Raw genomic sequence first — 57,671 nt, 5'->3', positions numbered from 1 at the left:
TTCGCCTACTCCACCGATGTACCCGGCGCCGTCAAGAACGTATCCAGCCTGAACCCGCTGGAGCTGGCCCTGGTGCGCGATGATGCGGAGATGTTCGAAAAACGCGCGTACCCGCTGATGGAGTACATGCTTTCGCGGGAAAAATTCCTGTTCAGCCTGGACAGCCTGCAAAAAATACAAAACCCTTCCCGCAGGCTGAAAGGCCCTGTGGCGCCGGTTTCAGAACTGGGCGCGCTTTACAGCGTGTTCGGTAAAGAAAATGAATTTTACCTCCAGCTCATGCAGCGGGAATATGCATCCAGCCGCATGCGCAACCTGGACGTGAAAGAGTCCGGCGGCAGCTGGGTGAACGCCATGCGCCTGTACAAAGCCACCGGCGACAAACAATACCTTACAGCATCTTTACAGAAGGCGCAACAATACCTCGAACAAAGAGTGCGGCAGCCCCAGGTGGATTTTTCCGATCCGTTCTCCGGCGGTTTTTTCTTCTGGCCGGCCTTTACCGACCGCTGGATAGAGCTTTCCGAACTCTATGAGCTTACCGGCGACACCGCTTATCTCAACGCCGCTGTGCAGGGTGCCAGAAATTACACCATGTTCACCTGGATGAGCCCCGGAATACCGGACAGCATGGTGACCGTGAACAAAGGCGGCAAAGCGCCCATGTACTGGTACCTGCGCTCCAAAGGCCATGCGCAGATGTATTACCCTGAAGAAAAAGCGCCCGCCTGGCGGCTTTCGGAAACTGGCCTTACACCAGAATCGTCCGGCACAGCCACCGGCCACCGCGCCATCTTTATGGCCAATTACGCACCCTGGATGCTGCGGATCGGCTATTATGCGAAAGACACATTCCTGATCAACGTAGCAAAAGCTGCCGTGGTAGGCCGTTACCGGAGTTTTCCCGGTTATCATATCAACACGGAAAGAACAACCGCTTACGAGAAAGCGGACTTCCCCCTGCACGAGCACAAAGCCCAGAGCGTAAATTCCTTCCACTACAACCACATCCTGCCGATGGCCAGCATGCTCATCGATTACCTGGTGACCGATGCTTTTGTGCGCAGCAACGGCAGGATCAATTTCCCGGCTGAGTTTATTGAAGGATACGCTTACATGCAGAATAAAATGTACGGCAGCCATACCGGCAGCTTTTATACAGAAAAAGGCGTACAGCTCTGGATGCCCTCCGGGCTGCTGCGTGCTGATAACGTGGAGCTGAATTATATCGCGGCGCGCAAAGGCAACAGGCTCTTCCTCGCCTTTACCAATCAAAGCGCGCGGCCTGTCACCAGCAGGATCACCATCAATCCTTCACTGGTAAAGCTTTCCGGGCAAAGCAACATCCGTTCTTTTACGGGCAACGATGCAACGGCCCTGCAGGACAGCTCTTTCAACATTACCGTACCGGCCAATGGCATCTCGGCGGTAACGGTGGATGCTGCAACACCTTCCGTACAATTCCAGGAAAAGATATTGACCGCCACCGGCGACCGTGGGAAAGATTATGCTGAAATAAAAACGGGCAACGCCAAAGCCATGCTGTTCCGGTTGGGTAAGTACGGCAGGCGGCTGTTCGTGTTCCTGGAAGATGACGACAGCAAATGGAAGCGCGTGCGCCTGCATTACACCGATGCGGCAGGAAAAACGCGGCAGCTGGAAGACGATGCTTATCCTTTTGAGCTGACCGTTCCGCTTGAAAAGGCATATGCCGTGCAATGCTGGCTCACGCTGGAAAAAGCGGACGGCAGCACGGTGGATAGCGAAAAAATAATTATAGGCAAATAAAAAACTGGATGATGATTAAGTCGGAAGCTACCGGGGTACGGACATTCCCGGAAAAGAACATTGTTGTTGACCTCGTGATCACCGGGGGCGGCCTCTCAGGTGTATGCGCCGCCATTACCGCCGCCCGCCAGGGTTTGAAGGTGGTATTGGTGCAGGACAGGCCGGTGCTGGGTGGAAATGCCAGCAGCGAAGTAAGGCTCTGGATACTCGGCGCCACTTCGCATATGGGGAACAATAACCGCTGGGCACGCGAAGGCGGTCTTGTGGACGAGATACTCGTGGAAAACACCTACCGCAACCCCGAAGGCAACGGTGTGATCTTCGACATGATACTGCTCGACAAAGTAAAGCAGGAACCCAATATCACCCTGCTGCTGAACACCGCCGTGTACCAGGCAGACATGCAGGATACCTCCGTTATCCGCTCACTGAGGGCCTATTGCAGCCAGAACCAGACCGAATACGTATTAAAAGCCCCGCTGTTCATCGACGCTTCCGGCGACGGTGTGGTAGGATTCCTTTCCGGCGCGGCTTTCAGGATGGGAGCGGAAAAGAAAGAGGAATTCGGCGAGCTGTTTGCCCCTACCGAAGAATACGGCGAGCTGCTCGGCCACAGCCTTTATTTTTACAGCAAAGACACCGGCCGCCCCGTAAAGTTCATCCCGCCCGCCTTTGCGCTGGACGATATCACGAAAGTGCCCCGCTTCAGCAGCTTCAACGCGAAAGACCACGGTTGCAAGCTATGGTGGATAGAATACGGCGGCCGCCTCGATACCGTGCACGATACCGAGACCATCAAATGGGAACTCTGGAAGGTGGTATACGGCGTCTGGAATTACATCAAGAATTCCGGCAAGTTCCCCGAAGCCGACACCCTCACCCTGGAATGGGTGGGCATGATACCCGGCAAACGCGAAAGCCGCCGCTTTGAAGGAGATTACATCATGCGCCAGCAGGACATCGTGGAGCAACGCAGCTTCCCGGACGCCGTTGCATTCGGCGGCTGGTCCATAGACCTGCACCCGGCAGACGGCGTGTTCAGCGAAAAGCCCGGCTGCAACCAATGGCACAGCAAAGGCATTTACCAGATACCCTACCGCAGCCTTTACAGCCGCAATATCAGCAACCTGTTCCTTGGCGGGAGAACCATCAGCGTGTCTCACGTAGCATACGGCTCCACCCGCGTGATGGCCACCTCGGCGCACGTTACGCAGGCGGCAGCCATGGCCGCTGCTATCTGCAAAGAAAAAGGACTGCTTCCCGCAGCCATCGGCGGGCATATGCAGGAGCTGCAACAGCGCCTGCTGCGTACAGGGCAATATATCCCGAGCTTAACATTCAGTTCGGCTGAAGACCTTGCCGCTACTGCGTCCATTTCCGCCAGCAGCGAGCTGGTGCTGAAAGAGTTCCCCGGTACGCCGTTGCTCAAACCGCTGGAGATCTCTTCCGCGCAAATGATCCCTTTGAAGAAAGGGAAAATACCTTCGCTCGTATTTCACGCGGAGGCAGCGGCCGCCACCACGCTGGAAGCGGAACTGCGCGTCAGCAGCAGGAACGGCAATTTCACGCCGGATGAAACGCTGGCCCGCCAAAGCATTACCATTCACCCCGGCCGCAACTGCATGAAGCTGGAATTTGATGCGGAAATGAAAGAGAACGGATATGCATTCGTCATCTTCCACAAAAACCCGGAGGTACAGCTGCACTATACGCACAAACGTGTAACGGGGATACTGTCTGTATTTAATACGGTGAACAAAGCAGTGTCCAACTTCGGCAAACAAACGCCGCCGGAAGACATTGGCATGGAAGCATTCGAGTTCTGGTGCCCGCAGCGCCGCCCGGAGGGGCATAACTTCGATTTCAGGATGCCCGAAGGCCTGGATGCATTCAGGGTCGAAAACATCCGAAACGGCCTGGAAAGGCCCACCACGCAGCCGAACGCCTGGGTGGCAGACTGGCAGGACGCGCGGCCCGCGCTTACACTGGAATGGGACCAGCCGAAAGAGATCAGCACCATAGAACTTTTCTTCGATACGGATTACGACCACCCGATGGAATCGGTGCTGATGTCGCATCCCGAAACGGCCATGCCGTTCTGCGTGCGCGAATACCGCATAAAAGATGAAGCGGGCAATGTGCTGGCGGAGAAAAAAGACAATTACCAATCCTTCAACACGATACAATTACCCACGCCCCTGCGCACGAAAAAGCTGGTGATAGAAGTGGAACATCCTTCCGCGGACGTACCGGCGGCTGTTTGCGCAGTGCGGTGCTATGGCGGGAATTAAAAACGATTTGTCTGGCAGCAACCGGGGTTGATACAGTGTGGCAAAAAATTGTCAATCCCGGTGCCAGATAAAATGTCTTAAAAATTATTGCGGTATAGCCACTCCCACATTATCAAAAGCCAGTTTTTTGAATATTTTCTTCACCTTTTCATCCAGCCTTGGCTTTTCATCAAAAAAGCGGACAGCATCCCGCTCGAAATTCCAGGTGCCAACGTAGGTGACAACATCAGGCTGAAGGGTAAATTCATATTGCTCCGGATTTTCTTCGTTGACCGTGCCTTCCGCTTCCATTTTTCCCAGCCGCCGGGATTTGGTATTTTTAAACACAGGCTCCCTATGAGCAGTGGCGCCATACCATTTGCTTTGGGTCCAGTAATAATTCTCGACGGTATACCTGCCGGGCGGAAGGTGGACGCAGAAAAAATCTTCCTTTTTTGATTTGAAGGTTGATTTCACGCGGAAGATGTAAACAGTACCGGTTTCCACGTGCCTGACCGTCATTTCCTGGGGAAAGCCCCCGCTGCTAAATCCAAGCCGCTGTACGAAGTTGCCGTACATGATGGCCTGGCCGGTTTTGACGGAATCGTTTTTCTGAACATAATCCAGGTATGGGAATTTCTGGCCGAAAGCAAATACAGGCAGGAACAGCAGGGATAAAAGAATCGGTTTCATAAAAAATAAATGATTCAAGGGCTCGCCTTGTCAGTGACAAAATGTTTCCGTGCAAATAAACCTGCACAAAATAATCATAACCGGCTTAAAAGGAAAATGAATAATCCGGAACGGCGCCGGCTGAATGTTTTTCATTTTATCCGGGCATATTCCGGCAAAAAAAATTACATTTTTTTTGCGCTTTTTTTAATTTTTGTTTTCTAAATTCGCGACCGTCAGGCACAGTACGCTGTGCTTCCTTGCTGTAAGGAAAAGTAAATAGCTATTATTTCATCAAAGTCATAATCATTATTTATTAATCTTCATTAGCAATGTCAACCAGTATTGAAAAGTTTCAGCGACGGATCATGCTGAATTCGGGTTCCTTCTTTTATTTCTTCCTTCTGTTTATTTTATCCGGCCACTATGGCATCGCGCAGGCCGGTAAGGAGGACCAGGCCACGCCGCCGTTCTCCGTGCGGCTCATGAACATCGAAGCCGCTGCCAACACCACGTTTACCTACAATGCCAAACTGCGGAACGACGCGTCTTCACCGCGCATTTACCAGCTTTCCGCGCAGCTTCCGGCCGGGTGGAATGTTTCCTTCAAAATAGAAGGCATACAGGTAACGTCTCTTAGCCTGGAGCCGGGAAAAACGCAGGACATCAACATCGACATCCAGCCCGCCATGGCGGCAAAACCGGCCAAATACAATATCCCCGTTGTGGCCGTAACGGGGCCGGAAACGCTAAAGCTCGACCTGGAAGCGGTTGTGAAGGGCTCCTACAAAGTGGAACTCTCCACGCCAACCGGGAGGCTGAGCGGCGACGTCACAGAAGGCAAACGGAAAGAGATCCACCTGGTCGTAAAAAACACCGGCACCATTGCGCTGGACAACCTGGAGCTTTCCGCTCAAACCCCTCCGCAATGGCAGGCTTCCTTCGTCCCCTCCAACATCGCGAAGCTGGAGCCCGGCAAAGAATCGGAAGTGATCGCCACCCTGAGCGTGCCCGATAAGACCATCGCGGGCGACTACGTGACCACCTTTACTGTAAAAAATGCGCAGGCCACGGCAGAAGCCGCTTTCCGCATGACAGTCAAAACTTCCGCGCTGACGGGGTGGCTGGGTATGCTCGTGATACTGCTGGCCCTCGGCGCCGTTTATTACCTTATCCGTAAATATGGGAGGAGATAAAATACTATGGAACAACCAATCATTGAGACGCATGGGCTGACCAAGTACTATGGCTCATTGAAAGCTGTAGACAATCTCCACCTGTCCATCGGGAAAGGCGAAATTTTCGGCCTGCTTGGGCCGAACGGCGCCGGCAAATCCACTACGATATTAATGCTCCTCGGTTTAACGGAACCTACCTCCGGGGAAGCGCGCATCTGCGGGCTGAATCCCTCCCGGGAACCGATCCCCGTGAAGCGGAAAGTGGGCTACATGCCGGATAATGTGGGGTTTTACAATGAACTTACAGCGCTGGAAAACCTCCTGTACATCGGCCGCCTGAACGGTATTCCCGAACAGCAGGTGAAGAGCCTTGCCAGGGAAATGCTTGTGGAAGTAGGGCTCGAAACCTCCATGCATAAAAAAACGGGCACATTCTCCCGCGGCATGAAACAGCGCCTGGGCCTGGCGGACGTGCTGATCAAGCAGCCCGAAGTGATCATCCTCGACGAGCCTACACTGGGCATAGACCCTGCCGGGGTCAGGGATTTCCTGGAGCTTATCCGGCAGCTCAACCAGCGCCAGGGGCTCACTATCCTCCTTTCTTCCCATCACCTCCACCAGGTGCAGGAGGTCTGCAACCGTGTAGGCATCTTTGTAGGCGGGTACTTACTGGCGGAAGGCAATATCGAAACGCTTGCGGCCAACCTGTTCAACACCGCGCCCCACGTAGTGGAAATAATGCTGCAAACCGCGCCTGCGCAGGCCGCCGTGCCGAAGCAGGACATCCTCGCGCTGCCCGCCGTGCGGAACGTAACGGTAAGGGACAATGTGGTGGAGATCGCCGGCGGGCAGGATATTACGCCTGACCTCGTCCGTTTCTTTGTCAGCAAAGGTTTTGATATAACGGGCGTGCAGAAGAAAAACTACGGCCTCAACGAGATCTATCACCGTTATTTTGAAAATAATTTAAAGGAAGATGTTTCCAATGAAAAGTCAACCGGTCTATTTCAACGGTCTTTTTTCAGCAGGTTCAAAAAACGCTGACATGCCGGCCAGGCGGCAGTCTCTGGCGGCAAGCCCCTTTTCCGTCGTAGTGCGGAAGGAAGTAGCGGACCAGGTGCGCAGCTGGCGGTTCATTATCCTGGCGGCGCTGATACTGCTTACTTTCTGCGGATCGATGTACGTTTCAATGGCCAATATCAGCAAAGCTGTGGCAAATACCGGCGATCCGGACCGTTTTTTCCTGTATCTCAAACTGCTCACCATCACAGACGGAACGCTTCCGCCATTCCATGTGTTCATCGGTTTCCTGGGGCCGTTGCTGGGCATCAGTCTTGGCTTCGACGCCATCAATTCAGAGCAGTCCAACGGCACGCTCATCAGGCTGATGGCGCAGCCCGTATACCGCGATACCGTTATCACCGCCAAGTTCACCGCTTCCCTGATCGTGATCAGCACGCTGTTCCTCTCACTCGGCCTGCTGATGATCGGCGGCGGCCTGATCATTACCGGTGTGAGCATAGAGCCGTCCGAGTTTGTACGCATCATCTGCTTCACGATCCTGAGCATCGTGTATGTCGCGTTCTGGCTCAACCTGTCGATATTACTGTCTGTAAAGTTCCGCCAAACGGCCACTTCAGCGCTCACCGCTATTGCGATCTGGCTGTTTTTTACGGCCTTTTACCAGATACTGCTTAATATCGTCATCAAAGCGTTCCTGCCGGACCCGAACCGGCTTACGCCCGACGAGATACTTTCTTACAACAACGTAATACTGACCTTGCTGCGCTTTGTACCCAGCCAGCTGTATGCGGACGCAACCACTACCCTGTTGATGCCATCCGTCAGAAGCCTTGGCCCGCTTACGATGGAGCAAATGGCCGGGGCTATCCCTTCGCCCATCACGGTGCGTGAAAGCCTGCTGGTGGTATGGCCGCAGGTGAGCGGGCTGATTGCCGCTACAGTAGTGTGTTTCGCGCTTTCTTACTATTTGTTCATGCGCAGGGAGATAAGGACATAAAGCAGGAGTTAAAGATCCAAAGAAAGCCCCGGGACCGCAGCGTTCCCGGGGCTTTCAATTTTTCCCTGGAGAAAAACAGATCCGCGCTCCGTGTTCGGGCGAAGAATAAAATATCTGCTGGTCCGCTTTATTCATTCAGGAGGCGTAGTACAAATATACTATTGCCGAAGGGCCCGCCTGCGGGTAGTTTTGCTGCGTTTAAGTTTACCGCCGGTTCGTTACTGCGCCAGGCGGGTTGTTTTTTTAATCCCAAAAGCATCATCAATTATGCACCAGGCACTCACACAAGCGGAAAGATCTGTAACTACAGTCAATACGCTTACTGCTCCGAAACAACGCGTGGTTTCTATCGATATACTGCGGGGCGCAGTGATGATCATCATGGCACTCGGACATGTACGTCATTTCCTGCATCTGCCGGCACTGACAGACGAACCAACCAATCTGGCCACTACCACGCCCGTATTATTTTTTACCCGCTGGATCAGTCACTATTGCGCGCCCACTTTTGTTTTCCTGGCAGGCATCTCCATTTATCTTACCGGTCAAAACAAGCCCGTCAGGGAACATAGCGCCTTTATCATGAAGCGCGGCCTCTGGCTGGTGTTCGTGGAATTGTTCATCATCACTTTCGGACTATGCTTCAACCCCCTGTACAACCTGTTCATATTGCAGGTGATCTGGGCCACCGGCTGGAGCATGGTGGGGCTGGGACTATTGATGCGCACTTCCCCCAAAGCGATCCTGGCAGCTGGCCTTGTCCTTTTCTTCGGGCATAACCTGCTCGATCATGCGTCGTTGCCGCAACAAGGCGCTGCGGGCCTTTTCTGGAAATTATTGTTGACCACCCAGGGCGACATACTTCCACTCAGCAGCTCCCATAACGTATTCCTGGTTTATGCCATTCTTCCCTGGACGGGCATCCTGTTGCTGGGGTATTCGCTGGGCCCTGTTTTCAAAAAGAGTTTTGACGCCGCCCGCAGAAGAAAAATATTGAACCTGGCCGGTATCGCGCTGCTGGCCTTGTTTGTGTTGCTGCGGATCATCAACCAGTACGGCGACCCCGCTCCCTGGGGCCCGCAGAAAAATGGCCTGTTCACTTTCATGTCGTTCGTGAATGTGACCAAGTACCCGGTGTCCCTGCAATATGGCTGTCTTACGATTGGTCCTGTGTTATTGATATTGTCGGCTATAGACAACCTGCGGGGAAAGTTCGCCGGTTTCCTGGCGATGTTTGGCAGGGTGGCCTTCTTTTATTACGTACTGCATTTCTTTATCATTCACCTGGTCATCATGATCCTGTTCTTTGCCACCGGCCACACCTGGCAGGAAGCGATGGCGGCTGATTCGCCCTTCCTGTTCCGCCCATATGACTTTGGTTTTAACCTGGGCGTGGTGTATGTTCTCTGGATAGCAGTGGTGGCGCTGCTGTACCGACCTTGTAAATGGTTTGTTCACTATAAACAAACGCACCGGCAGTGGTGGTTGCGGTACCTGTAGCTTCGTTTGACGCAATCGATCATAAAAAATAACTAATGTGCTGATGAGTAGTGATGTGCTATATTTCGGAAGGAGGGAAATTGAAATGTCAAAGTGACTGTCCGATCATCGCAAACACTCCATCACCACATATACAAATAATGACCAATGTAACATTAATTGCAAAAATCCAGGGACCTGCCGAATAAATTATTCATAGGAATTGCGTATATTTAAATTGTGTATATCAGCATTCACGAAACCGCATATGAAAATCGCAATTTCAATGGCTGGCGGCGAAAAGTCGCTTGTTGCATTAACGGATTTTGAATTATTGGAGGGTTGTTGCAGAGAAGGCGAGCGGTATTTCAATGTGCTGTTCGATCGTTATTTCAGTCGCCTGTATGGATTTAGTTATTCGCTGCTAAAAAATCAGGAAGTTTCCAAACAGCTGGCGATGGATGTAATGTTAAAGCTCTGGCAGAAGAGGCAGGATATTGTCCTTCGAACAGATCAGCATTTACAGCCTTATCTTTTCCAGTCTGTCAAAAACGCCGTGCTGAATCATCTCAGAAAACCGAATATTGTCACAGAGCCGGTAGATAATATATTAGAACAGTTACACCATACCCACGTAACTCCCGAGATGCTGGTAAACAGGAATGAATTGGAAACTGCCTACCAGTCGATGTTAAAAGAGATGCCGGAACAACGCCGTAAAATATTCCAGTTAAAGCGGGAGGAAGACCTGTCATACGAGGAGATCGCAGAGCGTTTAAATATTTCTATCCATACTGTCAGAAACCAGATGAGTTCCTCCCTGGACTATCTGCGTAAGAGAATGAACACCTACAACGAAGGCCTGCTCCTGCTTTTGATATTCCGTTTACTTTGAGCTTATAACAAGACCGTTCATTAATTTTCCCCTCCTTCGATCATCCTTTCCATATCCGTCACCCGCTGCAATTGGCGGGAACAGTGATGGCTGTATCTTTTTCAACACCATTCCCAACATCATTTCATCAGGCATTAAAAATGCCGGCGCACCAGGGGAACGCAGTACGTTCACACCGGCGGCCGGCAGGATTGTGGCAAGAAGGAGATCCAGGGATATACAGGAGATCAGGGAATATAATACTGTGTCATGTGGCCGGTAAAATATATGCCCGGGCGTTCAACGCTGGTCATCTGCGCAAGAAAGCTCGGCCCTCCATAATCATGCAGGTTTACCGTGAAGGAATTATCCCGCACCATATCCAGCAACGGCTTAAGATGCGGCTGAATAACGGAAGCATTAAGATGAAGCTGGTTATTCCGTACGTCAAGCGGCAACGCTTCAAATTTGTATACACCATCATTTGTCTTGGTGTACTTATACGGGAAAACACCCTGGTAGGTAACATTGTCTATTGCAAAAAAAACGGCAATGTCCATCGTCTTTTTTTGGATATCCATACCAAAGGAAAATACCAGCAAAGAAGCCTGGAATTCACTGTTACGCAAACCATCAGCGGATTGCTGCCAGATGTTCTTAAATGTATCGGACCAGCCCGGTAACGGCTCAATATATTCGGGAGAAGGCAAAGATACATAGGGCGGGTATTCGTTCCCCAAAAGGAGATGAAGCGGGATCACCGGCATATTTGCCCCGTTCAGGTCAAAACGTTTGTTTCCGTCCGCGAGATAAAAAGCGCCGGTAGCCTCATCAACAGACAATTCGTAGAACACGTGGGGGCCGATCCGAACGGGTGTTTTCAACAAGATCTTGTTCACTCCGTAGGAATAATCTGTTGAAGCATATACCAGCTCCCCATCTTTTCCGTGGAAGAAGATGATCCCCCGGTTGTCAACATCGATTATAATCTGTACCGGTCCTGTATCAGGCGTGGAAAGAGAAAAATATGGTTTCTGGACAAAAAAATTATACAGATAGATAAAGGCATTCCCTAAAATCCCTCTTTCAAAGTACAACTCTTCCTCTGTCGTGATATTAATTAACCGGAGCTCATCGCCGTATTGATTACCAGATAACATAACGGTGTCGCCGTTCATATACTTAAAGGAATAACTGGTGTCCGCACCCACGGTACGGTATCCGTCCTTATGCGTTACATCGTCCAGGTAAGTGCCGGACGAAAAATTGATGGAAGCATTATTGACATCGCTGCTTAGCCGGTACTTACCGGCCTTTGGCGCGCGGGCGGTGGTAAAATTAAGGTCCAGCAACGTCCATACATTGCCTCCTTTATCCATTTTAAAGAACATCGTATAAGACTTACCCGCCTTAGGGTTCAATACCGCCTGCCAGGCCAGGGACCCGGAGTGAAGGGTGCGGGTAAATTCAGCCAGCATTTCTTCGGCATCCGGGTGTGTTTTCTCTACCTGGTAATTTTCTAACCCATCCTTGTTACAGGAAGTCAATACGGCAACCACCAGCAACGTATAAAAAGACAAAATCCTCATGATGTTAATTTTAAAGACCGTTAAAGCCTGCCAACAAATTTAAAGCCGGGCAAGCCGCTGCTTTGACCTGAAGCCCTTAGGTCGCTAAGTTCCAGGTCATAGTCAAATCGCATTTTTCCATTAAGAAATCCCTCTAAAACAGGCGCGAACGCATTTTCCAGGAATCCGGCGTTATCGTCAGTGGCTCCTTCGTATTTAAAAGTGTACTCGTCTTCCTGTTGTGTAAAGGAAAAAACAAACCTGGCATTGAAATTATTTACACCCTGCCGGATAAGCTGGTTCACAAACAATAACTGTTGCTTCCGGTCAATGGTTACCATCATTTCCGGGAAGGTGGTTCCCGCTGCCACCAGCGTCCTGGCATTTTGAAGAAAAGTTGTTCTCCTGAGGTTGAACTCCGCCCCGTTCCCCTGCGCTTCCGTTTCCATGGGCACGGTAATGCTTTCGTACCCGACGCCCCACATCGCATTAAAAGAGAATGGCGGCACGTCGGTATCCCACAGCACGAAATGCTGGCCGTCCTGCGCAGCCTGCAATTCCCCGGTTTGAGCGTCAATGATCAGCCTGTCGAACTGAAACTTATTATACCGGAAAGGCGCCGACATGATCAGCTGGTCCGTACCAAAAAAAGAAAGCCCGAATTGCCGGGTGGCAACAGTGCCTGCGCTGTCGTAATTAACCAGCAAAGTATTTTCCGCTGTATTAATGGCCGTTGTATAAATATTTCCGGCTGCATCCTCTATATAGGTAAACTTCCTGTCTTCCAGGAACCGCGATACGCTGAGCTTCATGGCTGCCAGGTTTCCGGCTTCGTAAGCTGCGGCTTCTTCGCCTGATGCCCTGACGAGCTCAAGCCGGCTTCCAAATAAATTACCTTTCAGCAACAAAGTATCCTTCGATGCATATTGAATGGAAAATTCAAAATCCGAATACAGTCCGAATCCAGGGGTGCCATTATTGACTGCAGGATCGGGATCCGCTAACTGGTGCAGGTAGTTGTAGGTATCGAAATAAAGCGAAGGGGTAAGTGTTGCGCGGATGCGGTAGGAACTTTCCTTAGCTGTTCTCCTGGTCTGGTCGGAAATATCCGCCAGCATGCTGACCCGGTTATTGCGGTTGAACCTGAAAAAAAAGCCGAATCCCCTGCCTCCGGCAGGGAAGAGGTTCGCTTTCCACCCGTGCTCTGCTCCGGCCAAAGTGCCATAATAAGTTTCCAGGGCGGCAGCTATCCGTTCATCGGGCCGTTGCCCTTCGAATTCTTCTTTTTTGCAGGAAAAAAACAGGATCAGCGGCAGCACTATGATCAGCCCTGTTCTTCCAGATCGGTTTATATGAATCATACGATTGCTTTTGTGTTATTGCAGGTATTCGGTGATGGCTGCCTGGGTTTCCTGTTGCAGGCTTGTGAAATCGATGTCGAAATTGTTGTTGAAATAATCGATCACCATGTCTCTTTTCCGTTGCAGCACCTGTTTTGACCTTTCAGGCACATCCGGTTTATTGATGACCGAATCATAATATTGCTGCCCGAATACCAGGAGAAACGAAACCGTTTCAACAAAGTCCTCATCAGGACTTGCCTTGGCATAAGCAGAGATAAGTCCCTGCCGGTGGGCTTCCGCATCGGTATTGTTATACCAGGTAGCCGTATACCATTCCGGGTTAAGCGCTTTCCATTCCAAAGGGTATAACTTCGTCTGGTGCAGAATATGAGCGAACTCGTGGTGGATGGTGTGCAGCATTCGCTGCACTTCGTTCCGGCTGGCGGTATCGAACCGGTTCAATCCAAGGAGCACGATCTTTCTGCCGCCTTCCGCCTGCCCGAGTATGATGGTCCCGTTGGTATTGTACTCGGCGCTCCCCGCCAGCACAAATTGTTTGGGCACATATGTTTTCATAAATGCATCTCCGGCCACCTTTTCATAAGGCATTATCCAGATCTGCCTGACGGCTTCCATCACCGGCTTCACCTTGTCCTCGTTTACGGGAACCAGGTTCCGCATGTAATTAAGCTCATAGGGGTCCCATTTGTATTTTACCTGTATGTTGAAGGGATCCAGGAATGCCGCTTCCAGCCATTCGTCCAGGGGGCCCTTTACCCAGGTCTCGCCGCCGAGGTCTGTTATCGGCTTATCAGGGAGCGTATCCCCCTTTTGGCAGCCAACCTGGATCATCAGCAGCATTGCCATTATGTAGGTTATAAACTTATTCATATTATTTCCGGTTATGATCGCTTTTTTGTTTCGGTCAATGTATCGTTATCTCGGGTTCAACTCAATTCCGGAACCCTGTGCTTCCTGCGGTATCTGGAATAACCGCATGGGATCATTCGGCCCCAATACCAGCGTACGGCCGTCGGAGGTCTTGTGCTGCACGCCTGTATTATGTCTTATGATATCAAACCAACGCTGTCCTTCAAACAAAAAATTAACCCGTTTAAAGTCTAAAATGCAGTTGATCAGCGCCTGCTGTACATTGTAGGTATTATAAAAAGACAGCAGCTTGTTGCGGGTAATTCCATGGATTTCCGGTATGTAGACAGGCGATCCGGAACTGTAGATGATCCTTGTGGAAGCATAATCATTGAGATCGGCCATAGCCTGTTCATAATTACCCAGCATGGCATTGGCTTCCGCCCTGTTGAACAATACTTCTTCCGCGCTGAACAGGGGGATGATGTTGTATGGAATGCCCGTTTCGGCATTCAGCGACTGCCGCACAAAGTGTTCCCTGAATTTTGGGATGTTGTAATACAACTCACTTCCATAGATGTTATACCCCCAGTATCCTCCCGTTACATTTGCTTTATCAAATATATCGGTCAGTATACCTGTGGTAAATCCATAACGATACGATGCATAGCTCCGGCCCCATATCGTAGGTACTTCCACCAGCAGTAAATTGGCGGGGTTATCCGCCCGCGTATACTGCGCTTCCAGCTCCCTGTACTGCAGCGACCTGTAAGCGGGACTGTTTACCTGCCGGATCCTGTCCGTAAAACTCCTATTCCCGAATACTGCATTGGCATGATGCAACGCCTTTTCATATTCGCGCTTGAAAAGATAGAACCTGGAGGCAAAAGCATGGGCGGCGGCTTTTGTAAAATGATATTTCGGCGACGTATATATCCTGTCATCAATAAGCGGCAATCCTTCCAGCAGGTCTTTTTCAATTTGTTCATACACATAAGCCACGGTATGCCGCTCGTATTTCCCGATCACTACTTTTTCGACGGTGGTCACATAAGGAATGCCGGGCAGAGAAGCTGCCGCAAAAGCCTGGTATGGCTGAGCAAACAGGTTCGCCAGCATGAAATGCGCATAGGCCCTTGCAACCAGGGCTTCTCCTTTATAAGGACGATAGGCGTTGTTGTCCCCGGCCGCCGTAATTGCTTCCAGGGCATGATTGGCCGCTGCAATAGCAGCATAGGACGCGTTCCAGTAATAAGCGGGTGAATCCTGGTAGATGTCGCCTACGTCCAGGAAATGGTAAGGGTCGCTGTTGGTCAGCGGAGCCAGCCCTGAACCCTTATCCCCGGCATTATCAGAAAATGTTTCTGTAAAGGGAATATAATTCGCCTGGGGATAGGCTGTGGCAAGTAATTCGCCGACTTTTTCAGGTGAATTTACTTCGGTGCGCATATCCGGGCTTACATCAAGATAGCGCTCACAACTGCTCATTCCCATCAGCAACATTGTGCCAAAGGCTACAGTACGGTTACCTGGTCTTATTTTCATGTTCTGTTTTTCTGGTGTTAATGGTCAATTTTGTCACATGCCTACTTTCAGGGAAAAGGTAAACTGGCGGGGAACGGGCATGGCAACTCCGCCGGAACTTACAAATTCAGGATCCTGTCCGTTCAAAGCCTTGTCCGCATAAATGAGGTACAGGTTATTACCGACCAGGCTTACTGATGCAGTCTTGATATTTGCTCTCCGGAGAAATTTTGCGGATAAATTATATGAAAGCATAGCCTGCTTCAGCCGCACAAAATCGCCTTTGGCTACCCGTTCCGTGCTATAGTTATAATTATTGTACGGATAAGCGCCTACCAGGTTGGCTTCTTCTCTTACATCAAGAACGGATGGGGCTGCATTGTCTCCGTATAATAACCAGCGGTTCAGGAATTCTTCCGGCAGCGCGTCCATTTCGCTATAGCTGCTGCTGAATGCCGGCTTTAAGCGTACCACGTTACCCGCGCTGAATGTTACCAAAGCCGACAACCTGAAATCGCGGTAAGTAATGCCGTTGGAAAAGCCGCCTGTAACCAGCGGATCAATGGAACCACTGTATACGAGATGGCTGGTATTCAGGTCCTGGAGAAACACGGAGCCGGAAACCACTCCTTTCTCATTCACAAAACGGGGCACTCCCAGTTCCGGATCCAGTCCCCGGTAATCCAGGGAAAACAATCCCCGCTGGGCGTAACCTTCCTTTGCGCCTCCGTCGGGGTTGATCAGCGACCAGATATTGGGCTCATTTTTTAAACTGGTGATCCTGGATTTGTTGTACCCGAAATTGAGCATGGCGTCCCATTTCCAGTCCTTTTGATCGAGTATTTTCCCGTTAAGGGCAACGTCTACCCCATGAGAGGTCATGTTCGCGTAATTCGCCACCTTAACGGATTCGCCGCCAATCCCGCCTGTACGTACAAGCCCGATCAGGTCGTAACTTTGGTGGTTATAATAATCCACGGTCAGCGAAAGACGGTTCTTCAGAAAACCAACGTCGGCGCCCACGTTTGCCTTGTACATTTTTTCCCAGGTCAGTTCTGAATTTTCCAGGTTGGCCAGGAGAATGGTGGACTCTACTTCAGTAAGGTAGGGCCTCCTGGACGACTGATTAAGGAAGACCGCACTGGAATTCGCGGCTGGGCCGCTGCTTGCGGTGAGCCCATAGCTGGCACGAAGAGTGGCGCGGCTGAGCACCTGCTGGTCACGGAAAAAGTCCTCGCCATCTATATTCCATGAGCCGCTCAGGTTCCAGGTAGGAAGCCATCTTGCGGTGCGGCTTTTCCCCATCTGGTTGGAACCATCGTAGCGCACGGTTCCTCCCAGGTTGTACTTATCCTTATAAGTATAGCCCACATTGAGCCCATATGCCAGGAAACGATCGTGGCGGTATTCCATGGAGTAGTAATTCTGGTTGGCTTCGATGACCATTCGCAGGAAATCGGGATCCACATAAGGCGTTCCTCCTTTATCGAACTGGTAGCCGTACCCGTTAAAGCTCTTGAACTGGCGTCTGGCATTACGCAGCTCCATAAAACCATAGGCCCGGATCTTGTGAGCGTCTCCAATGCGGGTATTATATTCCAGGGAATTGCGCAGATTGCTGCTGGACAGGTTAATATCATAGGTATTGTAAAATCCGCCATAAGGCAACACCACCTTCGGTTCCGCCTCCGGATTGTCCGGGTCGCGGTAGAGGAATTTGTTAGCGGCGCGAATGGTGGCGTCGCCGTCTGCGCGGTAAGCCCCGACCATGTTGGAATGTTCCGTTACTTTATGTTCCTGGTTGGTTTTGGCGTAGCGGTAAGCTCCTTCCACGGCGAATTTCAGCTCGTCCGTAATTCTGTATTGAAATTCCCCCTGCAGCTTGAAATCCATAAAACTCAGGTCTATGGTATTATTTTCCAGCTCATGCACAATATTAAAAGGAGCGAAATTGCGGCGGAAATATTCGAGGTCTCCTTTTTCGTCGTAGGCTGTGAGGGACCTGCTGGTATTAAGCGCATAGTTAAAAGGGTTAATGTCGAAATTACGGGTCAATGCGCCGGTCACGGCATCATTCAGACGGCCCAAGGTTCCGGGAACCTCCTGGTTACGGATAGAGCCCTGCGTAATTAATCCGAAACTCACCTTTTTGCCCGGCGTGAAATTGGCCCGCACATTACCGGTAAACCTTTCCACGGCATCACCGATCGTCCATCCGTTATCTTTCAAATAACCGGTTGAAATATAGAACTGCGATTTTTCGGTGCCGCTGGAAACGCTGAGGGCATGCTCCTGCATCAGGGAGTTGCGGAACAGCACGTCGAACCAATCAGTATTGGCATAGGCATACCGTTCAAGGAAGGCGCGGTGGCTTTCCGGGTCGTTGCGAAGCCCGAAAGCGCCATTGGTCTGATCGTACAGGTTGATCAGGTCGGCCATTTTCGTGTACACGCCGCCGTTGGGAGACCGTGCCGTTTGCCCGTAGTTAAGCCAGCCTTTGCGTTCCAGTTCTCCATACATCGACATCTGGTCGTAAGAGTTCATGATGTTGAACTGGTTGTACGACGGTTTGAGGTAAGTGGACAAATTACCGGTGTAGGAGATCACCGGGGCTCCGATCTTTCCTTTTTTGGTCGTAATAACGATCACGCCGTTCATGGCCCGGGCGCCATACATGGAGGTTGCGGCGGCATCCTTTAGCACTTCGAAGCTCTCAATATCGTCGGGGTTTAAGCCGGCTACGGATGATCCGACAAGCGTTGACGGATCGCCGGTGGAAAGTTGTTCGTTGGATACATTGACCACATCTTCCAGGATAATGCCGTCCACCACCCATAATGGCTTATTGTCGCCATTGATGGACGATGCGCCACGGATCCGGATCTTAGGCGCGGCGCCAAAGGTACCCGAAACATTCTGTACGGATACGCCGGCTACCTGCCCTTCCAGCATACGGCTTACATCTGCAATGCCGTCGCGCCGCACATCTGCCGCCTTCACTTTTGCCGAGGCCCCGGTATATTGCCGTTTGCGCAGCGTCTGGTAGCCGGTGATCACCACGTCCTCCAGCACCCGTACATGTTCCCGGAGAACAATCGAAAAATTCGTTTGCCCGTTAACGGTGATCTCTTTCGGGATATAACCCGTCATGCTGATAATGAGCACAGTACCCCCGGGAGCGTTGATAGTAAATGCCCCGTTGGCGTCCGTGGTTACCCCTTTACCCACTCCCTTAATCGTTACATTGGCGCCGGGTAAAGGATTGCTGGCCGTATCGGTTACCTTTCCTGTGATCTGTTGCTGTTGCTGCTGCATGGCACGGGCAGGTAAAGAGCAGAAGCAGCTCGTCGCCATTACCGTAAACAGCATGCACATGACGCCTGGTAGCCGCGTCAGTTTCCTGTATATCATCTTCATAAATCTTTTCATTGTGTTTAAAACAATTCCGCTTACATTTTTTTGAGCGATAAGCGCCGCTCTTACCGGAGGAAAATCTTTCTGACCGCTCCGGCGGGACTTCCAAATTGATCATAGAAATAAATGTCTCCGCCGGGCGCCACGGTGAGGCTGGTGATATTATCTACTTTCGCCTCATACAAAGGACCGTCGTGGCTGCCCCGCGGAAAATTAAACCAGGTGGTTACTTTCCGGTCGGCAATGCGTACCCCGCGGATCAGTCTTGTATTGTTATAAGTAGCGTCCGCTACAAGCAGGTTCCCGTTTCCATCCGCCACCATGCCATTTATACCGGTGAAGGAGGCCTGCGCCCCGATACCGTCAACAGAACCAAAAGGACCGCCGCCTGCCCAGAAGTACAGGGTTACGGCTCCGGAAGCAGGATTGGCATATCCAATGTTTTGATTGTCGTATTGATAAAACTGGTCTAAGAAATAGATCCCGCCATTTTCATCAACGGCGTGGGTTATCCAAAAAACGCCCAGCAGGTTATTGCGGGAAGGCAGCAACCGGGTAACTGCGCCCTGCGGTGAGATCCGGGTGGCATTACCTGCTGACTCGGCCACGATCACATTGCCGGCGGTCATCACCATCTTTCCGGGTTGTGAGAGTGATACGAAGTCAGTAACTGTACCCGAAGGAGATATTTTACGGATAACATTGTTGACTCTTTCAGAAACGTAAAGATTGTGCTGGTTATCCATTACGATAGAAGAAGCATTGCTGAAATTGAACCGCGCTTCCGTCCCGGCCCCGTTCTGGTGCCCGCTTTCAGCGGCATCGCCAGCCAGTATGGTTACCGCTCCCTGCGGGCTGATCTTCACCACCGAGTGATCGCTCATCGCATAGATGGTACCGGTGGCATCCACTGTCATACTGTATACATTGGATATGCCGCTTGCGATGGTTTCCATACCTGTTCTCCGGAATTCCCGTGGCGCCACAGCTACCTGTCCCGCAACGGTTACCTGCACCGCGCCCGTTGTTACGCCTGCCGGCGCCTGTACTTTCAGCGAGGTAGCCGTAGCTTCCAATACCTGCGCGGGGCTTCCGTTGAAGGTCACCTGGTTGGCGGCGGGATTGAGATCGAATCCGCTGCCTGTAATCGTTATCCGCAGGCCATCCTGCCCATTATCGGGACTGATCGCAATAATTCCCAGGTTCTGATCTTTGAAAAGCGGGCCTTCCACCTGCTGGTCGTTCACCATTACTTTTATTTTCCCGTCGCCGGTGCCGCCCGGCAGGATCAGCTTCAGTTCCTCGCTTGTTGCCGCGGTTATTGCTACTTCTTTATTATTGATGAATACATGATTTTCGTCCGGCACCGAACTGAAATGATGTCCTTTGATGATCATCTCTACACCGGCCGGGCCGCTCAGCGGGCTTACTTCAGCAATTTGCGGAGGCGGCACCATTGTGAATTCCGGCCCGGTGATATATTGGCCGTTGATGGTAACCGCCAGGGGACCGGTTTCCACGCCCTCCGGCGCCTGCGCCAACAGGCTGGTATCTGTGGCTTCCAGCACTACCGCCCGTTTGCCATTGAAATTGACCAGGTTCCCGGCAGCCGCGGATGCAAAGCCCTCTCCTCTTATCCGTACTTTAGTACCTGCTCCTCCTGATAATGGCTTTATTCCCCGGATGGCCTGAAAAATAAAATGCTGCCCTCTTGTGCTCATGCCATCTACATTCACTTCTACCGGGCCGCTGCCGGCTTCTTCGGGTACTTCCGCCACCAGCAGCGTGTCGTTGGCGTTGGCTACCGTTGCCGCCTTGCCGTTGATCATTACTTTGGCCGGTTCATTGATGCTGCTGAACCCCGCTCCGTAAATGCGGATATGCGATCCGCGCGGTCCGTTAGCCGGATCAATACGGCTAATACTCAGCGTTTGATAAGTATATGTTCCTGCTTCCCGGTCTTGCGAGCCGTTGTTGACAGTGACCATGCCTGTTTGCCCGTCTTTCGGAGCCCGCACGATCAGCGCTGCGGTATCCACTGCCACCACTTCGCCCGGCACCGAGCCAAAAAGCACGGTGTTGCCCTCCAGCCTGGCTGAAAAGCCTTCTCCCTCAATGGTTACGAGCGTTCCCGCTTTTCCGCTGTTGGGATAAAATTCCGTTATGGTCAACGCCACAGCTTTTTCAGGCCGGTCATCATGCTTTTTACAGGCAAACGAAGCAAGCAGGAGCACCGCCAGCCATAATAGGTTTAACCTGCCGGAGCCGTCTTTATAACTATTCATCTGAATATTTTTATTGTTTTAACAGATTACCACCGGTTCTCATCTCGTCAGCCGCAGCACATCGTTTACCATATGCAATACACCGTTGCCGGCCAGGATGTCCTGCCTGATGATCGATATATCGGTAAGATTGCCTGGCGCCCGCAGCGTAATGCCCCTGTATTCGCCGGGCGTCTGCATATCCGGCAGCAGGGTTACGGTAGCGGTGAACGAATTGATCATTCGCTGGCTCCCGGTGTTGGATGCGCCTATCGAAAGCAAATAGTCGTTGATAAAACGCAGGTCGTTACAGATATGAAATTCGCAGAGCACCCGCAACACCGCAGGATCAGTGTTTTTCACCTGCTGAATGGTGGCATAACCTGCTTTCTGCATGGCGGCATTGGAGGGAGCGAACACCGTATACGGCCCCTCCTTTTGGAGGATTTCCATTAAGCCGCTGCGGCGCAGCGCTTCGGCAAACAGGGTGAGCGTATCCGCCGTAACGGCGTCGGCCAGTACTGCATGCGCATAAGGTTCCAGTACACGGTCGATGATCTGCAGGTGCCCATTGGAAGCAGGCATATCCTGCAATATCACCCGGGCGCCGTTAATGGTCAGTATCGTGTTATTGCCTTTGATCCAGCGGCTTATATAAAGCTTGCCCTTGTTGCGGGTGCGCACTTCCTGGTTAATGAGGTAAGGGAATTTATGCAGCTCATATTTCCCCGGCACTATATGATAATCTACTATGCCGGTCACCCATGCAGCCGAACGCGCCTTTAGCGCGGCAACGTCGGCCAGGCCGGCACGGGCAAAGGCATCGTCTGAAGGCACCAGTGCCGTGAACGGACCTTCCTCTTCCTGGAGCGTTTCACCCATCCCGGTACGGTCCAGCGCCGCTGCAAAAACAGAGAGGTTATAATTGTCTTTCACGATGGCGCTGATGCGGTTATAATCTATCTCCCGGTACACCTCCTGCTTTTTGCAGGCAGCGAGCCAGCAGACAGCCAGCAAACCTATTCCCAGTAGCTTTATCGGGTATTGCATGTTGTTTCAGTTTCAGTTTAATTTCATTCCCGGGGGGATCAGTAAACGGTCCAGTACCTGGATCACCCCTGTATAGGTTTCGATATCTTTTTCAATGATCGTGGCTGGTTCATATTCCGAGCCTCTTACTTTTACCTTCACCGCTTCCCCGCCCTGCTGCGTGAAATCGAGAGGATCCGCGGCATGCGTCAGATCGTGCTGCTGGGGTTGGCCGAAGTACCGGTTGATTGGATTGCCTACCCATTCGTTCCGCAGCTCATTCGAATAGAGCAGCATGGGTGGATCGGGGCCAAAAATTCCGGCTATATGCATGCCCAGGTTATAGTTATACATCACGTTCTCTGAGGCGCGGATATTTGCCCCGAAGAAATGGTGATTGAGGATGCTGTCCGTAGGCAGGCAGCGGCCGGGATCTTTAGGAACCGGCAAAGGGGCCCGGTGATTAAAAGCAACCAGGTCTTCCAGCGTATGGAAGCCAGCCCGGCGAAAAGCCTCATCGGTCGGCGCCAGGAGCGTTACCTGGTATATTTCTTTTGTAATGATAAACGAGCTTCGGCGATGGTTATAGAGATAATTGGTATCCGACAGGTAATCCAGCATGGGCAGCACCTGGCTGCTGCTTTTTACATTTTGGCTGGTGTTTACGCCCAATACATACTGATTTTGCTCATAGGATACGGACATGAGCCGGGAAGGCCGGCCAGCTGCCAATACACTGTACAGGCTGTCGTTGTATCGCCGGATTGCCAGGAACAGGGTAAACCGGCCGTCTTCCACCAGCACCTGCCGGGTACTTTTGCGGGGCTTTTGCAATACCCGGTTAATCGGGAAGATGCTGGCTTTCCTGAGCACAGCACTTTCCGAAGCCATTCCTGCCAGCCTGTTGTTGATGCGCACTTGTCCTTCCACGATACCAAGGTCATAGCGAAAAGGACCGGCATTACCGCCGTAAGTCAGACCGCTGCCTCGCCGCATGACGATATGATCTGGTTCCAGGAGCATGGTTTCCAGCTCAATATTCCCGGTTTGCAGCGCAACGGCGCCCGGTATTAATTGAACGGGCGTAACATGAAAAGACACCAGGTGGTCCAGTTCCTGTTTCGATGCTCTGCTGATCCCGGAGGCATTCCACCCTGCTGCTTCCATGGCCGCGTTACCGGGCAGAAAAAGCGTAAAACGGTGATCAGGGTCGCGCGCGGCAAGTTTTGCTTCGATGCCGCTATTCCGCCAGGCCCGCCAGAAAAGAGAATGCCCCGTATCTGCTTCTGCATATGCTTTCACACTCATGGTTGTATCCACAAAAGGTATCGCTTCACCCACGGGAGCCGGCATCAATTCCTTCTTGTTGCAGGAAAGCAAAAAGAAGCATAACAGACCTGTAAGACCTCGCGTAATGCACCGGCTTTGGTAACTATTATTTGTATATTTTTCCATAGTTGAAAACAATATTTTAATCGCGTACCTGGTCAGGTAAAAACACAAGGCCGCCGAGATGGTGGACACAACCGTTACGGGTGAGGTGATTTGAGCGGTTCCAATTGTTATAAAAATCGGGATATGGCACCCAGTAGTTGATCTCCCAACTTTCCTGCGGAAATGTTTTATTAACAAAAAAAACCGGTCCGTCATATCCGGTTACGCCGAATGTGGAGATGCCGTTACTGAATTTTTCGTCCCCGATTATTGGGGTATAGATCCCAATTCGAATATAACTGCCTGAGTTGATCCATAGCTTGTGATTGAACAGACCCAGATCGCTTATAAAAAAACGGACCGGGAAAATATAGGATCCGAACAGGCGCTTGCCATATGTCGCCGTATCCAGTTGCAGCACGCTTTCCACCGTTATGCCCTGCTTCTCAAAAACGCTGTCCGCAGGCGCCATGATCGTCCATTGTTTGTCGTCGGTAAGCATGTTCCAATACCCGAAATGCTTCAGCCCGGCAATCAATACCTTATAATGACCCTTTTTTACAAGCCACTCCCGGATCGATACATCTTCATATTTCAGGACTTCCGATATCTCGTGAAAAATGCCGTTACTGAGGGGGATATTGTACCGGTTATTGATTCCTACCTGCGCGCCATTCACATAGGCCCTGATGATCTTGTTCGGGAAATTAGGTTCCGGCGTAATGTCTATCCGTGCTAACCATGCATTACTTCCGGCTGCATTATCATAACGGTTATTCACCGTGCCGACCGGAATATTCTCCACAGCCAGCTTTCCCGGCTGCACATGGTTCAGTACCAGTTTCCGGAGGCTGTCTGTAGTGTATTTACCGAAATCCTCTGCACTGCGGATGCCTATCCGGTTAAAGGCGGCGTCCGCCGGTGCCCAGATCGTAAGGGTCCCCGGCTTATTGAGCTCTTCTTCCAATCCTGCCTTTACAATGGCTGCGCTGAACAAGCTGAATGCATAGTTATTGCGTATGAATTCCGCGGCCGGCCGCAGGGAGTTGTTGGGATTGTCCAGGCGGATGTCGGGCTTGTTGCACGACAGGACCGTCAACACCAGGAAACAACTATATAATATCTTTTTTTTCATCCTCATTATTTTTGCCTTTCAGTCCCCTCCGGGTACACTGGCATTTCAATGGTAAAATGGCCTTCGTCCTGTACTTATTTTTTTATCTCAATTCATTCATACACCGGCGGGTCATATACCCTTTGCACTGTGATGAGATGCACGGAGCCGTTTACGATCTCGATGGTGTTCACCGTACCGAAAGAGCGTGGATTGTATACACCGGAATGAGTCGTCACGATCAGGTTAGGCAACATCGCTCCCCAGTTCTGGTTCCCGCCCGGATTTGTTTCCCCGTTCCCGTTCAGGTGGCAGGTGAAAAAAGTATATTGATGACTGGATTCCACTCCCCCGGCCAGATCATCGTCGCGGATATCATACCCGGGAGCGAGCAAAGTGAATAGTTGAAAGAAAGGAGACCGGGCGGTATTCGCCATGGAGCCGGTCAATAATGGCAGGAAGGAGTAAGGCGCCGCGGCCGCGCTTTCCGTATTACGGACCAGGTGGGTTAGAAAGACCTTCGTAAAAGAAGGGATTGGCGCAGGTGGCTGCGTTCTTTCATCATACACGGAACAGTATACATTCATTTCATCCACGACGCCCTGGCTGAGCCCGTCCTCCCAAAACAAGCCATTCTTCACCAGCGTATTGACGTCTTCCGGTTTCCTGCTCCTGTCTGCCTGCCAGAACCCTTTGGCGCTCATGTTATAGAAATTGACGTACACCAGCGAGTCCGCCAGGGACAGTTTATGGAACACCTCCCGCCGCAACAGCACGCCTGTTTCTTTCGTGTTAAAATCTTTTTCCAGGGCATGCAGTGTATACACTTCACCAGCCAGCAGGTCCAGCGTTGTGTCGATGAGCGGCTTGGCCCGGTATCGCGGATCAAGATCGAAAAAAGGCACTTCGCTCTTGGGCCGCGCGTAGAAGGCAATGCGCATTTTGCCGGATGGCACCTGGGCCCAGGAGCTGAGATCAAAGCCATTGAGGATAGGCCCTGCGATCACCCTTTCCTTGCCGGGAAACTCCGGGTTGTATTTCTCCAGTGAATTGCCGATGTGCGAAGGATACGGCGGCGCATAGGCCGGCCGGGTCACCAGGAAATCGCCCAGGGTGGCAGCCGATACCGGCAGCCCATCCGCGCCGTATACCGGGTTGATGAGCATGGTGAGCGTAGAAAGGGCCTGGTCCTGGTTTTGAACGGTTACCTTAAAGCGCAGGTTATTGAACACCCTGAGATAAGCCGGCTCCTTCACGGTTTTGAAATCGATCTTGGCGCAGCCGCTTAGCAACACAATACCGATAGCCATGCAGCGCAGGTAATGCGGCAGTTGGATACCCGCCGTTTTGCGGCGCGGCAGCAACAACTGCTGTAAAGGTGATGTTTTGTGTGTCATGCTTACTGGTTATGTTTAATGATCACCATTTTTGCTTTATATGCCTGCGGCACGTTTGCGCCGGTCCGACCAATGAGGGCCACGGTATAATAACCCGGCTCCTGTACAGGCAGCTTGCCATTAAAGCGGGCGTAGAGCTGCTCATTGGCAATAAAATCGTGGCTGTGCAAAACAGGAATATCATCGGCCCATACACCGGGCACCGTGCCGGGGGCGGAACGGTAGGCCAATACTTCGTAAGGCGCCCGCATCGTATGCCCGTCAACGTATGGATCCTCCGTGGCAGCGATGCCCGGCTGCAGGTTAGACACCTGTTTCCCGCCCAGTGGCGCACCATTGTTGGTAGTAAAGGTGGCGTAAGGGATATCCGGACAGAGGTTGATAAACCGTTTCCGGTGGGGCATCGGCGTATTGTTCCCGCTCAGGTCGCTGGGCATTACCGTCATTTGCGGCCTGCCTGCTGCATCCGGGAAAGCGAATATGGTATAATGCTGATTGGCCCTGATCAGATGAGTGGCGGACATCAATACTTTCCCCGCATCGTCCAGCAGTTGGATATCCGTTTCTCCCACGGGCAGGTGTTGGAACGCGGAGGCTTCCCCGTAAGCCATGCGGCCAGCTGTTTTTCCGCCCAAACGCAGGCTGACGCCCGTGCCGGGTAAAGCGTTGAATCCCTGCACCCTGGCGTAATTAAGATTGGCTGCCGGTGTATTATCCTGTATAATGCGGAATGCGTTCTGGCTGAATTTGGTGGCTTCATAAAAGCCGGTGATAAAGTAGCCGAACGAGCTGGGGTATACCAGTATGGTGTATACGCCTCCCGGTTGGAAGGAATGAATGGGCGCGTGCACCAGGTAGCTGCTCACAGGAGCCTCGGCAAAGTTGGGTTGAGAGCTGATTGAAAATGTTGCCGGATCTATCAGCATATGTTCCGATGCCCCGTCGGTACCCGGTATCATCCAGCCATCTTTGGAAATTACGCGGAACTGGTAGGTGCCGGCGGGTAATTCTATATAATCCGAAACCCTGTTAACCGTGCCTACCTGGGTGGTAACGGGGCTCACAGGCCTTCCATCCGCATAGGCCAGCGTAACCGGGCCATGCACATCGGGCTGGGGAGCGGGAAAATAGGCGGTGCCAACACCCTGATCCGTTGTCAGGTTAATGACCCGGAGCCGGATATTTTCAGGTTTTGACGGCGGTGTTTCATCCCGTTCCGTAACAAAATAATCCCCGTGATCCGGATGGTAGCCCAGGTAATAATCCATCTTCCTGTTGTCTTTTTGTTGAATGGTCAACCCGATTTTGAAAGAGATGGCGGGGTCCACATTGTTGTTGGGATAACCCACCAGCGACTGAAAGAACAGGTCCAGCCGGCCATTTTCACGGAACAAGGCCTTTGGAATGCGCCATTCCCGGCCAAGAAAACCGTTCAGCGGAAAATAAGCAGTGCCCGGCTGCCCGTTGCTCCACAAACCGCTGAAAGGCGGTGTATAAGAATCGACGCCGCCATTGATCAATTTAAAGTTGGTAAGGCTGTCTCCATTGGCCATCACATGCTGAAATTCCACCGAGTTAATGATCCGTACGCCTGAAAGCTCTCCCTGGTCGCGGGGATCCGGATGCTCTATTATATGGTCGAGTTTCGTTTTGGAACAGGAACTGATCAGCAAAATGCAATATATGCTTACCCAAAAACGGAAAATACCCTTCTCATGTCTCATACCCTGACGTCTTTTACTGTATTAAAAAAGCTTGTAAGTGAATCCCAGCATCATCTCGGAACCGCGCTTGTAGCTGCGGTTCACATATTTGTTCCCATACCATGTACCGCCTGTACCATAGCTGGAATACACCGTTTCAACGGAGGGGTCCAGTATATTTTTGATAAATCCTTTGAACAGGAGCCTTTTGCCGACACGCTGGCTAAACACAAAATCGAGCATAGGCACCGGCCGGCTATATAGATCGGGCTCGCCGGTAAGATTGATCTGCACCAAACGTTCGCCTACGATGTTAAAGGTCGCCGTCACATCTGTTCCCCATTTTTGATGGGTATAGTTCAGCCATCCGTTGAAGGAATAGGGCGCCTGCTCAAACAGCGGGCTGTTTTCCGGCGTGTTCCTGTCCAATGAGAGATTGGCCTGGTAGCGTTCCGCCGATTTTTTGATCTGGCTCTGCGCCAGCATAAGGTTCGCGCCCACGAAAAGATTGTTCAGCGATGGCCAGATCGTTCCCAGGTTTTTCACTGCTTCCATTTCAATGCCCCATACATAGCCGGTATTCAGATCGTTCTGGTATTGAATAGTGGGATATTCCGGGAATTTGGCATTCAGCCCTTCGGTACGAAGATCAAATACCCGGACCAGCTGGTTATTGATCTGTTTGCCAAAGGTGGAAAAGGCCAGCACCTCACCGGGGTGAGGAAACCATTCCCACCGGAAATCCAGGTTCCGGGTATGCTGGTTAACGAGCTGCGGGTTGCCGATAACCAGCCCCATCTGGAAGGCGTCAAACTCAAACACATTCGTCCTTTCACGCAATTCAGGACGGGCCAGGGTTGTATTGTACGCAAACCTGAAATTCATCCTGTCGCGAAAAATATAAGTGAAATTCAGGGCGTAATACGGTTTGTATTTTACTGTATATACTGAATTGGGCTCTATAAAAATAAGCGGAACCCGTCCGCCGTCTTCGGAAGGAACGGTAAGCGCCGGATCCAGGTATATATTGGACGTATCAACGGTGGAGCGGATATCGGTACGTTCAAACCGTACCCCTCCGGTGAACCGGAATTGATCGGCCAGCCGGATATCCAGCATGCCGTAATAAGCATTTGTTTCAAAGAACCCCGAATAATTATTGGGCGATTTCTGGCTGTTATATAAAAATCCCCCGATGGGCGCCGAGCCTTCGCGTTGTGCGGGCGTCGGCGGCAGTATGCCTACCACGTCAGGCCCTACCAGGCGGTCGAGGTCGCCCAGCACCCGGTAAATAGGCACATTCCGCCCATCCGTATAATTCGAGCCCGGTATCATCAGCAGGTTTTCGGTAAAATTGCGGTCGCGGAAAAGGTAGTTGAAGCCCGCTTTAAATTCCTGCCGTGCGCCGAACAGCGGGAACGGGATACTGAGGTCGGCTTTGTAGTTGTAGTTGGTCTCCTCCAGGAACCGCCATCGCCGGCCGTTAGGTTCAGCCTGGATGCGTCCGTACACGCCATATCCATTTACATAACCGGAGGTAAGCACGTACAGCCGGTCGGCCGAATAGCTATTTTCATAGGACGGGTATAATGGTGAGTTATAGAACGGATTGGGGATCGATACTTTATTTTGCGGCAGGTAAGTGGCCATGGAAATAAAGCGGTAATCAGGGTCGTTCTGGGAAGAAAGCGAAGTAGCGGCGTTGTAGCTTAACCGTGGCGCGTACTGCCCCTTGCCAAACCTGTGCTCGCCCTGTAAGTTAAACGTGCTGAGCGTGCGATAGCTTTGTTTGAGCGAATAGATATCGCTGTTCACCCTGCCGGGCAGCCCTGTATACTGATAACCGCCATACAGGTTTGTAGCGCGGTTTTCGCCGCCCCAGCTGCCCATATACTGGAAGCTTATTTCATGTCGTGGATTAAAGCGGTAGGCAAGGCCTCCAAGCACGCCGTAATTGAGTGTTTCCGTGCCGGTATTTTCCCTGTAGGTCTGGTACTTCCCCATATGCAGCCGGTTCGGCGTAATGTAGTTGGGGATATTCCGGAAACTAAATATCTGGTCGTTGCCGGTTACCACACCCTGATAAATGCTGTATTGGGTTAGCTCTCCATTGTAGGTATCCGTAATTCGTTTGTAATAGTTGGCGCCTAAAATAAGACCGACCGTATGTTTTTTGAAAACGCGGTACTGATCGCCGAAGACCAGGGAATACACCTGGTTCAGCGGCGCGCTCTTGTAGCGGGTGGTCATTACCGGATCAAAGCGCTGCATAATGCGGTTGATCCTTTCCGATTCTTTCCAGGCTTCCGGGCTGAACTGGGCGTTGGACATCATATTCCTGACAGACTCCATGCCCAGGGGATATTCTTTAGCCAGGTTCAGGAAATCGGATCGAAGATTTTTATGGTTGATCTTTGATCCAAAAAAACCCATATCGCTATTGGCGAAACTATTGTAACGGCCTCCGATACCGACGGTTGTATTGTAGCCGGTCGAAACAGATATCTCCAGCTTCAGCGAATCGGGAACAGATCTTGTTTTCAGCTCTACAATGCCGGATGCGGCGTCAGCAGGTTTGTCGGGGGTGACTGTTTTATAGATCGTAATATTGTCCAGCAGGGAAGCAGGCACCAGGTCGAGCGGAATGGCCGTGCGGTCGGGATCGGAGGAAGCAAGGCGTACGCCGTTCAGCTGGGCTATCACGCTCCGCTCGCCCAGGCCCCGGATGGCCACATACTTATCGTCGGTGACGGTTACGCCCGTCACCCGCTGCAGGGCTTGTGTGGTCGTTATGGATGCGGTCCTCTCCATCATTTCAGCGGAGATGGCATCCTGTATGATGGCTGCGCGCCTTCTTTCCTCCAGCACGGCAATATCATTATCAAGCCTTCTGCGGACGGTAACCGTTACCTCGTTTAAAAAACGTTCGGCCCTTTTAAGGTTCAGCTCTACAACGCTTTGCCCTTTGACAAGTTTAACGAACTTCGATGCATAGGCTATGTGCGTAAATTTCAGGGTGCTGTTTTCCGGCACAGTGATGGCAAACCTGCCCTGTTTATTGGTGACCGCTACGATATGCTGTTCCGCACTGGTAACCACTACACCTTCTATCGGCTCTTTCGACGCGGGATCACGGATAATGCCCGTTACGGTAGTTTTCCTGACGCCCGCGGTGTCTGCCGCCGGCTTTGTTTTTTTTACAATAATGATAATCCCGTCAACTAACTGGTAAGACAGTTCCGTCTCTTTCAGGATAGATTCCAGTGCATTCAAAACACTTACCTGGCGTGCCTGGTAGTTGACGGTCCCCGAAATGCCGGATATAAGATTTTCATTGTAAGAAAGCTTGAGGCCCGATTCTTTCCGGATGACGGACAGCGCCTCTTTTAATGAAACATTTTTTAAGTGCAGATTTATTTTCTTTGACATGCCCTGTGCATTTGCCTGTATGGTCATCACGCACAGTGCCAGGAAAAAAAAGCAGAATCCTGTCAATAATTTTCTACATACCTGGAGACGGCATACATCTTTCTCATATCTGTTCTCAGATAGTTCTTTTAAAACTACTATCATAAACGCTCACGTTAGTTTAGTTTGGTTGAATATTGCGTATCCCGGCCGTTAATACGGCAGCTGGTATCAATGCGTATTTTATCTGGATTATTACAAGGAATATATAGCCATAGGTGCAGGGCACTACACTCCATTTTCCTCAAATGGAAAGCGAAACGTTGGTTGAAGCCGTTTAATTAAACCCTGTTCTTTCTAATTCATCGCCGGGCAGCAACTGCCCTTGTTATCTTTAATTTGATCTAATAAAAAACAATCTTACTACCCACCTTTTCATAATTAAATCCCCCCGTGAGCGACAATATCTTCGCTACTTTATCCGCCGGCATAGTGTCTCTGACACTTAAAGTCAGTGGTATAGATTTCAATGCCGGGTCCTTAAATTCAAAATCAACGTCATAGGAGCGCTGTAAGACCTTAACCACATCGGCCGTGGTTGTGGCTTCAAATGATAAAACACCGGTTTTCCATTCTTCCAGTTCTGTTGTATTGACTGCTGCAACAATTGCCTTGTTGCTGCTGTAATTCACTTTCATTCCCTTCGTCAGCACAGCCAGCACGCTGCTGCCTGAACCCGGCGTATTTTTGCTCACCTCCACTTTACCGGTAGCTACGCCCACTTCAATATCGCTTGAATCAAATGACCGGATCCTGAAAGAAGTACCCAGCACCTTTGTGTCTATCTGGCCGGCATGGATGATGAAGGGTTTCGCCGCATTTTTTGCCACATCAAAATATGCCTCACCCTCCAGTTCTACTTCCCGGGTACCGGCAAATATTTCGGGAAATTTCAATTTGCTCCCTCTGCCGAGGTGCACGGTGGTGCCGTCGCTTAAAATAAATGTCGACCGGTTTGCTTTGGAATTTTCTTTTGTGATAGTATTAAGGGAGGCTGTTTTTGTATGTTGATGGGTGTTGCGGAAAACTGCAGCGCCTATCCAGGTCATTACGATCAACGGCACCAGTACCGCTGCATACCGGAGCACATCTCTTCTTTTCATTCCGATCAGCCTGCCGCGCTTTTCTTTTCTTTCCATGGCGGCCACTTTGTTCCAGAATTCCTGCTTCCATTTGTCTACATCTTCCCGGGGTAATTCATAGCGGCCTGATTCTTCCCAGCGATCCTGCATCAGGGATTGAAGCTGAGCACGGCCTTCGGCGGTCTGAAGCAATTGTTCCACCACGCCTTTCTCTTTAGCCGTGCAGTTGCCTTCAAGGTACCTTTTCAATAAAAATGGATCGATCTTATTTCTCATGTTTCTGTCTGGCAAAGTTTAATAGATGCTGCTTGTGATGTATGTATGAATCGACGATGATCTTTTTGTTATCAAATCCCTGTATAAGCTATAACACCAATTTTGGTGTGTAGTACTATCGGCGGAATAAAATTATTTCGTTTATACTTGTAAGTAATTGATAACCAATAAATTTAAATTATTATTAGTTAGTGCGGTATGATTTGTTTAGTGTCAAACACCTGTCGTATTCAGCCTGAAAGTGATGTAAATAGAATTATGCGCATTGCCTTGCCAATCGGAAAAAGTAATGTGTTAAATGGGAGTGACGTTTTAGAAATGATGGACAGTAACGGAAAACGATAACAGGAATACGATATCAATTAGTGCAGAAAGCAGTGAAGAAGCAGACAAATTATTTAACGGGCTTTCAGCTGGAGGAAAATTGAAATGCCAATTGCTGACAGCCCCTGGGGTTCATATTTTGGGATGTTTGCAGACAAATATGGTATCAATGGATGGTGGATTTTGACCCACAATACCATTGCTGATGACCTCTTTAAAGCTTGTATCCTTCAGCGGTCTACCAACCGGCTACGTCTTTAGGAGCAATATTTCTGAATTTAAAAGAATAGGTTATGAGATTTACTTTCTGGTCGCTTTTCCTGTGCAACATCCTTATTAAATATGTTTTTTCGGTACGAGCCAGGACCTCAAAAATTAATTTCTCAACATTCAAATATGCTACTTCAAGCCCCTGAGAGGTCGGGATATTATAGAGCGGCTGGTTGTAATTATGTATGGAATTACCTGTGGAACTTTTGATCTTAAAAATGTATTCTTTAGGCTTTCCAGTTTCCATGTTAATTTTGTCTTTCATAATCACAGTCAGATCAAAACCTACTTCCGCCGCACATCTGTCCAGCAACTGGTTTTTGTCCGCCAAGTTCGAGGTTTTCTCCTTTTCCAACATGCATCCAATAATTTGACATGGGCAAATCTGAACCGCAAGTTGGTTTGTATTAGCCTCATAACGGCTGGAAATTGTCAGCCCAATGCCACTGCTGTAACTTTGGCTTTCAAAATGAAGTTTTTTCTGTGCCTGTGTTCCTTTTTCGACTTGGATAACCCGGTATGCCAGGTAAAGATTCATTCCTGTAGCTTTAAATTCAACTTTGTTGCCATTTGCTGCCTGGCTTCCCAGGTCAACGGTTTCGAATATCTTGCGCAGTTCCGCTTTTGCCTGAATAGTTTTTTCCTTCTCGACCACAATTGTAATTTCTTCAGCCTTTATCGCTTCATACAATATTTGTTGCCCGGTGAAATTTTTCAGAATATCCAGGGAGTTGAGCGTTACAATTTCCATCTTGTTCAGCACAACGGAAGCCGTCGACAGTGCCTCATATTTTCCTCCCGCCTGCAAAAACTGAAGTATCCCAAGTTCGAGCTTGGCCGATTGGCTTTTCGTAAGATAAAGATCGAGCCGGTATACACTGGTTGAGGTTTTGATCTGATTTTGAGGAGCACCATCCCCAATTGCGCCAGCCTCAACATTCCATAGTGCACCAACAGGCACATGGTCGCGCGGGAGATTCATGAACTTAAAACCTTCGAATAGATTACTAGTTATGGTTTGTGCGCAAATAGCGAGACTGCCATGAATGCAAAGGAAAAACAATATTACGCGTTTCATATGGGGTGATAGGTTTAGAGACATACGCAAAATATAATAAGAAAAGGAATACTCACGCTTTTTAAGCATAAATTTCTTGTCTTAAAAAACAAAAAAGGCCACCATTGCTGATGACCTCTTAAAGCTTGTCGGGACGACTAGATTCGAACTAGCGACCCCTTGCACCCCATGCAAGTGCGCTACCGGGCTGCGCTACGTCCCGAACTTTCCGGTACCGTGTTTTAACGACGGGATGCAAAAGTAACCATTCATTTCATTTTTGCAAAAATTTTATCAGCTTTTTCTATGAATTTCTGTTTACATCCGCTCTCAACCGCTATACATCTCACCACATAAATACGTACATTTGCCCGGGATAAATTCAAATGATGCATATTTTACTGAAAAGCGCAAAGATAGTAGCTCCTTCATCCCCTCTTAACGGGCAAATACAGGATATTCTCATCCAAAACGGCGTCATTACCAACATCGCCGCCGATATTCAGCACACTTCCGCCCAGGTCGTTTCCGGCAAAAACCTCCATGTAACCACCGGTTTTACGGACGTTTTCGCCCAATTTTGCGACCCCGGGCAGGAATACAAGGAAGATCTCCAGTCCGGCGCCGAAGCTGCCGCAAAAGGCGGCTTTACCACCGTCATGATCGTTCCCAACACGCAGCCCGCCCTTCATACCAAATCGCAGATAGAATACGTGCTCAGCAAAACCCGTCACGGGGCCGTTCGCGTTCTTCCCATCGGCGCCATCACCAAAAACCTCGAAGGCGTCTCCCTCGCGGAAATGTATGAAATGAAAGAGACCGGCGCAGTCGCCTTCTCGGACGGGCTGAAACCCGTACAGGCCTCCGGCATCATGCTCAAAGCCCTCCAGTACGTAAAAGCTTTCTCCGGTACCATCATCCAGATACCCGAAGATACCAGCATCTCCGGCCACGGCCTCATGCACGAAGGCATCTTTTCCACCCGCCTGGGCATGCCCGGCAAACCCGCCATCGCGGAGGAGATCATGATCAAGCGGGACCTGGACCTGCTGCGGTACACCGGTTCCAGCCTGCACTTTACCGCCGTCAGCACCCGCAAGGCCATAGCGCTGATCGCCGCCGCCAAAGCGGAAGGCCTCAGCGTGAGCTGCTCCGTCACCCCCTACCACCTTCTTTTCACGGAGGAAGATATGGTCACCTACGACAGCTTCCTGAAAGTGAACCCGCCCCTCCGCAGCCGCGACGATGTGCAGGCCCTCCGCGAAGCCGTTATGGACGGCACGGTGGATTGCATCGCCACACATCATCAGCCGCAGGATTGGGACGCCAAGCAGGTGGAATTTGAATACGCCAAACACGGCATGATAGGCCTGGAAACAGCCTTCAGCGTGCTCCGCACCACCCTGCCCGGCCTCCCGCTGGAAAGGCTCGCGGAACTCCTGAGCATCAATGCGCGCAGAATATTCAACTTGCCGGAACTCAGCATCACGCAGGATTCCCCCGCCAACCTTACGATTTTCGACCCGGCGGAAGAATACCAGTTCACCGATGCGCACATCGGTTCCAAAAGCAAAAATTCCCCCTTCATCGGTAAGACCCTTACCGGTACTGTGAAGGGAATTATCAACAATAACCAGATAGTCCTGGCATAACCATGAGGAGCAAGATCCATATCAGATTCGGCCTGCTGGCCGCAGCCATCAATTTCATATTACTGCTGATCCAGTTCTTCGCCCGCATCCCGATGGCCAACCCTGTTTTCAGGTTCCTGCCCGTGCTCACCCTCCTGGTCCTCGTCATCGCCGCCTGCCTGAAATTCAGCAAAGACGCCGGCGGAAAGGCCACTTTCGGGGAAATATTCGGTACGGGATTCCGCACAACAGCCGTCACCATCGTTATTTTCGCTATATTGTTCATCGTTTTTGTACAGGTGGCGCCGGCCTACAAGGAACGGTTCATACAGGAAGCAGTCGCTGCAGGGCCCAATGCCGCCAGCTCTGCGAACCCTGCGGAAGACATCGCCATGCTGCGCGACCGTTTTACCGTATCCGTGCTGTCCGGCATCATACTCATGAATTTTATACCGGGCCTTATCGCAACCGTGATCGGCGCTGCAATCGCTAAAAAGAAATGAGACATCTAGACATATCCGTAATCGTTCCCTTAAAAAACGAAGAAGAATCGCTGCCTGAACTGGCCGCCTGGATCGCCCGTGTGATGAATGAGAATAACTTCACCTACGAAGTGTGGATGGTGGACGATGGCAGTACCGACGAAAGCTGGAGCGTGATCCGCCAGCTCTCCTCCCAAAACCCTCACATCAAAGGCATCAAATTCCAGCGCAACTACGGCAAATCCGCCGCCCTCAACGAAGGCTTCCGCAAAGCCCAGGGCAACGTGGTGATCACCATGGACGCGGATCTGCAGGACTCGCCGGATGAAATACCCGGGCTTTATTCCATGATCGTGAACGATGGTTACGACCTGGTGAGCGGCTGGAAAAAAGTGCGGTACGACAATACCCTCACCAAGAACATCCCCTCCAAGCTGTTCAACTGGGCCACGGTGAAAATGAGCGGCATCAGGCTGCACGACTTCAACTGCGGCCTGAAATCGTACCGAAAAAAAGTGGTGAAGACCATTGAAGTATACGGTGAAATGCACCGCTACATCCCTGTGATCGCCAAATGGAGCGGATTCCGGAAGATCGGCGAGAAAGTGGTGGAGCACCGCAAACGCAAATACGGCACCACCAAGTTCGGGCTGGAACGTTTTGTGAACGGCTTCCTGGACCTCGCGTCCATCACATTTGTAGGCCGCTTCGGCAAACGCCCGATGCACTTCTTCGGCGCGCTGGGCAGCCTCTTTTTCTTTATTGGTTTCCTGATCTCACTCTATCTCGCCTTTGCCAAAATATTCTGGATGCAATACAAAATGACGGAAAGGCCACTGTTCTTCCTCGCCATGTTATTGCTCATCATCGGTTCCCAATTATTCCTCACGGGCTTCATTTCCGAAATGGTGGCCCGGAACTCCCCGGAAAGGAATTCCTACCTGGTGGAGGAAACACTGGAAAATCATCACGGATGACGAACCGAAAAATAGTGATCATCGGCCCGGCCCACCCCATCAGGGGCGGGCTGGCTGCTTTTAATGAGCGGCTTGCCCGGCAGCTGGCCGCACAGGGCAACGACGTATCTATCCATACTTTTTCCTTCCAATACCCCGGTTTCATGTTCCCCGGCAAAACGCAATATGCGGAAGGGCCGGGCCCGGCAGACCTGCGCATCTACCGCACGGTGCATTCCCTCAACCCGCTCAACTGGCGCAAAACAGGGCTGCGCATCCGGAAAGAAAAGCCTGACCTGGTGATCATCGCCTACTGGCTGCCTCTCATGGCCATGAGCCTGGGCTCCATTGCCCGCATCATCCGCGGCAACAGGCACACCCGCATCGTTGGCCTGGTGCACAACCTCATCCCGCACGAAAAAAGGCCGGGAGACGCGGTGCTGAACCGCTATTTCGTCAACAGCTGCGACGCCTTTATCACCCTCAGCAAAGAAGTACTGGCAGACATACGGCAGCTCACCAACAAACCCGCCGTATTTGCCCCGCACCCGGTATACGACAGCTTCGGCGACGCCGTGCCCGCCACGGAAGCCAGGCAGCGCCTGGGCTGGGACGCGAACAAACGTTACCTCCTCTTCTTCGGCTTCATCCGCGCCTACAAAGGGCTGGATCTGCTGCTGGAAGCCATGCGCGACGAACGCATCAGCGCCATCGCCAACCTTGAACTGGTAGTGGCCGGCGAATTTTACGAAGACAGGAAAAAATATGACCCGCTGCTCAGCGAACGCGTAAAAGTGATATCCGATTTTATTCCGGACAGCGAAGTGAAATATTATTTCTCCGCCGCGGACCTCGTGGTGCAGCCTTATAAAACCGCCACCCAAAGCGGTATTTCGCAAATGGCCTATCATTTCGAAAAACCTATGCTGGTAACAGCCGTGGGCGGCCTCCCCGAAATTGTGCCGGACGGCAAGGCCGGTTACGTGACCGAGCCCAACGCCAAAGCGATTGCAGACGGCATCCTGCGCTTCCTCTCCCAGCCTCCCGGCGTTTTCAGTAACTTTATCCGGGAGCAGAAAGGGTTATATTCCTGGGTACATTTCGTAAATACCCTGGGCACTTTACAATAAATCGGAGGATTTAAGGTTATAAAAGCATCCTGAAACCGGGCACAGTAAGCATAAAAAGACATATATAAACGAAGTAAAAGACATTATTAACGGATGAGAATAGGAATTACCGTCATACTCGCCTGTTTATTCGCAACCGCCGCCATGGCCCAGAAGCTGGCCCCGGCGGACCGGGCTGCCCTTACACAGCAGGAAGACTCGCTGCGCGCTGTTCATTACGACGTGATCAACGGCAAGATGCAGGAAGTGCGCACCACCCGCAACGACCAGTTCATCCCGGAGCTGGTGAAAGCGCTGAAAACCAAATACTCCTACTACTACCCTTTCGATTCCATCCGCACCATGGCCAGGGTGTATCCGCAGGACAGCTCCTTTCGCATCTTCACCTGGCCGCTGGAGAACGACAACAGCACTTTCCGGCATTTCGGCGTGATTCAGATGAACACGAAAGACGGTTCGCTGAAACTCTTCCCCCTGTTCGACAACTCCGACTTTACGAAGAATATGGACACCATTACCGACCAGAAAGGCTGGTATGGCTGCCTTTATTACGCCATCATACAAAAACATTATTTCAACGCGGAATACTACACCCTTTTCGGCTGGGACGCGAACTCGCAGACCAGTCAGAAAAAGATCGCCGAAATGCTCACATTCAAGAACGGCCAGCCCGTATTCGGCGGCCCTTTCTTTAGTTTTGCCGAAGATACCGTTCCCAAACCCGCACGCAACCGCTTCATCATCGAATACAAACGCGAAGCCGTGGCCGCGCTCAACTATAACCAGGAAATGGACATGATCGTGTTCGACCACCTCATTTCCGAAACGGGCGAAGAATACAAAAAATACACCCTCGTGCCCGACCTGGATTACGAAGGCTTTAAATGGAAAGCCGGCAAATGGGTGCACGTCGAAAAAGTATTCCACGACGCACTGCAACAAGGCAAAGCGCCCGTAGGCGAACCGGTGAATAAATCGAAAGTAGACCTTACGAGGCCGCGAACCGCCGAAGACATCAATGCCGAAACCCTGGAAAAGGCCGCGCAGAAAGGAAAGAAAAAGAAAAAAGATTAACCCTTCTTAATATTAACTTAATACCCGCATACTTGTTATTTACCTACTTTTGGCCGGAATTAGCCGCTACTATCCTTGTCCAAACCGGTAAATAACGATGGATGTACACGCACACATACAGGCATGGATAGATGGCAACGACCGGGCCTTCCGGAATATCTTTGACCACTACTACCCGCGCCTTTATTCAGCAGCCCTTAAGATGAACCGTAGCAGCACCGCGTCGGAAGAGCTGGTGATGAACGTGTTCCTCAACATCTGGAAATACAGGAGCCAGGTACATACCATCCAGGATTTTTCAGGCTACCTCTTCGGCATTCTCAGGAACCAGGTAGTGGCGGCCGCCCGCAGCAAGGTGCTGGCCATGGAAGACATCGATAACATTCCCGCAGCGGCCGCCGGCATCACCCCTCCCGCCGAATTATCCTTCAAGGAACTGGAAACCCGCTACCGGAACGCCGTGAACAGGTTGCCCCAAAAGCAGAAAGAAGTGTTCCTGCTCAGCCGCGACCAGGGTTTCAGTCAACAGGAAATAGCCCGCCAGCACAACATTTCCATCAACACCGTGAACAACCACATTAAGGCCGCGCTGAAGCTCATCCGCGAAGACCTGCGCGATTACCAGTATTTCCTCTTCTTCATCGCCTGCATTCCCCTGCTATATTAACTGAATGTTAACTCTGCTTTTCCCACTAGCTGTTCCTTTCCTTTTACTCCATCTATATATCTGAAACGTATTTACACACATCATGAAAAGACCCGGGGAAGATACACTGATCCGATACTTCAGAGGCCTGTGCACGCCTGAAGAGGCTGAAGCCGTGCAACTATACCTGGCCATGGGGAACGACGAGGATTATGTAAAGCAATGCCTGCAGGAGGCCTGGGGCGATATGTTGCAAACGCCGGGAACGCCCGTGAGCAAGGCGCAGCTGGAAGCCCGCTGGCAGCAGCTGGAAGCGCGCCATATGCACAGCGTGCGGGATGTGCGGAAGCCTTTCAGGCTTACAACATTCATGCGTTATGCCGCCGTGCTGGCCGTACTGCTCACGGGCGCGCTTGTCTTCTATTTATCGCGCCCGCGTCAAACCGCGCAAGCCGGTGCGGAGGCCATATACCAGGCATTTCATGCACCAAAAGGCAAGGTGATGCGGTTGAAGCTGTCTGACGGTTCGCTCGTAAAATTATTCCCCGGCTCGGAGATCAGGCTGGCGGACAATTTCAATGAACAGGAAAGAGCAGTGCAGCTGAAAGGCCGCGCGTTTTTTGAAGTAACGCAGGATGAACAGCGGCCTTTTTCCGTAACGGCCGGCCATCTTTCCACCAAAGTGCTCGGCACCTCGTTTGAGGTGAATACGGACGTGGAGGCCGGCAGCAGGGTCACTTTGCTGGACGGGCGCGTGAGCGTAAGTGATGCTGCCGGCGAGATCGCCACCCTTGATCCTGGCCAGCAGGTATTGTTCAACAAACTCACGCATAAATGGCAGGTGAAACAGGTGAATGCAAAAGATATCGCCGCATGGACAACCGGGGAATTCATATACGAACATGCGCCGCTGCAGCAGGTATTCCGCGATATACAGAACTGGTACGATGTGACCATCGACGCCGATCTTTCCTCCCTCAGGGGAAAAACGATCACGACCAACTTTAAGGACCTGCCGCTGGAACAGGTACTGACCATGATATCCAAAGCATCAGGGCTTCGTTGTACCATCACCGGCAGGCTGGTGCTGGTATCGGAAGAAAAGAAATAAGCATACAATAAGACATATAACTACGGAAAAAATTTATGGGGTTTACTCCATCAGATAACTATTGCCATATGAGATCATCGACGTCAACAAAAATTTACAGAGCGGCTTGTTTGCTGCTGTGCCTGCTGTGCGCATTCCGGGCAGGCGCGCAGTCGCTGGACGTAACATTCAGCCTGAAAGACACGCAGCCTTCCGGACAGCAGATACTGGATGCCATCCGGGAACAAACTTCCTTCCGCTTCACCTATAACGGCGAAGTAAGCAAAAGGCTCGCCGGCAATGTGAAGACCGGCAGTAAACAATTGCGCGTAAAAGAAGCCCTGGAATTGCTGCAGCGCACGCTCAGGATCGGGGCTGAGGCCAACGGGAACTACATTGTGCTGAACCTCCTGCCCGACGTCCCAAACGCGGCGCAGGAAATGCCGGGCGGCCGGTTATCAGGCCTCGTGACCGAAGCGGGAAGCGGGCAGCCGCTGCCCGGCGCGTCCGTACAACTGTCGCAGCTGAAGAAAGGGATGACGACCAGCGAAGACGGGCATTTCCGGTTCGATAACCTCCCTCCCGGGAAATACGACCTGCTGGTATCCTTCGTGGGGTATACCGCCGAAGCCCGGCAGGTGACCGTTAAAGCCGCGCAGGAAACCCGGGCGGACGTTCAGCTGAAAGCGTCGCAGTCCATCCGGGAAGTAGTGGTGGTCGCATTCGGCAATCAAAAGAAGATCACCGTTACCGGCGCGCTTACCACCGTGAAAGGCCAGGACCTTGCCCGCTCGCCAGTACCGGATCTTTCCCAGGCCATGGTGGGCCGCACGTCCGGCATACTTGCGCAACAGGCCGGCGGCCAGCCGGGCAACAGCCAGGTAACGCTGCGCATCCGCGGCGCCAGCACTATCGGCAACCAGGACCCCCTGGTGCTGGTAGACGGCATCGAGCGGCCGTTCAACAGCATCAATGCGGAAGAAGTAGATAATATCACCGTGCTGAAAGACGCCTCCACCACGGCGGTATACGGCATCCGCGGCGCGAACGGCGTGATACTGGTAACCACCAAACGCGGTACGGACGGCGGCCCCAGGGTAACGTTCAACAGCAACTTCTCCCTGCAAAAACCCGTTCGTTTGCCGCAATACGTGAACGCTTACGATTATGCGCTGCTCTATAACGAAGCCCAACTGAACGACAACCCGAACCTTACGCCGGACCAGCTGCTGTTTAAACCTTCGGACCTGCAGCAATACAAAGACGGCAGCGATCCGATCTTTCACCCGGATATAGACTGGATGGATTTTATGATGCGCAAATCCGCCCCGCAATCCAAGAACACACTCAATATCAGCGGCGGGGGCAAAGCCGCCAAATACTTCGTTTCCCTCGGCTACCTCGACCAGGGCGGCCTTTGGAAAGAATTCAACCAGGCATACGGCTACAGCAACAACACCACTTACAAACGTTATAACTTCCGTTCCAATATCGATTTCAACGTTACGCCCACTACCGTGTTCGGCCTGTCGCTCGGCGGCTTTTCAGACAAAATGCACACCGCCGGCAACCCGTTCTACGAGATACAAAGCACGCCGTCCGGCATTACGCCCGGGCTCATCGACGACAAGATCATCATCAATAACAACGTGACCGGCCGCAATCCCTTGCCCAATATCTCCGCCGGGTACGACGATTATTTTGTGAACCAGTTCAACATCACCTCCGACCTTACGCAGCGCCTGGATTTCCTGCTTAAAGGACTTTCATTCCGCGCCAAGCTGGGATACGATTCCGATTACCGCACTGCCATCAGCAAGAACGTAACGCGCGCAAGATATGAGCTGCTGCAGGGCAACGTAAATGGCGTGGAGATGCCGGTGTACAGGCCCATCAACGAAGAGTCCATCGGCGGGGAATCCGCCGCCAGCTTCAGCAACCGCTCCAAACGCATTTACACCGAAGCCGCCCTGCAATACGAGCGTTCTTTCGGAAGGCATAATGTGGGCGGCCTGGTACTCTTCAACCGCAATAAACAATGGTGGACCGGGTATAAATACAATGAAGTGCCCGTGGCCTACCAGGGCCTTGTAGGCCGCGTAACCTACAACTACGATTACCGCTACATGCTGGAATTCTCCGTTGGACGCAACGGCTCGGAGAATTTTCCGCCATGGAACCGCTACGGCACTTTCCCCGCCGTATCCGCCGGCTGGAACATCACCCAGGAACCTTTCATGAAAGCATGGATGGGCAACAGCACCACACTGAGCCTGCTGAAGCTCCGCGCTTCCTACGGCGAAACAGGGAACGACAAATTCATGGCCGGCAACGACCGGTCTACCTACGAACGCTTTATGTACTTCCCTGCTGAATATGCCTTTGTGAACAACAGGGCGCAGTTCGGTGAGGAGCTGCAAAACTACCAGGGTGTAGTGGAAGGAAAGGCCGGCAACCCGGACATCACCTGGGAAAAGGCCGTGAAGCAAAACTACGGCATAGAGTCCGCCTTCTTCGACGGCCGCCTGACCTTCAATTTCGATTACTTCATCGACCAGCGCAACAACATTCTCACACAACCGCCTACCGTGGCGCATGTGGGCACGCAGTTGCAGGACGTGTACAACCTGGCCAGAGTACGCAACCAGGGCTACGAGATACAGGCCGGCTGGAAAGCCACCGCGGGGAAGATCGGTTACTGGCTCAATGCCAATTACACTTTCGCGCGTAACAAAGTGCTGGAGAACGGCCGGCCGGAATCGCCGCAGAACCAGCTGGGCAATTCCCTCAACCAGACCTATGGCCTCATAGCCCTCGGATTTTTTAATACCCAGGAAGAAGCGGATGCCTGGCCGTTGCAATACGCCTCCCGCTCCACTCCCGGCGACGTGAAATACATGGATTATAACAACGACGGCAAGATCAATGAGAACGATTTCGCGCCTATCGGCCATCCCGTATACCCGGAGGTCAACTATGGCATAAGCGGCGGCCTCTCCTGGAAAGGGTTTGACCTGAACATACTCTTCCAGGGCGCCGCCAACGTAAGCCGCGTGCTGTCCGGCTACATGCAGCGCCCCGCCAACCAGTTCGGCACCATCTGGGAAGCGGTGAAAGACGAACGCTGGACGCCGGAGAACGCCGCCAATGCCAAACGGCCCAAGCTCACCGCCACCTATTCCAACAGCACCAACTACCAGAACTCCACGCTCTGGATGCGCGACGGATCGTACCTGCGCCTGAAGAACGTGGAATTGGGTTACAACTTCACCGCCGGGCTGCTCAAAAAAGCGCATATCTCAACAGCCAGGCTGTACCTGAGCGGGCAGAACCTCGTTACCTGGGACAAACTGAAAGTGGTGGACCCCGAACAGCAGGCCAGTAACAGCTTCACCTATCCGCAACTGGAAATATTCAACGCGGGCCTCAACATTCAATTCTGATCACAAATAATTACAGCATATGAAACCGAGCATGGTACAACATAATACGCGGAAGCGAAAATACAGGCCCGGCCTTGTTTTGACAGTCCTGGTGATTTTTGCGGGATATACAGCCACTACTTCCTGCAATAAAGATTACCTGGAAAAGCCTTTTTCCGTGACCTTCAACGAAGACTCTGTATTTACCCGGTACGAGAATGCGTTGAAACTGGTGTACGACATGTATGCCCAGAAACCTTTTTATCTCGATCTGTATGTATCCGCCAGCAGCACCACCCGCCTCGCCGGCTCACTGCTGGATTGCGCTACGGATATGGGTTGCAGTTTCCGTCTGAATGCTAACTACGGCGCGCATAAGTTCAACGCCGGCACAGTGCCCGCTGAATGGCTGTCTAACAACGTACAGGGAGAAGACGTATACAGTAACCATTATATCACCATCCGCAAGGCATTCACGCTGCTGGAAAGGATTGACCAGGTGCCGGATGCGCCCTCTTCCGAGAAAGAACGCATCAAGGCGGAGGCTAAAACGATCATCGCGTTTGAATATTTTGAGCTGATGAAAAGATATGGCGGGGTGCCGCTCGTTACCAAACGCCTGAACCCCACCAAAGACGATGTGAACCTGAAACGAGCGCCCCTGGCCGATATTTACGGGTATATCATCACTCTGCTCGATGAAGCCATTGCATCGCCTTCTTTCGCCGCACATTACGAGGGCCTGGAATTCGGCAGGCTTACCAAGGCCTTCGCCTACGGTCTGAAAGCCCGCGCCGCCTTATGGGTAGCCAGCCCGCTGTTCAACACCGCAACGCCTTACATGTCTTTCGGGGAGAACAATGCGCTCATCTGCATGGCCAACTATGACGCCAGCCGCTGGCAAACCGCGTTGCAATACGCCAAAGACGCCATCAGCTACTGCGAGGCAAATGGCTTCGCAATCGTGAACACACCCGATACGGAAAAGAACTACACCATCTCCTATCAGTACCGTCCCGGCCAGGGAAATACCGAAGCGATATGGGCTACCGTACAGGTCAGCAATCCCAGCATGAACTACTGGCTGCCGCGCGGCACGCCGTTTTCCGGTTACCAGGCCAATATGCCCACGCAGAACATGGTGGAAAAATACCAGAACAGGGACGGCTCTTATGTGAACTGGAACAGCCCTGTGACCACGCCGGCCAATGACCCCACGGCCCCTTACCGCAACCTGGACCCCCGCTTCGCGCAAACCGTGATGTACAACGGCTGCACCGTGTACCCCGGCGCCATATACGATAATTATGATCACGAGGACCCCGCGCTCAGCGGCAAGAACGGCCCCGCCAAATCCAGCTCGCAATTTGCCCATATGATCCGCAAGCACGTGTACGGTTACGAAGACAGGGCATTGACCAAAGTGACCTGGCAGCCGCTGTGCATGCAGATGCGGCTCACCGAGCTGTATCTCATTTATGCCGAAGCTATGAACGAAACGCTGGCTTCGCCCGATGCGCAGGTATTGGAAAAGATCAATATCATCAGGGCCCGATCCGGCATGCCTGGCATCCCCGGCGGCCTGAGCAGGGAACAAATGCGGGAGAAGATACAGAACGAATGGGCCATCGAATTTGCATTTGAAGACTACCGCTTCTTTGACCTGAAACGCTGGAAGCTCGGCAACGTGTTCAAAGGCCCCATCTACGACCTTCACGTCAAAAAAATGAAGAATAACACCACCGTATATACGAAATACAAATTTGAGGACAGGCCTTTCTTTGACTGGTATTACCTGCATCCCCTGCCGCCTTCCGAGGTGAACCTGCAATACGGGCTGGTACAAAATCCTGGTTGGTAACTATAAACTACAAGCAAGCATTACATGAATATGAGGTTATATATTTTTGGACTGGCCGGGCTGTTGCTGGCAGGCGCCGGGAACACGCGGGCACAACAGGTTGAGGACTCTGTACAGGTGGCCTATGGCCGTGTGCAAAAGAAAACGGTCACCTACTCCATCAGCACCGCGGGGCCGGCGGAGATCGCCAATAAATCCGTATACACTACCGGCAACGCCTTGTATGGGCTGCTTCCCGGCCTTACCGTGCAGCAACGCACCGGCGAGCCCGGCAACGACGCGCCGGCTTTTTTACTGCGGGGCGTGAGCACCACCAAAACCAATACGCCGCTGATGATCGTGGACGGTATAGAACGCGACATCAACGACGTGCAGCTGGAAGACATTACCAGCATCGCCGCATTGAAGGACGCCGCAGCCGCCATCATGTACGGCATCAGGGGCGCCAACGGCGTGATCGTGGTGACTACCAAAAGAGGCATCGCCGGCAAGCTGAAGATCAACGCCAAAGTGGAACAGGGCTTTCAAACACCTGTGCGCGTACCGCAATTCGTTTCCTCCGCGCAATACGTACAACTGTATAACCAGGCGCTCCGTAACGACGGCCTCCCCGCCCTGTACACGCCGCAGCAGATCGAAGCCTACCAATCCGGCGACCGCTATTTTTACCCGGATGTGGACTGGCAAAGCGAAATTGCCCGCAACTTCGCTCCCGGCACCAAAGCCAATGTGAACGTTTCCGGCGGCGATAAGATAGCCACCTATTACGTTTCGCTCGGGTATTTCCGTCAGGGCGGCATCTATAAAAACACCGGCGGCAACGAAGGCTATTCCACCAACCAGTTCCTGGACAACATATCGTTCCGCTCCAACATAGACCTTGCCGTGAACCGCCGCTGGTCATTTAGTATGGACATCGCCGGGCGCATCTACCAGGAAAACGCTCCCGCCAGCACCGCTACCGCTATCTGGGACGCTGTATACCAATATCCCTCCCACCTCTTCCCCGTATTCGTGGAAGACGGCGTGTACGGCGGCACCGCGGTGTATCCTGATAATCCCGCCGGCCTCATCCGTTCGAAAGGCTACCGGAAAACCAACAACCGCCTGATCAATACCACACTTTCCACCCGTTACGACCTGGGCGATTTTGTGAAAGGCCTCAGCGCGGGCGCCCGTTACTCTTCCGACAACTTCTACACCAACGTGGAAGGATATAACATGAGCTTTTCCGTGCGCGAGCTGCTCGGGCAGGATGCGGAAGGCAAGCCCATCCTGAGCCCCGCCATCGGTAAGAACACCAATCTCACGCCCATCACCGCCGATGGCAATCCTACCAGCGATGCGCAGGATAAACGCAACACCTTCGAAACATTCCTGGAATATTCCCGCACGCTAGCCAACCGGCACCAGCTGAACGCAACGCTCGTGTACCACCAGGACAGGCTGATCACCGGCGCGCAGAGCCCATATAACTACCAGTTCGTAAGCGGGCGGGTGAACTACGGCTTCAACAACCGTTACTTTGCGGAAATAGGCGCATCCTATAGCGGCACGGAGGCTTTCCCGAAAGGGAACCGCTTCGGGTTCTTCCCCGCCGTATCAGCGGCCTGGCTGCTGTCTGAAGAAAAATTCCTGAAAAATAATCCATACATCAACCTGCTCAAGCTGCGCGTTTCCGCCGGCACAGTGGGTAATTCAGCTGTGGGAGAGCGTTTCAGCGACCGCCGCCAGTACAGCAGCTCCGGCTCTTACAGCTTCGGCAATACCAACGCCAGCCAGAGCGGATTATATGAAGGCGTTATCCCCAACCCGGATTTCACCTGGGAGACCGCGCTGAAATATGATGCGGGTATAGACCTCCGCCTGTTGCAGCACCTCGATGTTTCGCTCACTTATTTCTTCCAGGAAAGGAAAGACATCCTGGTATCCGGATCCCTGCTGCTGCCGGAAATATTCGGCGGCAGCCTGCCAAGCGTGAATGCCGGCATCACCCGCAACCAGGGCTTTGAGGCCAGCCTGTTCTATTCGCAACAGAAAAAAGACTGGGGATACCGCGCGGGACTGAATGTCGGCTACGTAAAAGACAAAGTGCAATACCTGCCGGAAGCGGTACAGCCGTACAGCTACCTCTATAAAGCAGGCCAGCCCGTCAACCAGCCTTACATGCTGGAAGCTGTCGGCTTCTTCAACTCGGAAGACGAGATCAGGAACAGTCCCGAGCAAACTTTCGGCCCTGTAAAACCGGGAGACATCCGGTATAAAGACCAGAACAACGATAACCGCATAGACGGCTACGATATAATACCCATGCAGCATTCCGCGCAACCTGCCTGGAACCTGGGCCTCCTGCTCTCCGTCAGCTGCCGCGGCTTCGATCTCGGTGCCACATTTGAAGCCCAGCTGGGCCGCAGTATTTACCTGGGCAACGAGCCTTACCTGTTCTGGCCCCTATACAACTACAGCGCAAGAATATCCACTTATCCGAAGCAGTTCTGGACGGAGGAAACAAAACAGACCGCTGACTACCCAAGGCTTACTACTATCGAAAATAAGAACAACTACCGACCCTCTTCGTTCTGGTACGTGAATGGCGATTTCCTGCGCCTGCGCTCGCTGGATCTCGGCTATACGCTGCCCGCGGGTTTGCTGGAGCGGATAAAAATAAGCCAGGCCCGGGTATTCGTGCGCGGCATGAACCTCTTCACGCTCGATCACCTGCATTATGCAGATCCCGAAGTACAATCCGGCTACCCGGTAATGAAGTCATACAACGCCGGTATCAGTTTACAATTTTAATCTTATCGCATGCATACTTTCAAAAGAACGATCGTGATAATAGCCGCAGTATTGCTGGCGGCCGGATGTAATTTCACAGATCCGGACAACCTTACCTTCCAGAAAGACATCGATGTGTATACCAATCTCAACAAGCTGACCGCCGTGCTCACACGCGTGTACGACGGCCTGCCGGATGGTTATGGCGACGTCGGCGCATCCTGGCTGGCCGCGGCCTGCGACGAGGCGGAAGAGGTGAACAACCAGGAAGGCATCCAGAACTACAACGTGGGCAACATCTCCCCGTATTCCAATCCGGACGATGTTTGGAGCAAGATGTACCAGGGCATCCGGTTCGCCCATGTATTTTTGCAATCCACCGATTCGCTGGACAGCTGGGAAGCCTACAAATATTCCAATCCCACCGAATATGCCCGCCGAACCGCCCTGGTATCCCAGTACAGGGCCGAGAGCAAATTCCTTATCGCTTTCTTTTATTTTGAACTGGTGAAAAGGTACGGCGGCGTGCCGCTGGTGAAGGAAGCCATCGCCAAAGACACGGAGTGGACGGGCCAATACCCCCGCCGTGCTTTCGCTTCCTGCATAGCGTACATTTCCGAGCTTTGCGATACGGCCGCCAATAACCTGCCGGCTACTTATGACGCAGGCAACTATGGGCGCGCCACACAGGGCGCGGCCATGGCACTCAAAGCACGCGCCTTGTTATATGCCGCCAGCGACCTGTACAACCAGCCCGGCAATGCAGACAGCCTTCGCGGGTATACCGGCGGCGACCGCCAGCAGCGCTGGATAGACGCGGCCATTGCCAACAAAGCCGTGATGGACCTTACGCCGAAATATACGTTCCATGCCACTTACGAAGCGCTCTCGCTGCTAGGCTCCGCGCTCAGCAAGGAGGTGATCTTCGAACGCCGTTATACCGCCAGTAATATTTTCGAGAAGCAAAATACCGGCATCGGTTTCCAGGGAGGACTTACCGGCACCTGCCCTTCCGGCAACCTGGCGGACGCGTACGAACACCTGGACGATGGCCGGTTCGACTGGAACAATCCCGCCCATGCGGCCAATCCCTACAGCCGCCGCGACCCCCGCATGGCCAAAACCATCGTGGTCAACAATTCCACCTTCGGTAAACAAAAATTGCCCGTGGAGCTGTGGACCGGCGGCGTGAACGGCAAACCCCGCGACCGGGCGTCCAAAACAGGTTATTACCTCCGCAAATACATCAACGAAAACCTCGACCTGCAACTAAACGAGACTTCCACCAAACAATGGATCTTCATGCGCCTTTCGGAGATCAGCCTGAACTATGCAGAAGCCATGAACGAAGCCTACGGCCCGAATACAACAGGGCCGGGCACGCTGAGCCTCACGGCGACAGCGGCGCTCAACAGCGTGAGAACACGCGCCGCCGTAAAGCTGCCCGCCGTGGGCGCCGCGGACCAGGCAACGCTCCGCAGCAGGATCAGGAACGAACGCAGGGTAGAGCTTGCTTTTGAAGGGCATCGTTACTGGGATGCAAGAAGATGGATGATCGCAGGCCAGGCCATCGGCGGTACGATCACCGGCGTGAACATCACCCGGAATGCAGACGGCAGCTTTACCTACCAGCCCGCCACCGTGGAAACGCGCGTATGGAACGACAAGCTGTATTTCTATCCCATACCGCAGTCGGAGATCACCGTTTCCCACAACGTGATCACACAGAACAAAGGATGGTAAACGATATTAAATTTTTGCAACTATTTTATATGAAAAGAACAAGCATCATATGCGGCCTCCTGCTTTGCAGCTATGCAGGCCTGCAAGCGCAAACCACGGTCCGTGGCATTGTATATGCAGACGTGAACAAGAACGGCAAACACGACAGAGCTGAAAAAGGCATTCCCAAAGTATCCGTGACCAATGGCATTGATGTAACGCAGACGGATGAAAACGGCGCTTACGAACTGCCCGGCGGCAACGACCAGATCATTGCCGTGATCAAACCCAGCGGTTACCAGGTGCCGGTGAATCAAAGCAACCTCCCGCAATACTACGTGATCAACAAACCCGCGGGATCGCCGGCATTGAAACACCCCGGCGTGGCGCCTACCGGCAAGCTGCCGGCCTCTGTGGACTTTCCGCTGACGCCAGTGAACGAACCCCGGCAGTTTAAAATGCTTTGCGTGGCGGACCCGCAGGTGACCAACGAAAAAGAAGTGGACTACTATCACCGCGGGCTGATCGCGGAGCTGAAAGGCGTGAAGGACGTGGCGTTCGGCATCAGCCTCGGCGATCTTGTATTCAATCATCCCGAGATATTCAGCTCCTACATCAGGGTCACCAGCGAAGTAGGCATTCCCTGGTACAACGTGATGGGCAATCACGATATGAACTTCGATGCCACGGCGGATTCGCTGGCGGATGAATCTTTCGAAGCGCATTTCGGCCCCGCCAACTATGCCTTCAATTACGGCAAAGTGCATTTCATTGTGCTGGACGATGTGCTCTACCCCGATCCCCGCGACAGCCAAAGCTATTGGGGCGGCTTCCGGAAATCGCAGCTGGACTTCGTGGAGAACGATCTGAAATTCGTGCCGAAAGATTACCTGGTGGTGACCGCCTTCCACATTCCGCTGTACGAGCCCCGTACCGGCGGAGACGCTATCCGTAACGAAGACCGTGAAAGGCTTTTCAGCCTGCTGGCGCCATTCGCCAATACGCTCACCATCTCCGGTCATACACATATCCAGAAACAATGTTTCCACACCGCGGAAGACGGCTGGCATGGTCCCAAACCTTATTATGAATTCAATGCAGGCACCGCTTCCGGCAACTGGTATTCCGGCATGCTCGACGAAAACGGTATCCCCGCTTCCACCATGTCCGACGGTACGCCCAAAGGCTATTCCTTCATCACCTTCACCGGCAATCAATACAAGATCAATTACAAGGCAGCCGGTATGCCGGCGGCGCACCAGATAGAGATCAGCGCTCCGAAAGTGGTACAGGTAAACGAAGCTAATTCCGCGGGCATCTGGGCTAATTTTTTCATGGGCAGCGAAAAGGATTCCGTGTACTTCAGGGTGGATAACGATAACTGGAAACCGATGACCTTCGTGGCGGACAAAGCCCCGGAATACCTGCATATACTTGATGAATTCGATTATGCGGACAGTCTGCTTTCCGGCAGAAGGCCCGGCCCGGCAAGCATTTCGCAGCATCTCTGGTTCGCGCCCATCCCCGTTAAAAAGAAGGCGGGAACGCACGTCATCGAAATAAAAGCTACAGACATGTTCGGGCAGACATTTCACCAGCGCAGGCAATACGTGGCGATAGACGGACAATAGCAGCACCGGCCTTAATCACTAAAACATATATCCATGACCTTCAGAAAAATGGCCCTCCCCTTTGGAGGGAAACCCTTGTACCCGGCATTTTTCCTTCTTGCGCTCAGCGTCGCGGGCGCGTCCTGCAAAAAGATGCAGGAAACGAAAGATGCACCCCGCGCCGAAACCGTTGCCGTTGCCAATGCCGCCTCCGCCGCGGAAGATTTTACCATCGCCGTGCTGGGCGACACACAGAATTACGTGGACTTCGGCAACGATCCCGATGATGCGGACTGCCAGGGAATGACGGCTTTCACCAACATCGTCAGCTGGATCATCGCCAACAAGACCGCGGAAAAGATCCAGTACGTCGTGACCCTGGGCGATATCACGGACCAGTTCGGCTCAACGTCCGCCGGCACGGAAGACCAATGGATACGCGCCCACGACGCATACGAACCGCTGAAGGCTGCCGGCGTCCCGTTCGGCGTGGTGCCCGGCAACCATGATATGAAGCTGGCCGCCGGCGGAAATTATCCCAACGACGGCACTACGTTCAATGTGAATGTGTTCTTCAACAAATACTTCAGCCGCCCGCAGTTCCCGCTCTACAACAAAGAAGGCTTTCCTGTAGACACCTCCAATGAAAATCACTTTGATGTGGTGAGCACGCCGGCGGGGGAATTCCTCATCCTGTATTTAAGGTGGCATCATATGGAAAGTGAAGCGGACCCTGCGATCACCTGGGCCTACAACGTAATGAGCAGGCCGGAGAACGCCAACCGTAAAGTGATCGTAGCTACGCACTACGCAGTGAGCAGAAGAGATACCGATCCCGTAGACGGCAAAAACGACTGGGGCCTGATGCTCTATCAAACGCCGGGATACAGTCAACCGCAAAAGATCTACGACCGGCTGAAGCAGTTCCCCAACTTCTTCCTGTTCCTGGGCGGCCACGCCGTGGGAGAATTTTCGCGGCAGGACACCTACGAAGGCCATACCGTGAAAAGCTTCACCACAGACTTTTCCAACTCCTGCGGCACCGGCTCCACCAGCTACCCTGAAGGCGTGATCCGCACCATGAAGTTTTCCGCCGCCAACGATCTTATTGAACTGAAATCCTTTGTACCCGGGCAAGCGGCGCTCAATACCTTCACCGTGCCCTGGAATCACAGCTTCACCACTTCCCGTACAAACGATTATGATAATAACGGCGTCAGCCAGATGGCCTTTTTCAACAACGGCTCCTGGACCATCCAGGGCATGAGCAATATCACCTTCGGCGTATCCGGCGATTATCCCGTGCCCGGTGACTATGACGGCAATGGTAAAACGGATGTGGCGATATTCCGCCCCGGCGGCCTGTGGAGAAGAAGAAATATCACACCGGACATACAGCTGGGCCAGAATGCGGAAGACATACCCACGCCCGGCGATTTTGACGGCAACGGCACCACAGATGCCGCTATCTACCGGCCCAGCAGCAGAACCTTCTACGTGCAGCAGCCATACCTTTCTTCCAATATTTCCTTTGTATGCGGCAGCGCGGGAGATATACCCGTACCGATGGATTATGATGGTGACGGGAAGGTGGATTTTGCGACATTTAATCCCAATACCGCCATATGGTCCATTCCCGGCATCAGTAATTTCCAATACGGCGTGAACGACGACATCCCGGTGCCCGGCGATTACAACGGCGAAGGCCGCAACACGCGGGCCGTTTACCGCCGTAGCACGCACACCTGGCATGTATATGGAAATCCCAATAGCATAACGATCGGCCAGAACGGGGATATACCCGTGCCGGGCGATTATAACGGTGACGGCAAAACGGATATTGCCGTATACCGCCCTTCCACAGGAGAACTGATCATCAGCGGGCAACCAACGGTTGCTACCGGCGTGATCAACGGCAAGCCTGTAAACCTGCCTTATCATATCAGGAAGTTCTTCTTCCCCTGATAAACTTTTTCCGGGGGTAAAATCCAGGTTTTACCCCCTTTTATTTTCCCCGCAAAGGCCCGCTAAAACCCGGGGAAATCTTCCTCCGGCAGCGGCACATTGTTGTTGGAGTGATGAAAGATATGCAGCTCAAAAGCGCTGATCTTATTCAACGGGTAATACTTCACCGGCCCAAAACCCAGCATCAGCCGCACTTCCCGCAGGCTGCCCTTTAATCCCCGCCCGTTGTAGATCGGCACAAACACCACGCGTTTCCCGAAGGTGGTCAGCGAATCCTTAATTTGAATGCCGGGACGTTTCCCATGTGTATGCTCCATGTAATACTCCCGCACCAGCCTGAACTTCCGTGAAAGGCTCTTCTCATCTTCGCCGATATCCTTCAGGTCCGCGGCCATCAGCTGCCGGAAAGCTTTTTCATCGTTTTTTTCAATGGCAGTGAGCACCGCGTTGCTGGTTTCCGTGATCCGGCGCTCCTCGTCGGAAGGTTTTTCCTTACAGGCGGCGAATGTCAGGACAGCAAACAGGCAGAATATCCAGGTGCGGCATTTCATGGTGATCCGGCTTTTGGTCATTACAAACAGATTTGCGGAAAGCAGTGTAACAGTTCTCAATTTAAAGCTTTCGGATCAAAAAGTAAGGGTGACGGAATATATAAAAAGCCAGGCAATACGCCTGGCTTCAATTTTATCAACTTTGTATTTCGATGCGCTAGAATAATTCCGTCTGTATATTCCCATCCTCACCTTCTTCCTTCTCCGCTTCTTCATCTTCGGTGATCAGCTCTATGCTCACGAAATCGTCGCCGGCGATCCTGGTGCCGACGGTTTTCCAGCCGGCCACTTCATACACTTCATGCAGCGCGATCTCCTCTTCTTCAGGCGACCGTTTTTTTCCGGTACGCAGTATCGCCACGGGCTCGGCCTGCGTGGTCACCAGTTCCAGGTAATTGTTCGGTCCTTCTTTGATGAAGGAGAATTTATTATTGAGCGTCTGCGTTTCGATCTTGAAACGTTTGATGTTGAACTGCTTTTTGTCCGCATCGAAATACACGGCGGTCACGATCCTTTCCGGGTTGAATTTCTCGATGTACACAGCGTCGTTGGATTCGTAACGGTTGGTGATCTCGTAATTGGTGAGCTCGTAAGTGCCGTTTTTGTAGAACACGAGTATCTTGTCGTCCCCTTCAAAGGCGCCGACATAAATGCCGCGCTGTTCGGTATTGAGGCGGCCCACTGCATCGTCGTACCAGATCTTGATGCCGCTGAGGGTGGAAACGCCTTTTTCTTTGAATTTCACGGTGCGGATAGGCCACTTGGTCACCACGTTGCCCATGGAGCTGCGGGCTTTGATGGGAATGGTCTCGAAGTAGAAATCGAATTCTTTTTTCTTGGCCGCGCAGTTCGGGCTGAGGCGCACGGTCACTACTTCGGCTTCCCCGTTGGGGTTGGCGGTGAAGTAATGCACCTTGGAACCCTTTTCTCCTTTGGTGAGATGGTATTCCTTATCGCGGGTGATGCCGGTTACGTTGAAGCGCTTGGCAAGACTGTAGCCGGTTTTGCCGTCCACGTAGATCATGTTGTAGGTCATGCGTTCGTCGCCCTTGCGGAACACGTCCACATGGATGATGTCTTTCCCCACAAAGGTCTTATCCGCCACCTTGGTCACCAGCATCACGCCGTCGCGGCGGAATATGATGATGTTATCCAGGTCCGAACAATCGGCAACGAATTCATCTTTTTTGAGCGAGGTGCCGATGAAACCGTCTGCCCGGTTCACATACAGCTTGGTATTGGCAATGGCCACCTGCTGCACCTGGATGGTGTCGAACAGCTTGATCTCTGTTTTACGTTCGCGGCCTTTGCCGTATTTCTTGAGCAGGCCTTCGTAATAACCAACGGCGTAATCGGTCAGGTTGGCCAGGTCGTGTTTCACCTGTTTGATGTCTCCCTCAATGCCTTTAATCTGCTCGGCCAGCTCGTTGATATCGAGCCGGTAGATGCGGCGCACGGGTTTCTCGGTGAGCTTGAGGATGTCTTCCCGCTGTATCTCCCGCTTCAGCAGCTTTTTATACGGGCCGAAACCTTTGTCGATGGCCTGGAGAACGGTTTCCCAGTCCTTATGTTTCTGCTCAAGCTCTTTGTATATCCCTTTTTCGAAGAATATTTTTTCGAGCGAGGTATAATGCCATTTTTCTTCCAGTTCCGCCAGCTTTATCTCCAGTTCCCTGCGCAGCAGCTCTTTCGTGAAATCAGCGGAATACTTCAGCAGGTCAGACGCGCCCATGAACACGGGCTTGTCTTCCATGATCACGCAGGCGTTGGGGGAAATGCTCACTTCGCAGTCCGTAAAGGCGTACAGCGCGTCGATGGTGATGTCCGGCGAAATACCGGGCGCCAGCTGCACTTCGATCTCCACGTCCTTGGCGGTATTGTCCACCACTTTTTTGATCTTGATCTTGCCGTTGTCGTTCGCTTTCACGATGGACTCCATCAGCGCGGTGGTGGTTACGCCGTAAGGCACGTCTTTGATCAGCAGCGTCTTTTTATCTTTCTCCTCGATATGCGCCCTGACGCGCACTTTCCCGCCGCGTCGGCCGTCGTTGTAATTGGTCACGTCTATCATGCCGCCGGTCAGGAAGTCCGGGTAAAGCTCGAACTTTTTACCGCGGAGGTATTTGACGGATGCATCTATGAGCTCGCAGAAGTTGTGCGGGAGTATTTTGGTGCTGAGGCCCACGGCAATACCTTCCGCGCCCTGTGCCAGCAGCAGCGGGAACTTCATGGGCAGCGCCAGCGGTTCGTTCTTGCGGCCGTCGTAGCTCAGCTGCCATTCGGTGGTTTTGTTGTTAAAAGCAACTTCCAGCGCAAATTTGGAAAGGCGCGCCTC

37 protein-coding genes and 1 tRNA gene (2 of these 38 running past the window's edge) are annotated in these 57,671 nt (G+C 52.1%); 20 read left to right on the top strand and 18 right to left on the bottom strand.

What is annotated here, in order from left to right; translation table 11 throughout:
• Together ACTJIK_RS22150 and ACTJIK_RS22145 are read left to right on the top strand one after the other, a co-directional pair.
• Nucleotides 1-1,788: the 3' portion of a hypothetical protein gene (locus tag ACTJIK_RS22150; RefSeq protein ID WP_440649721.1), read on the top strand. Its footprint begins 1,038 nt before the window's first position; only the last 1,788 of its 2,826 coding nucleotides appear in the window; the start codon falls outside the window, past its left edge; its stop codon occupies nucleotides 1,786-1,788.
• Between the two features lie 8 nt (nucleotides 1,789-1,796).
• A complete protein-coding gene (locus ACTJIK_RS22145; protein WP_440649720.1) occupies nucleotides 1,797-4,079 on the top strand; it encodes an FAD-dependent oxidoreductase in 2,283 nt (760 codons plus the stop codon).
• Nucleotides 4,080-4,163: 84 nt separating this feature from the next.
• Here ACTJIK_RS22145 and ACTJIK_RS22140 read toward each other — a convergent pair whose 3' ends face one another.
• Nucleotides 4,164-4,751, bottom strand: coding sequence for a hypothetical protein (locus ACTJIK_RS22140; protein WP_440649719.1), 588 nt, complete (start codon nucleotides 4,749-4,751; stop codon nucleotides 4,164-4,166).
• A gap of 347 nt (nucleotides 4,752-5,098) precedes the next feature.
• On the opposite strand from ACTJIK_RS22140, the gene ACTJIK_RS22135 reads away from it, so the two are divergent.
• From ACTJIK_RS22135 to ACTJIK_RS22115, 5 genes are all read left to right on the top strand, one after another.
• On the top strand, nucleotides 5,099-5,926 hold the full coding sequence (locus ACTJIK_RS22135; RefSeq protein ID WP_440649718.1) for a COG1470 family protein: 828 nt from the start codon (nucleotides 5,099-5,101) through the stop codon (nucleotides 5,924-5,926).
• A 6-nt stretch (nucleotides 5,927-5,932) separates the two neighbouring features.
• Nucleotides 5,933-6,952, top strand: a complete 1,020-nt coding sequence (locus tag ACTJIK_RS22130; RefSeq protein WP_440649717.1) for an ABC transporter ATP-binding protein — start codon at nucleotides 5,933-5,935, stop codon at nucleotides 6,950-6,952.
• 1 nt (nucleotide 6,953) lies between these two features.
• Nucleotides 6,954-7,928, top strand: coding sequence for an ABC transporter permease (locus ACTJIK_RS22125; protein WP_440649716.1), 975 nt, complete (start codon nucleotides 6,954-6,956; stop codon nucleotides 7,926-7,928).
• Between the two features lie 267 nt (nucleotides 7,929-8,195).
• Nucleotides 8,196-9,428 carry a DUF1624 domain-containing protein gene (locus ACTJIK_RS22120; RefSeq protein WP_440649715.1) on the top strand — a complete coding sequence of 411 codons (1,233 nt, stop codon included), beginning with the start codon at nucleotides 8,196-8,198 and terminating at the stop codon, nucleotides 9,426-9,428.
• A 247-nt stretch (nucleotides 9,429-9,675) separates the two neighbouring features.
• The gene (locus ACTJIK_RS22115; RefSeq protein WP_440649714.1) at nucleotides 9,676-10,302 is read left to right on the top strand and encodes an RNA polymerase sigma factor; all 627 of its coding nucleotides are present in this window, start codon (nucleotides 9,676-9,678) and stop codon (nucleotides 10,300-10,302) included.
• Nucleotides 10,303-10,529: 227 nt separating this feature from the next.
• Here the strand turns inward: ACTJIK_RS22115 and ACTJIK_RS22110 are convergent, their stop codons facing one another.
• The 15 genes from ACTJIK_RS22110 to ACTJIK_RS22040 form a co-directional block, all read right to left on the bottom strand.
• Nucleotides 10,530-11,870, bottom strand: a complete 1,341-nt coding sequence (locus ACTJIK_RS22110) for a DUF4302 domain-containing protein (RefSeq protein ID WP_440649713.1) — start codon at nucleotides 11,868-11,870, stop codon at nucleotides 10,530-10,532.
• Between the two features lie 20 nt (nucleotides 11,871-11,890).
• The gene (locus ACTJIK_RS22105; protein ID WP_440649712.1) at nucleotides 11,891-13,210 is read right to left on the bottom strand and encodes a DUF4302 domain-containing protein; all 1,320 of its coding nucleotides are present in this window, start codon (nucleotides 13,208-13,210) and stop codon (nucleotides 11,891-11,893) included.
• A 15-nt stretch (nucleotides 13,211-13,225) separates the two neighbouring features.
• The gene (locus tag ACTJIK_RS22100) at nucleotides 13,226-14,083 is read right to left on the bottom strand and encodes a zinc-binding metallopeptidase (protein ID WP_440649711.1); all 858 of its coding nucleotides are present in this window, start codon (nucleotides 14,081-14,083) and stop codon (nucleotides 13,226-13,228) included.
• Between the two features lie 45 nt (nucleotides 14,084-14,128).
• Nucleotides 14,129-15,607, bottom strand: coding sequence for a RagB/SusD family nutrient uptake outer membrane protein (locus ACTJIK_RS22095; protein WP_440649710.1), 1,479 nt, complete (start codon nucleotides 15,605-15,607; stop codon nucleotides 14,129-14,131).
• A gap of 33 nt (nucleotides 15,608-15,640) precedes the next feature.
• Complete coding sequence (locus ACTJIK_RS22090) at nucleotides 15,641-19,003, bottom strand: SusC/RagA family TonB-linked outer membrane protein (protein WP_440649709.1); 3,363 nt, start codon at nucleotides 19,001-19,003, stop codon at nucleotides 15,641-15,643.
• A 62-nt stretch (nucleotides 19,004-19,065) separates the two neighbouring features.
• The gene (locus ACTJIK_RS22085; protein ID WP_440649708.1) at nucleotides 19,066-21,285 is read right to left on the bottom strand and encodes an IPT/TIG domain-containing protein; all 2,220 of its coding nucleotides are present in this window, start codon (nucleotides 21,283-21,285) and stop codon (nucleotides 19,066-19,068) included.
• A gap of 39 nt (nucleotides 21,286-21,324) precedes the next feature.
• Nucleotides 21,325-22,314: a fasciclin domain-containing protein gene (locus ACTJIK_RS22080; protein ID WP_440649707.1), complete on the bottom strand. Its 990-nt coding sequence runs from the start codon at nucleotides 22,312-22,314 to the stop codon at nucleotides 21,325-21,327.
• Between the two features lie 12 nt (nucleotides 22,315-22,326).
• Nucleotides 22,327-23,595 carry a fasciclin domain-containing protein gene (locus tag ACTJIK_RS22075; protein ID WP_440649706.1) on the bottom strand — a complete coding sequence of 423 codons (1,269 nt, stop codon included), beginning with the start codon at nucleotides 23,593-23,595 and terminating at the stop codon, nucleotides 22,327-22,329.
• A 169-nt stretch (nucleotides 23,596-23,764) separates the two neighbouring features.
• On the bottom strand, nucleotides 23,765-24,862 hold the full coding sequence (locus ACTJIK_RS22070; protein ID WP_440649705.1) for a fasciclin domain-containing protein: 1,098 nt from the start codon (nucleotides 24,860-24,862) through the stop codon (nucleotides 23,765-23,767).
• A gap of 92 nt (nucleotides 24,863-24,954) precedes the next feature.
• Entirely contained in the window at nucleotides 24,955-26,238 is a 1,284-nt protein-coding gene (locus ACTJIK_RS22065; protein WP_440649704.1) for a hypothetical protein, read from the bottom strand.
• A 2-nt stretch (nucleotides 26,239-26,240) separates the two neighbouring features.
• The gene (locus ACTJIK_RS22060; RefSeq protein ID WP_440649703.1) at nucleotides 26,241-27,962 is read right to left on the bottom strand and encodes a DUF4397 domain-containing protein; all 1,722 of its coding nucleotides are present in this window, start codon (nucleotides 27,960-27,962) and stop codon (nucleotides 26,241-26,243) included.
• 21 nt (nucleotides 27,963-27,983) lie between these two features.
• Entirely contained in the window at nucleotides 27,984-31,370 is a 3,387-nt protein-coding gene (locus ACTJIK_RS22055; protein ID WP_440649702.1) for a TonB-dependent receptor domain-containing protein, read from the bottom strand.
• A 383-nt stretch (nucleotides 31,371-31,753) separates the two neighbouring features.
• Entirely contained in the window at nucleotides 31,754-32,767 is a 1,014-nt protein-coding gene (locus tag ACTJIK_RS22050) for a FecR family protein (RefSeq protein ID WP_440649701.1), read from the bottom strand.
• Nucleotides 32,768-33,329: 562 nt separating this feature from the next.
• Entirely contained in the window at nucleotides 33,330-34,439 is a 1,110-nt protein-coding gene (locus ACTJIK_RS22045) for a hypothetical protein (RefSeq protein ID WP_440649700.1), read from the bottom strand.
• A gap of 128 nt (nucleotides 34,440-34,567) precedes the next feature.
• A tRNA-Pro gene (locus ACTJIK_RS22040) sits at nucleotides 34,568-34,641 on the bottom strand.
• Nucleotides 34,642-34,804: 163 nt separating this feature from the next.
• On the opposite strand from ACTJIK_RS22040, the gene ACTJIK_RS22035 reads away from it, so the two are divergent.
• The 13 genes from ACTJIK_RS22035 (at nucleotide 34,805) to ACTJIK_RS21975 (ending at nucleotide 54,785) form a co-directional block, all read left to right on the top strand.
• Entirely contained in the window at nucleotides 34,805-36,070 is a 1,266-nt protein-coding gene (locus ACTJIK_RS22035) for a dihydroorotase (protein ID WP_440649699.1), read from the top strand.
• 2 nt (nucleotides 36,071-36,072) lie between these two features.
• On the top strand, nucleotides 36,073-36,552 hold the full coding sequence (locus ACTJIK_RS22030) for a DUF4199 domain-containing protein (RefSeq protein WP_440649698.1): 480 nt from the start codon (nucleotides 36,073-36,075) through the stop codon (nucleotides 36,550-36,552).
• The gene (locus tag ACTJIK_RS22025; RefSeq protein WP_440649697.1) at nucleotides 36,549-37,508 is read left to right on the top strand and encodes a glycosyltransferase family 2 protein; all 960 of its coding nucleotides are present in this window, start codon (nucleotides 36,549-36,551) and stop codon (nucleotides 37,506-37,508) included. The genes ACTJIK_RS22030 and ACTJIK_RS22025 overlap by 4 nt, the downstream gene beginning before the upstream one ends.
• On the top strand, nucleotides 37,505-38,617 hold the full coding sequence (locus tag ACTJIK_RS22020) for a glycosyltransferase (protein ID WP_440649696.1): 1,113 nt from the start codon (nucleotides 37,505-37,507) through the stop codon (nucleotides 38,615-38,617). The genes ACTJIK_RS22025 and ACTJIK_RS22020 overlap by 4 nt, the downstream gene beginning before the upstream one ends.
• Nucleotides 38,618-38,710: 93 nt before the next feature.
• Nucleotides 38,711-39,691 carry a hypothetical protein gene (locus ACTJIK_RS22015; protein WP_440649695.1) on the top strand — a complete coding sequence of 327 codons (981 nt, stop codon included), beginning with the start codon at nucleotides 38,711-38,713 and terminating at the stop codon, nucleotides 39,689-39,691.
• Nucleotides 39,692-39,788: 97 nt separating this feature from the next.
• On the top strand, nucleotides 39,789-40,358 hold the full coding sequence (locus ACTJIK_RS22010) for an RNA polymerase sigma factor (protein WP_440649694.1): 570 nt from the start codon (nucleotides 39,789-39,791) through the stop codon (nucleotides 40,356-40,358).
• Nucleotides 40,359-40,440: 82 nt separating this feature from the next.
• Nucleotides 40,441-41,448 carry a FecR family protein gene (locus ACTJIK_RS22005; protein WP_440649693.1) on the top strand — a complete coding sequence of 336 codons (1,008 nt, stop codon included), beginning with the start codon at nucleotides 40,441-40,443 and terminating at the stop codon, nucleotides 41,446-41,448.
• A gap of 68 nt (nucleotides 41,449-41,516) precedes the next feature.
• Nucleotides 41,517-44,870 (top strand): SusC/RagA family TonB-linked outer membrane protein, encoded by a 3,354-nt coding sequence (locus tag ACTJIK_RS22000; protein ID WP_440649692.1) that lies wholly within the window; start codon nucleotides 41,517-41,519, stop codon nucleotides 44,868-44,870.
• Between the two features lie 19 nt (nucleotides 44,871-44,889).
• Nucleotides 44,890-46,710 carry a RagB/SusD family nutrient uptake outer membrane protein gene (locus tag ACTJIK_RS21995; RefSeq protein WP_440649691.1) on the top strand — a complete coding sequence of 607 codons (1,821 nt, stop codon included), beginning with the start codon at nucleotides 44,890-44,892 and terminating at the stop codon, nucleotides 46,708-46,710.
• Between the two features lie 24 nt (nucleotides 46,711-46,734).
• Complete coding sequence (locus ACTJIK_RS21990) at nucleotides 46,735-49,509, top strand: SusC/RagA family TonB-linked outer membrane protein (protein WP_440649690.1); 2,775 nt, start codon at nucleotides 46,735-46,737, stop codon at nucleotides 49,507-49,509.
• A 9-nt stretch (nucleotides 49,510-49,518) separates the two neighbouring features.
• Nucleotides 49,519-51,231 (top strand): RagB/SusD family nutrient uptake outer membrane protein, encoded by a 1,713-nt coding sequence (locus tag ACTJIK_RS21985; protein WP_440649689.1) that lies wholly within the window; start codon nucleotides 49,519-49,521, stop codon nucleotides 51,229-51,231.
• Nucleotides 51,232-51,260: 29 nt separating this feature from the next.
• Nucleotides 51,261-52,841: a calcineurin-like phosphoesterase C-terminal domain-containing protein gene (locus ACTJIK_RS21980; RefSeq protein WP_440649688.1), complete on the top strand. Its 1,581-nt coding sequence runs from the start codon at nucleotides 51,261-51,263 to the stop codon at nucleotides 52,839-52,841.
• A 33-nt stretch (nucleotides 52,842-52,874) separates the two neighbouring features.
• Nucleotides 52,875-54,785: a metallophosphoesterase gene (locus ACTJIK_RS21975; RefSeq protein ID WP_440649687.1), complete on the top strand. Its 1,911-nt coding sequence runs from the start codon at nucleotides 52,875-52,877 to the stop codon at nucleotides 54,783-54,785.
• A gap of 62 nt (nucleotides 54,786-54,847) precedes the next feature.
• Here the strand turns inward: ACTJIK_RS21975 and ACTJIK_RS21970 are convergent, their stop codons facing one another.
• Together ACTJIK_RS21970 and ACTJIK_RS21965 are read right to left on the bottom strand one after the other, a co-directional pair.
• Nucleotides 54,848-55,357 (bottom strand): hypothetical protein, encoded by a 510-nt coding sequence (locus ACTJIK_RS21970; RefSeq protein ID WP_440649686.1) that lies wholly within the window; start codon nucleotides 55,355-55,357, stop codon nucleotides 54,848-54,850.
• 136 nt (nucleotides 55,358-55,493) lie between these two features.
• Nucleotides 55,494-57,671: the 3' portion of a DNA gyrase/topoisomerase IV subunit A gene (locus ACTJIK_RS21965; protein WP_440649685.1), read on the bottom strand. 363 nt of this gene lie beyond the right edge of the window; only the last 2,178 of its 2,541 coding nucleotides appear in the window; the start codon falls outside the window, past its right edge — the gene reads right to left on this strand; it ends in the stop codon at nucleotides 55,494-55,496.

The organism is Chitinophaga sp. 22620 (assembly GCF_052044405.1).
Classification (GTDB): Bacteria; Bacteroidota; Bacteroidia; order Chitinophagales; family Chitinophagaceae; genus Chitinophaga.
This window is presented reverse-complemented; position numbering and strand designations above follow the sequence as displayed.

What these genes read in the sequence shown, in the direction of transcription:
- ACTJIK_RS22145 (WP_440649720.1), top strand. Translation starts at nt 1,797, where the DNA reads ATGATGATTAAGTCGGAAGCTACCGGGGTACGGACATTCCCGGAAAAG.
- ACTJIK_RS22140 (WP_440649719.1), bottom strand. Translation starts at nt 4,751, where the DNA reads ATGAAACCGATTCTTTTATCCCTGCTGTTCCTGCCTGTATTTGCTTTC.
- ACTJIK_RS22135 (WP_440649718.1), top strand. Translation starts at nt 5,099, where the DNA reads ATGCTGAATTCGGGTTCCTTCTTTTATTTCTTCCTTCTGTTTATTTTA.
- ACTJIK_RS22130 (WP_440649717.1), top strand. Translation starts at nt 5,933, where the DNA reads ATGGAACAACCAATCATTGAGACGCATGGGCTGACCAAGTACTATGGC.
- ACTJIK_RS22125 (WP_440649716.1), top strand. Translation starts at nt 6,954, where the DNA reads ATGCCGGCCAGGCGGCAGTCTCTGGCGGCAAGCCCCTTTTCCGTCGTA.
- ACTJIK_RS22120 (WP_440649715.1), top strand. Translation starts at nt 8,196, where the DNA reads ATGCACCAGGCACTCACACAAGCGGAAAGATCTGTAACTACAGTCAAT.
- ACTJIK_RS22115 (WP_440649714.1), top strand. Translation starts at nt 9,676, where the DNA reads ATGAAAATCGCAATTTCAATGGCTGGCGGCGAAAAGTCGCTTGTTGCA.
- ACTJIK_RS22110 (WP_440649713.1), bottom strand. Translation starts at nt 11,870, where the DNA reads ATGAGGATTTTGTCTTTTTATACGTTGCTGGTGGTTGCCGTATTGACT.
- ACTJIK_RS22105 (WP_440649712.1), bottom strand. Translation starts at nt 13,210, where the DNA reads ATGATTCATATAAACCGATCTGGAAGAACAGGGCTGATCATAGTGCTG.
- ACTJIK_RS22100 (WP_440649711.1), bottom strand. Translation starts at nt 14,083, where the DNA reads ATGAATAAGTTTATAACCTACATAATGGCAATGCTGCTGATGATCCAG.
- ACTJIK_RS22095 (WP_440649710.1), bottom strand. Translation starts at nt 15,607, where the DNA reads ATGAAAATAAGACCAGGTAACCGTACTGTAGCCTTTGGCACAATGTTG.
- ACTJIK_RS22090 (WP_440649709.1), bottom strand. Translation starts at nt 19,003, where the DNA reads ATGAAGATGATATACAGGAAACTGACGCGGCTACCAGGCGTCATGTGC.
- ACTJIK_RS22085 (WP_440649708.1), bottom strand. Translation starts at nt 21,285, where the DNA reads ATGAATAGTTATAAAGACGGCTCCGGCAGGTTAAACCTATTATGGCTG.
- ACTJIK_RS22080 (WP_440649707.1), bottom strand. Translation starts at nt 22,314, where the DNA reads ATGCAATACCCGATAAAGCTACTGGGAATAGGTTTGCTGGCTGTCTGC.
- ACTJIK_RS22070 (WP_440649705.1), bottom strand. Translation starts at nt 24,862, where the DNA reads ATGAAAAAAAAGATATTATATAGTTGTTTCCTGGTGTTGACGGTCCTG.
- ACTJIK_RS22065 (WP_440649704.1), bottom strand. Translation starts at nt 26,238, where the DNA reads ATGACACACAAAACATCACCTTTACAGCAGTTGTTGCTGCCGCGCCGC.
- ACTJIK_RS22060 (WP_440649703.1), bottom strand. Translation starts at nt 27,962, where the DNA reads ATGAGACATGAGAAGGGTATTTTCCGTTTTTGGGTAAGCATATATTGC.
- ACTJIK_RS22055 (WP_440649702.1), bottom strand. Translation starts at nt 31,370, where the DNA reads ATGTCAAAGAAAATAAATCTGCACTTAAAAAATGTTTCATTAAAAGAG.
- ACTJIK_RS22050 (WP_440649701.1), bottom strand. Translation starts at nt 32,767, where the DNA reads ATGAGAAATAAGATCGATCCATTTTTATTGAAAAGGTACCTTGAAGGC.
- ACTJIK_RS22045 (WP_440649700.1), bottom strand. Translation starts at nt 34,439, where the DNA reads ATGAAACGCGTAATATTGTTTTTCCTTTGCATTCATGGCAGTCTCGCT.
- ACTJIK_RS22035 (WP_440649699.1), top strand. Translation starts at nt 34,805, where the DNA reads ATGATGCATATTTTACTGAAAAGCGCAAAGATAGTAGCTCCTTCATCC.
- ACTJIK_RS22030 (WP_440649698.1), top strand. Translation starts at nt 36,073, where the DNA reads ATGAGGAGCAAGATCCATATCAGATTCGGCCTGCTGGCCGCAGCCATC.
- ACTJIK_RS22025 (WP_440649697.1), top strand. Translation starts at nt 36,549, where the DNA reads ATGAGACATCTAGACATATCCGTAATCGTTCCCTTAAAAAACGAAGAA.
- ACTJIK_RS22020 (WP_440649696.1), top strand. Translation starts at nt 37,505, where the DNA reads ATGACGAACCGAAAAATAGTGATCATCGGCCCGGCCCACCCCATCAGG.
- ACTJIK_RS22015 (WP_440649695.1), top strand. Translation starts at nt 38,711, where the DNA reads ATGAGAATAGGAATTACCGTCATACTCGCCTGTTTATTCGCAACCGCC.
- ACTJIK_RS22010 (WP_440649694.1), top strand. Translation starts at nt 39,789, where the DNA reads ATGGATGTACACGCACACATACAGGCATGGATAGATGGCAACGACCGG.
- ACTJIK_RS22005 (WP_440649693.1), top strand. Translation starts at nt 40,441, where the DNA reads ATGAAAAGACCCGGGGAAGATACACTGATCCGATACTTCAGAGGCCTG.
- ACTJIK_RS22000 (WP_440649692.1), top strand. Translation starts at nt 41,517, where the DNA reads ATGAGATCATCGACGTCAACAAAAATTTACAGAGCGGCTTGTTTGCTG.
- ACTJIK_RS21995 (WP_440649691.1), top strand. Translation starts at nt 44,890, where the DNA reads ATGAAACCGAGCATGGTACAACATAATACGCGGAAGCGAAAATACAGG.
- ACTJIK_RS21990 (WP_440649690.1), top strand. Translation starts at nt 46,735, where the DNA reads ATGAATATGAGGTTATATATTTTTGGACTGGCCGGGCTGTTGCTGGCA.
- ACTJIK_RS21985 (WP_440649689.1), top strand. Translation starts at nt 49,519, where the DNA reads ATGCATACTTTCAAAAGAACGATCGTGATAATAGCCGCAGTATTGCTG.
- ACTJIK_RS21980 (WP_440649688.1), top strand. Translation starts at nt 51,261, where the DNA reads ATGAAAAGAACAAGCATCATATGCGGCCTCCTGCTTTGCAGCTATGCA.
- ACTJIK_RS21975 (WP_440649687.1), top strand. Translation starts at nt 52,875, where the DNA reads ATGACCTTCAGAAAAATGGCCCTCCCCTTTGGAGGGAAACCCTTGTAC.
- ACTJIK_RS21970 (WP_440649686.1), bottom strand. Translation starts at nt 55,357, where the DNA reads ATGACCAAAAGCCGGATCACCATGAAATGCCGCACCTGGATATTCTGC.